The sequence below is a fragment of the Streptomyces sp. NPDC051051 genome (assembly GCF_040682975.1).
Classification (GTDB): Bacteria; Actinomycetota; Actinomycetes; order Streptomycetales; family Streptomycetaceae; genus Streptomyces.
The window spans coordinates 1-53,876 of sequence record NZ_JBFBCB010000040.1 but is presented as its reverse complement, the minus strand read 5'-3'; the positions used below and the strand labels follow the sequence as shown (position 1 = coordinate 53,876).

The window sequence follows — 53,876 nt, the reverse complement described above, 5'->3', positions numbered from 1 at the left end:
CAGGCGGAGCGTGGCCCGGTCGTTCTCCAGCAGCCGTTCCACCAGCGCGCCGAACCAGGGCCCGGCGTAGGCGGGGGAGAGCGCGGCGAACCACATCATCCAGTCCAGCCGCAGGTGGTAGGGGGCGAACTGACGAGGCCAGCGCCGTGGATCGCCGGGCTTGCCCCGGAACTCGTACTCCCGCCAGTCGGAGTCCTCCCGCGGCACCTCGTCGAGGGTGCCCTCGATCACCACCTCGTGGCGCACCCGGCTCACACTGCCGAACGCGCCGTAGGTGTTGACCAGGTGCAGCGGGTCGAAGGAGCGGTTCATGACCTGCCCGCGCGAGAGCATGTTGAGCACCGGCCGGTGGCTGAGGAACAGCAGGAAGGCGGCCACCGCCAGGACCACCACCACGTACCAGAGGGGGGCGTCCGGCGTCGACGGCGCGTCGGCGGGAAGGCCGAGCGCGGGGACGGCCAGCACGATCGTGAGCCAGTTCAGCCAGGAGAAGTTGCCCGACAGCACCAGCCACAGCTGGGTGAGGATCATCAGGGACGCGGCGGCCGTCGCGACCGGCTGCGGGGTGAACAGCAGGAACGGCACGATCAGCTGGGTGACGTGGTTGGCGGCCACCTCCACCCGGTGCAGCGGCTTCGGCAGATGGTGGAAGAACCAGCTCAGCGGGCCGGGCATCGGCTGGGTCTCGTGGTGGTGGTCCAGGCAGGTGAGCCTCCGCCAGCACGGATCACCCCGCATCTTGATCAGACCCGCGCCGAACTCGACGCGGAACAGCAGCCAGCGCAGCAGCAACAGCACCACGAACGGCGGCGCCACCTCGTCGTTGCCGAGGAACACCGCGAGGAACCCGGTCTCCAGCAGCAGCGACTCCCAGCCGAAGCCGTACCAGGTCTGGCCGACGTTGACGATCGACACGTACAGCGCCCACGGCAGCAGCCACAGCAGCATCGCCGCCCACAGCGGCAGCAGCGAGTCCACGCCGGCGACCAGCGCCGCCGACACCGCGCAGCCCGTCCAGGCGCACCCGGCGAAGAAGCGGTCCGAGCAGCGCAGGTGGAACACGCTCGGCGCCCGCCGGAACGGCACGCGCTCGACGAACCGGGCGACCGGCAGCATTCCGCGCTCGCCGAGCAGCGCCCGGAACTGGAGCGCCGCCGTGCCGAAGGCGACCAGGTAGACGCAGGCCAGAGCCCGCTGGAAGACCGTCCGGCTCAGCCAGTAGTCGGGTGCGGTGAACCACTCCACGAACGCCCGCTCCTCTCCCGTCCCCCCCGGCCCCTGTCCTGACACACCCCGTGTTCCACGCCGGGCCGCATCACGCACGTGTTCCACCCCCGGTCGAAGAATCGGGCAAATCCTGGCAAGGTGGGCCCATGGTCGATCGGGGAGCGAGCGCACCGTCCCTCCCGGAGGACTGGCCGGCCCATTCGGAGCCGATCCTGGCACTCAACCGCATGGGCGGCTTCGACTGGGACCTGGACACCGGGCAGTTCGCCATGGACGCCCGCGCCCACGAGATCTTCGACGTGACCCCCGACGAGTACGACGGCAACCCCGAGAGCCTCTCCTCGCGCGTTCCCCCGGCCGAGGCCCTGCGTCTGGACACCCTGGTGACCCAGGCCATCAAGGACGGCAGCGAGAACTACGGCGCCTACTTCCGCATCCGCCGCCGCGACGGCGGCCTGCGCTGGACCCACACCCAGGGCTACATCCGGCGCGACGACACGGGTCGCCCCCGCCGGATCATCGGCATCGTCCGGGACGCGACCGACGAACTGCGCGACCTCGCCGCCCACCGCGAGGCGGCCGCCCTCGACGACGCGCGCCGCGAGCAGACCAACGTCGTACAGCTCACCACCGCCGCCCTGGCGCACGCCCGGACCGTGAAGGACGTCATCGACGTCCTCAAGGACACCCACGGTCTCATCCATCTCGGCGCGACCAGTCTGGTCATGGGCCTGGTCGAGGCCGGCCGGATCCGGCTGGTCGCCGAGGGCCCCCAGGGCAGCTTCGTGCCCGGCACCCTCGTCACCGGGATCGACGAGCCGTACCCGATGAGCGAGGTGGTGCGCACCCTCACCCCCCGGTTCATCGAGTCGTCCGACGAGTTCGCGGCCGGCTACCCCGTGCTGTGGCCGCACATCACCGGCCTGAAGATCACCTCGGCCGCCTACCTGCCGCTCATCGTCCAGGCCCGCCCGATCGGCGCGATGGGCCTGCTCTACAGCGACCGGCGCGGTTTCACCCCCGAGGAACGCAACATCCTCGTCGCCCTCGGCAGCAGCATCGCCCAGTCCCTGCAACGGGCCATGTTCTACGAGCAGGAGAAGGACATCGCCCAGGGCCTCCAGCAGGCCATGCTGCCGCGCACCATCCCCAGCGTGCCCGGCGCCGACATCGCCGTCCGCTACCGTGCCGCCACCATCGGCGGCTCCCACGGCCGCGACATCGGCGGCGACTGGTACGACCTGATCCCGCTGCCCGGCGGCACCCCCTCCGGCGGGGGCCGGGTCGGCGCCGTCATCGGCGACGTCCAGGGCCACGACACGCACGCCGCCGCCGTCATGGGCCAGCTGCGCATCGTCCTGCGCGCGTACGCCTCCGAAGGGCACACCCCGGCCACCGTGATGGCCCGCGCCTCCGTCTTCCTCCACGAACTCGACACCGACCGCTTCGCCACCTGCCTCTACGCCGAGGCCGACCTGGCCACCGGCGTCGTCCAGATGGTCCGGGCCGGCCATATCGACCCGCTGGTGCGCGCGACGGACGGCACCTGCCGGCGCCTCTCCGTCCCCGGCGGACTGCCGCTCGGCCTGTCCGCCGAGTTCGGCTGCCTCGACTACCCCGTCGCCACCTTCGAACTCGGCCCCGGCCACACCCTGCTGCTGTGCACCGACGGGCTCGTCGAACAGCCCGGCACCGACCTCGACGACGGCATGCGCGCCCTCGCCGAGCTGATCGCCACCGGCCCCGACGACGTACGGGAACTCGCCGACCGGCTCATCGACGTCGCCGAGGAACGCGGCGGTGACGACGACGTGGCCCTCCTCCTGCTCCGCCGGTACGGCACGGACGCCTCCCGGGCCGGCAGCCGGCTCCAGCAGCACGTGGCGCCCGGCGACCCCGAGGCACTCACCCACGCCCGGCACATGATCCGCGCCGCCGTCCGCTCCTGGGGCGCCCGGCAACGCTCCGACGACGTCGAACTGATCGCCGACGAACTGATCACCAACGCCCTCATGCACACCGAGGGCGCCGCCATCGTCACCCTGCGCCTCCTCGCCGGTGTCGGCCGCCGACTGCGCGTCGAGGTCGAGGACTCCTCCAGCGCCCTGCCGCGTCGCCGCGAGGCCGGGGACTCGGGCGTCTCCGGCCGCGGTCTGCTCCTGGTCGACCTGCTCTCCGACAAGTGGGGAGTGGAGGCCCGCGGCGGCGGCAAGTGCGTGTGGTGCGAGTTCGGCGTGCCGGAGCCGACCTGAACACCGGGCGCGCCGACGGCACCCCGGACGTGTGCCGGAACTCTTCGAGGGGGAAGCGTGCGAGGACGGCGGTGATCAGGGAGATGCCGAGCGGGGTGAGCACACCGAGTTCTCCGACGTACTCCGTGAGGTCGGTCCCGTCGCCCGGTTCGTGCTGCACCCGCTGGTCCGCGGCCCGCGCCGCTAGCGGGGCTTGAGCACGACGAGGGTCTCGCCGGTCATCGTCCGCACCTCGTAGCGCGCGATCTCGTCGGTCCGCATGGTCGCGCCGCCCTTCATGGTGTTGGGGCGGGCGTCGTGGTCGGGGACCATCCAGCTGGTGACGGTCTCCTCCGAGCCGTCGTGGCCGATGACGATCAGATGGCAGGCGCGCGGGCCCGCGGCGTCCTTCACCTTGAGTTCGACCTGGCTGCCCCAGAGTTCGTCCTCGGACGTCACCTGCGCCCACACGCCCGACCTCTGGTCGGTCGCCGCGACGACCCGCGCCGGCTCCTCACCGCCGGCGGCGGCCGTCATGGCGAGCACCGGCCCCGCGACGGCGGCCACGACGGCCGCGGCCACGGCGTACAGCAGCCGGCGTCCGACGGCCCGGCGCCGGGCGGCGACCTCGTGGAGGAGGCGGTCGAGGAGCTGCGGGCCGGGGCCGGCGAAGGGATGCACGGCGCGCGGCGTCGCCCTCCGGTACAGCATCAGTTGGCGGGTGGTGGCACCGAACTCGGTGACCTCCGCCGCGCAGCGAGGACACTCCATGAGGTGGTCCTCGAAACGGAAGGCCTCCGCCTCGTCCAGCACACCCAGCGCGTACGCGCCGACGTCGCGATGCCTCTCCAGGGACCTCATGCCGAAACCTCGCGCCGTTGAGTGCCAGTGGGGTTACTCCTTGCTCCCACCGGTACGGACCAGGCAGCGGAATCACTCAAGTCCCGTACCGAATCGTGACCCAGACGTTCGGAGCGGTCCGGCCCGCGGATTGGTCCGGATGCGAAAAAGCTAGAAAAGATGGATCGCGAGGTGCCCGAGGGGCAGACCGAGCTGCCAGGCGGGCGTCCAGACCTTGGGTCCCTCGTCCTCGCCGGCCGGCGCGCCGTCCGGCACCGCGTCGAGGTCGGGGGCGAGCAGTTCGGTCTCCTCGAGCCAGCGCCAGGCGGCCGACGCCAGCTCCAGATCGGGGTCGGGTCCTTCCGACTCGGCCGCCTCGGCGGTCAGTTGTGACATACGTCCGGCGACCCAGTCCTGCCAGGGCTGGTCGTACGCCGTGAGCGAAAGCCACGTCTCCAGCTGGGTGACCACCCGGATCCCGGGCAGTTCGCCGTCGGTGTCGGACAGGAAGACGGTCAGTGCCAGGGCGTCCCGCCCGGCGCGGAACTCGAAGGACGTCGGCGGCATGAGATCGCCGGTCCGCAGCAGTTCGTCGGCGATGTACTCGGCGTACAACCAGGCCATGGGGACGGTGAGTTCCCCGCCGTCGGTGCCGTCCGTGCTCTGATGACCTCTGTGCAGCATCCCTTCCTGCCTTCCTCCGGTGCGTGCGCTTCCTTCGGCGCCGGAAAACCGGCGACCGGGCCCCATCCGGAACACGGATAAGGACACCCGATTACTCAACCGGGGTCCACGGCAAGGCGCTTTACGGAGGTTTGACTCGACCGTGGGTTTCAGCCCAGGTCGGGCGCGTAACCGGGAAGCACCCGGCGCAGGGCGCGCAGCGCGTAGTACGCGCGGGACTTCACGGTACCGGGCGGGATGCCGAGGGTTTCGGCGGCCTCCGCCACGCTCGCCCCTCGGAAATACACCAGCACCAGGACTTCACGGTGTTCCGGAGTGAGTGTCTTCACAGCCTCGCGGACGTCGAGCGCCGCGGCGGCCCGGTCGGCGTGGTCGCCGCAGACCGGCGCGTTCTCCAGCACCGCGTCCCCGACCTCGGCCGGCCGTGCCTGCCGGGCCCGCCGCGCGTCGATCGCGAGCCGCCGGCCGACGGTGAGCAGCCAGGGCCGTACGGAGTCGAAGGCGTCGGTGCGCAGGGCCTCGGGATGCTGCCAGGCGCGCACCAGGGTCTCCTGGACGAGGTCCTCGGCGCGCTGGCGGTCTCCGTCGCACAGCCTCAGCAGCAGCGCGAAGAGCGGCCGGCCGTGCTCACGCTGGAGCGCGGCGAGTTCGTGTTCGGCGGTCGTCGTCCTGGCGGTGAGGGTGGTCCCGGCGGTCATGCGCGTATGGCACCCCAGGGCGCCGGTTCGGGACAGGGGGCGCACAAGGGTCTGCGGCGGACGGTCGATCGCGTCGACGAACGGTTCGACGAACGGTCCGGGCTACGCCGATCGCGCGCATCCGCCCCGGCGGCGGGAGCGCCGGGGCCGTACGCGTCCGCACATGGATTAGTAGTGATACATGCGTAAATACGACGAGTCATGGGCAATGGGGTGATGCAGTGATCGCGCGCAGACACCAGGTGGCCCTGGCCCTCACGGCCCTCCTCGCGGCGGCCGCGGCCTGCCAGGCCCACGACCGCGAACCCGCCTCCGGACACCCCGCCCCCGCGCCGACCCGCGGCTTCACCCTCGTGGCCACCGGCGACATCGTCCCGCACGCCTCGGTCATCGACCGGGCCCGCTTCGACGCCGGCGGCACGGGCCACGACTTCGGCCCGATGTTCGCCGGGATCCAACCCGTCGTCACCGGCGCCGACCTGGCGCTCTGTCAGCTGGAGGCCGTCCGCGTCGCCGCCGACCCGGCCGCCGCCTCCCCGCCCCGGCTCGCCGCGGCCCTCGCCGCCACCGGCTACGACGGCTGCTCCACCGCCTCCGACCACGCCCTCGACGACGGCCCCGGCGGTGTGCGCCGCACCCTGGACGCCCTCGACGGCGCCGGCGTACGGCACGCGGGAACCGCCCGCTCCGAGGCCGAGGCCGCCGCCGTCCCGCTCCTGAACGCGGGCCCCGCGAAGGTCGCCCACCTCGCCTACGCCTACGACACCGACGGCCGGCCGCTCCCCGACGGACAGCCCTGGGCGCTCTCCCTGATCGACGAGAACAAGATCGTCGCCGATGCCCGGAACGCCCGCCGGGCCGGCGCCGACGTGGTCGTCGTCTCCCTGCACTGGGGCACGGAGTGGCAGGACGCCCCGGACGACCGGCAGCTCGCCCTCGCCAGGACCCTCACCGCCTCCCGCACCGGCGGGCGCCCCGACATCGACCTGATCCTCGGCAGCCACGCACACGTCCCACAGGCGTACGAGAAGGTCAACGGCACCTGGGTCGTCTACGGCCTCGGGGACCAGGTGGCCGGCGAGACGCCGAACAGCGCAGGCGTCGTCGACCCGCGCGCCAACCAGTCCAGCGTCGCCCGCTTCACCTTCTCCCCGCCCGCCCGGCCCGGCGCCCGCTGGGAGGTGACGAGGGCCGCCTTCGTCCCCGGGCTGTTCGACCTCGACGCCGGCCGCGTCGTCGACCTCGACGAGGCCCTCGCCCAGGGTGCCGACGTGGGGGGCGTGCGCGACCGCATCCGCGACCTCGTGCTCAGCCGGGGAGCGGCCCAGGACGGGCTGGTGACGGGGGAGTAGGGGAGGCGCCGGCTACGGCACCACCGTCACCGGCCAGCGCCCCGCCTTCACCAGCCGCACCGCCACCGACCCCACGATCCGGTGACCGGCCTGTTCGGAGGCGCCGACCACCACCGCGTCGGCCTTCAGCTGGTCCGCGGCCTTCACCAGCCCGTTGTACGGGTCGCCCTGGAAGGTGTGGAACTCCCAGCGCACGTCGAATATCCCCCGGGTCCGTTCGGTGGCCTCCCGGATCTGCGCCACGATGTCCTGGGCGATCTCGTCGGTCGCCTCCGCGACCGGCGCCCCGAGCGCCGCGCCCGCCGCCATCACCGGCTGCACGTACACCACGGCGAGCAGGGCGCCCTGGCGCCGGGCCAGACCGGCCGCGTAGGCCGCGGCGCGCAGCGAGGGATCGGAGCCGTCCACGCCGACGAGGACGACCTTCGGGCCGTCCGTGCCCCGTTCGAACGGGGAAGGGTGCTGTTCCGTCACGACGAGAGGCTATCGGAACCCGCAGGTCCCACCGCCGCGCGGGCCCGGCGGTCTCCCGCGGCCGCAGCCCCGAGCGCCTTGACGGGGCCGCCCCCGCCGAGGACACCCGGCCCGGCCGCCCGGAAGCGGCTTCCCCGGCCGGGTGCCGGACGCCGCCGGGGGCGCCTGCGGCAGTCCCGGCGCCTTCGGCGTCCCCGGTCTGCTGCGCCGAGCGGGTGGATTCGTGCCGCCGGGGCGGTGGCGTTGTGGTGCGTCGGTCTCCGGCCGGGCGACTGATGACACATGCAGAAGGATCAGTTGTTCACGCGGCGCGGGGCGTTGCTCGCCGGCGCCGCCACCGTCGGCGCGGCCGGGACGGCCTCTCTGTTGGCGTGGGGGACGGGCGCGGGGGCACCGGCCCGCACCGGTGCCCCGGCGGCCGGTGCCCCCGCGTACCGCCTCCCGATGGAACCCTCCGCCTACCGCCTCCAGCCGCTGACCGGCTACGGCCCCCCGCGCACCACGGCCCGCACCCCCGTGCGGCGCGAACCGCTGCTGCGGATCACCGGCCGCGGCCGCACCATGGTGCTCACCTTCGACGACGGCCCCGATCCCCGCTACACCCCGGGCATCCTCGACACCCTGGCCGAGTACGGCGTCCACGCGATGTTCTTCGTGTGCGGGGAGATGGCCGCCGACCACCCCCACCTGCTGGCCCGGATGGCCGACGAGGGACACACCGTCGGCAACCACACCTGGTCCCACCCCCTGCTCACGAAAATGACACACCGTCAGATCCGCTCCGAGATGACCCGCACCAGCGAGGTCATCGAGAACGCCTACGGAGAGCGGCCCCGCTGGTTCCGCGCCCCCTACGGCGCCTGGAACCGCGCCGCCTTCCAACTGGGCTCCGAACTCGGCATGGAGCCCCTGGCCTGGACGGTGGACACCCTGGACTGGACCACGCCGGGCACCGGCACCATCGTCGGCCGGGTCGAGAACGGCGCCGCCCCCGGCGTCGTCGTCCTCTCCCACGACGCGGGCGGTGACCGCACCCAGAGCGTGCGGGCCCTGCGCCGCTACCTGCCCCAACTCCTCGACTCCGGCTACCACATCACGGTGCCGCAGCGGCAGCGCACGTAGGGCCCCTCGTCTGGATCAGGGAGCGGCCCGATCCGAACGAGAGACTCTGGCGCCCCACCCTGGCCGTAGCGGTACCGGTCGAGGCCGTCCCGAGGCCCCGGCCGGTGAGCCGAGCGGTCTACGGTCCCCGCATGAGCGACGCTCTCCGCCCCGCGGCCGAGGAACTGCTGACCGCCCGTCTGTCGCTGCGGCGCCCGGAACCCGCCGATGTCGACGCGATCCTCGCCCTCCACAGCGGCCCCCGGACCTGCGCGCACAACCCCTCCGGCGCGCTGCACCGGTACGAGGAGGCGCAGGCGCTCTTCCAGGCTGGGACGACCAGTGGGGGCGGCACGGGTACGGGCACGGGGTCGTCCGGTCCCACGACCTGGCCGAACCGCTCGGCTTCTGCGGGATCAAGCCCATGGAACTGCACGGCACGCGGATCCTGAACCTCTTCTACCGCTTCGCCCCCCACCCGGGACCGGGGCTTCGCCGGTGAAGCCGCCTCCGCCGTCGCCGCCTGGGCCCGGCGCCCGCCCGGCCGGCTGAGGTCCCGCGGGGCGGCCGCCCGCCCGGTCGGCGGTCCGTTCAGCGGACCTCGACCAGGCGGGCGAAGGCGACCACGTTGCCGTCGTAGCCGTTCGCCTTGGAGAAACCGCCACCGCAGGTGATCACCCGGAGTTCGGGGGCGCCCTTGGAGGCGTAGACGCGGTCGCCGGGGAAGTTGTTCTTCTCGAAGACCTCGACGCCGTAGATCTCGAACACCGTCGTCTTCCCGTCCCGGCGGGTCACCTCGACGTGGTTCCCCTTCTTCAGGGCACCCAGGCCGTAGAACACGGCCGGCCCCTGCATGTTGTCGACATGGCCGACGACGACCGCGGTCCCCTTCTCGCCGGGGGAGACGGCGCCGGTGAACCAGCCGGCCAGATTGGGGTCCTCCGGGGGCGGCGCGCCGACCCAGCCGTCCGTGTCCAGGCCGACCTGCATGACCGGGGCGTCGACCCGGATGGCGGGGATCCGGACCCGGTCGGGCTCCGCGAACGGCAGGGCCTGGACGGTCTTCCCGAGGGTGTCCTGGGCCGCACGGGCGTCGGCCGCCGCCGCGGAGGCGGGCTGCGGCGGGCCCGCGTCGAACTCCCCCGAACCGTTCCGGATGAGCGCGAGCCCGGTGAGCAGAACAAGCGCTATCACGCCCCAAGGAGCGCGCTTCTTCGGTCGCTCCTCCTCTTCCGCCATTCCGGACAGCTCGTACCCAGACATTCGCCATCCCCTTTCGACGTGGCCGTCGCCACGTCCTTTCGCGCATACGAGAACGCTAAGTCCCGCAACGGGAACCGGCGACGGGGCGGCGGCGAACGGGTGGCTCGCGTGTCCTTCGGTCCGCCATCCGAGTTGCCGCGCACAGGAATTTTCTGGCGGCCCGTGACCTGCGACGATATCCGGTTGCGCGCATTCCCCTCGGCGTGTCCTCTCACCAGGACGGACCATTCCCGAAATGCGGGCCCGTGCACGGCATCTGAGGGTCGATTCGGGAGGCGCTCTCTCGCCGACAGACCGGGGACGGGCCCCGGGGCGCCTTCCGCGGAGGATCACATGCGAAACTCACGCGCCCTGGCGGCCGCGGCCACAGCGGTCGCCGTCCTCGGGCTCGCCGCCCCCGTGGCCGTCGCGGACGGTATGCCACCCAACCCGGGCAGCCAGAACGACAACAACTGGGTCGACTCCGGAAACGACAACGCCGGAAATCACTCGGGCAACGACAACTGGGGCGGGAACAACGGCAACAACGGCAACGGGGGGAACAACGGCAACGGGGGGAACAACGGCGGTCACGGGGGTGACAACGGCGGCAACGGCGGGGGTGATGGCGGGGGCAACGAAGGAAACAACGGTGGTAACGGGGGGAACAACGGCGGGGGCAACGGCGGAAACGGAGGGAACAACGGCGGAAACGGAGGGAACAACGGCGGAAACGGAGGGAACAACGGCGGAAACGGAGGGAACAACGGCGGAAACGGAGGGAACAACGGCGGGGGCAACGGTGGTAACGGGGGAAACAACGGCGGGGGTCACGGTGGTAACGGAGGGAACAACGGCGGCAACGGCGGTGGCAATGGCGGGGGCGGCAACGGGGGAATCTCCCCGAGCAACATCGTCGCGCTGCCCAGGGTCGTCCCCCGCGGCGGTCAGCTGACCGTCACCGTCGACGGCTGCCGAGGCGGCGGCACCATGAGTTCGGACGCCTTCCGGACGACCAACCTCAGGCCCGTCAACGGCGCCCACCACACGGCGCAGGGCACCGCGACGGTCAACAGCAACGCGCGCCCCGGCTCGCACAGCATCACCGTCAACTGCAACGGCCGTACCCTCACCAACCCCACCGCCTTCACCGTCATCGGCGGCGTCCGCGGCGGTCTCGGCGGCAGCAGCTCCAGCGGTGCCACCCCGACCGACGTGGCCATCGGTGGCGGGCTGGTGGCCGCCGCGGTCATCGGCGGCGGCGTGTTCTGGATGCGCCGGCGTGCGGAACGCCGCGTCTGACGCCCCTCTCCGGACCCTTCGGACCGCGGCCGCCGCACGTCACGGGCCTTCGCCCCCTCCCTTTCGGGGACCGGGGCGAAGGCCCGCCGCACGGGTGCCGTCAGGCGCCGCCGTCCTCGCCCGCCCGCCGGCGCGAGAAGTGGTACGCCGCACCGACCGACCCCGCGACGAGCGCCGCGCCGAGCCCGACCTCCCGCAGGTCGAACCCGGCGACGGTCCCGCCCGCACCGGCCCGCACGGCGCGCGGGACCGCGTCGGGCACCGGGGTGGGGGTGACCGGTCGGCTGCCGGCGACGGTCAGCCCGGTGGAACCGCTGGCGCCGTCACAGGTGAACGTCACCCGGTACACCGCGCCCACCTTGAGGTCGAAGTCGACCGTCGTGGTGGTCGAGGAGCGGTGCGCGGCGATGCGCACCGAGTCGAAGATCCCCGAGGTGATGGTGACGTCGCCCTTGCAGCCGCCGTTGCTCCGGTCGATCCGGAGGGTGACCTGGCCGCCCGCCGTGATCGTCGACGGCAGCACGCTGAAGCCGAACGGGGTGGTGCCGCCGCCGTCGGCGGCGACGGCGGGCTGCGCGGGGAGGGCCAGGGCGCCGAGGCCCAGCAGTGCGGCCGAGGCGGCGCGTATCGCGTGCATGAGGTGTCCTCCGGTTTCCGAGGAGCAGCCGCGGTTCTTCTCCGCGCGTGTCGTCATATGCGCCTCGATGACCGAAACGCTAGGAACATGTGTGCGCTCCCGCGATCCCTGTCGCGCGAATGGGGCAAGCGAGTGGGCCGGAAGGATGACGTGGGTCCCGCGACCGGGGGACGGAAGCGGCGTGTCGCCCGCCGTCGCCCGGTCGGTGCGGATAGGCCCCTCGTCCGGGCCGGGCCGGGCTCGCGGGGTCCGGCCCGAACGAGAAGTCCCTAGTCCCCGGCGTCGGGGAAGAGGCGGAGGAAAGGCTCGGCCGACGCCGCGATGCCCCGGCTGTAGGGCGCGTCGAAGTCCCAGACGAGGAACAGCAGGAAGGCGATCAGCGCGGAGAACAGTCCCGCCAGGACGAGTTCCCGGGTGGTGCGGCGGATCTGGAGCGCGAAGACCATGCCGACGGTGACGACGGCGCCGGTGATCAGCCCGAACCAGACCACCCCGGGCATGGTCGCCCCGGTCGAGCCGGCCCGGTTGTTGCGGGCCTGGTCGGCGGCGGCCATCTGGTCGAGGAGCGGCTGGTAGGCCTGGGCCTCGAAGTCCGAGGCGGGCCGGTGGTCGGTGAGGTCGACGCGGAGCCGTTCGAGGAGTTCGTCCCCCCGCTCGGTCACCTCGCCCTTGTCGGCCATGGCCTTCCACTCGGTGGTGACGACGTGGCCGACGTAGGCGTCCACGTCCCCGCGGATGAGGTCCCGGACGCCGGGCGGGTACACCCGCACCCGCTCCGAGATCTCGTGCAGCGACTGGGCCTCCGCCTGGACGTGGTCCTGGGCGACGCTGCGGGCCTCCCAGACGCCGGCGATCGCCAGGCCCAGGACGATGGCGTACACCACGCCGATCCACATCGTCATGTACTCGATGACGTCCGGGGTCTCGGACGGGTCCTCGTCGTCGGACACCCTGCGGTGCCGGACGAAGGTGACGGCGATCACCACCACGCACGCGGCGACCATCGCGAGGGTGAGAACAAGCCATTCCGGCAAGAGATGCCTCCTGGAGGGGCGTCAGCGGGGCCGCAGCGCGGCGACGGCGATGACCGCGGGCGCGGTGATGAGCAGGACGTACACGACCGGCGACTGGTGGTGCCGGACCGGCGCCCGGCGTGGCTGTGCGTGGTGGGCCGGGTACGTCACGGGCGACGCGGACGGCCGCGGGGTGGGGGTGAGCGGCGGTGCGGGCGTGGGCTTCGGACGGGGTTTCGGCGCGGAGGGCGGCGGCGGGAGGAGGGCCGCGGGCTTCGGCGGTGCGGGCCGCGGGGGCTCGGGCCGTGCCCGGGACGGTGGGGCCGGCGGTGGCGTGGGTTCCGGCGCCGGCTCGGGGGGCGGTTTCGGTGAGGGCTTCGGCGCCGGTGGCGTCGGTTCCGGAGGGGGTGGCGTCGGTTTCGGCGGTGGCGGTGGCGGTGGCGGTGGCGGGGGTTCGGGTTCCGGCGGCGTCGGTGTCGGGCACCCCGGCGGGGCCGGCCAGCCGAGGTTCCCCGCGACCGCCACCGCCTCGGTGCCGTCCGGGCCCGTCGAGGCGTACGCGCAGGCGTCGGCCACGGCCGTCCCGGCCGGTGCGGCCATGAGGATCCAGGCCACGGTCACCAGGGTCAACGCCCTGGTCAGCAGGGCGGATCGGGTCGGTTCGGATCCATGCACGACGAGATCATGGGGCCTCGCGCGCGGGTACACGCCGGCGCGTGGGGCGATTGCCCCGAACGGGGGAAGCCCGCCGCGCGAGGTTTGCCCGGGGTGCGCTCGCACGTCCGACTGCGCGCACGCGCGTGCGAGTGGACCGCGTGTGAGTGGACCGCGTGCGGTGGTGTGCACGCGGTGATGTGCACGCGCTGGTGCGCACAGGGTGGTGCGCGGGTGGACCGCGCACGAGTGCGGGCCTGCCGCGCTTGCTCGTTCGCGGGTGCACCGCGTGTGCCGGTGCCGAGGAGGCGGCCCGAAGGGGGCGACGGCACAGGTGGCGAAAAGAATTTCGCGCCGCCTTTGAACACGACACCCCCCGCCGTGCGTACCCATGGCCGTGCGGCGGCGCAGCAGGGCGTTGCAACACACTTGGGATGATCGGGGAGTTGAAGATGAAGACCTCCTGGCGGAGCGCCTCACTCGTGGCGAGCGCTGTGTCTGTTCTGGCGCTGACGACGGCGTGCGGTCAGGAAGGCGGTACCGCGGCGTCCAGCCAGAACGTGGGTGTCACGGCCCCGGCGGGCACCGTCGCGGGGGTGGGCACCGGCTACGGAAGCGTCGGCGCGGGCACCAGCCCCAGCGCGAGTGCGCCGGCGGCCGCGGGCGCGGGCGGCGCGCAGGCGGATACGGCGGGCCAGCTCGCCGTCTCCGCCAACGCCGAGCTGGGCAAGGTGGTGATCGACGCCGCCGGCATGACGCTGTACCGCTTCGACGCGGACACCGCGGAACCGCCCAAGTCCAACTGCGACGGCGACTGCGCGACGACCTGGCCGCCTGTGCCGGCCGACGACGCCACCGCCGGCGACGGCATCGACAAGTCGCTGCTCGGCGAGGTCACCCGCTCCGACGGCAGCAAGCAGCTGACCGTCGACGGCTGGCCGGTGTACCGCTACGCCAAGGACACCAACGCCGGTGACACCAACGGCCAGGGCGTCAACGGCAAGTGGTTCGCGCTGGCCCCCGACGGCAAGAAGGCCAAGTCGGCCTCCGGCTCCGGCTCCGCCGCCGCGCCCGGTCTGTCCGTGCGCAAGGATCCCAACCTCGGCGACATCGTCGTCGACAAGAACGGCATGACGGTCTACCGCTTCGTCAAGGACAAGGCGTGGCCGAAGCCGGTGACCGCGTGCCTGGGCGCCTGCCTCGAGAAGTGGCCGGCCGTCGCCCCGGTCGCCACCAACGACACCGAGGGTGTTCAGAAGAAGGGCCTGATGAGCTTCACCCGGCCCGACGGCGTCAAGCAGATGACCGTCAACTGCTCGCCGATCTACACCTTTTCCGGCGACAAGTCCCCCGGCGACATCAACGGCCAGGGCGTCGGCGGCACCTGGTACGCCGTGGCCCCCGACGGCAAGCTGGTCGGCGCGCCGAAACAGTAGGGATCACCTCCGCGGGGCTGATCCCCGCTCGTGCGACCCCGGTCCGCCCCCTCCGCGCCGCACGGAGGGGGCGGACCCCTGTGCTGCGGGCGGCACTTTCCCTCACCCGCCGTGTGCGGGCGACTTCGCCGTGTTCGAACGGCCCGGGAACGCTCCGGAGCGCATCGGGTACTTTTCGTGAGCACATTCGGGTATGTCATTTCGGCACGTGCCGCAGGCAGTGACCGGGAACGGACGGTCAATTTCCGTTTCTGCTCGCCCTGTTGGCGGGCGATCAGTAGCCTCTGCTCGAACACCGGATCGCCTACGCCTTGGAGAGATAGATGGATCGTCCCGCCTGGGCCCCACGGAGCATCGACATCTCCGTGCCCAGTGTCTCGCGGATCTACGACTACTACCTGGGCGGTTCGCACAACTTCGAGGTCGACCGGGAGGCGGCCCGCAGGGCCATGGAGTTCATGCCGGGACTCCCCAAGATCATGCAGGCGAACCGGGCCTTCATGCGCCGTGCGGTGCGCTACGCGGCCGACTCCGGCATCACGCAGTTCCTGGACGTCGGTTCCGGCATCCCCACCTTCGGCAACGTCCACGAGGTGGCCCAGGCGGCCCGTCCCGGCGCCCGCGTCGTCTACGTCGACCACGACCCGGTCGCCGTCGCGCACAGCCAGGTGGTGCTGGGGGAGAACCCGGACGCCGGCGTCGTCGCCGCCGATCTGCTCAAGCCGCGGGAGATCCTCGCCAGCCCCCAGGTGGAGCAACTGATCGACCTGGAGCGGCCCGTGGCGCTGCTGCTGGTTGCCATACTGCACTTCGTGGAAGACGCCGACGACCCGTACGCTGCGGTCGCCGAGCTGAGCGCCGCGCTCGCGCCCGGCAGCCTGCTCGTCCTCACGCACGCCTCGTACGAGGGAATCCCCCTGCCGCAGGGGCGGGCCGAGGGCGCGGTGGACGTGTACAAGGACATTCGCAACCCGCTGGTCATGCGCTCGCGTGACGAGATCGCGCGGTTCTTCGAGGGGTACGACATGGTGGAACCGGGACTGGTGCCGATGCCGCACTGGCGGCCGGAGACGGCACCGGAGGACGAGGACCCGTATGCCTTCTCCGGTTTCGCGGGCGTGGGGCGCACTTCGTGACCGCCGAGCAGGACGGGCCGGAGGACAGACTGCGGCGGTTCGCGACGATCTGGAGCCGGGCGGTCTTCCCGGTCACCTCCACGTCGCTGACCCGGCCGGAGTTCGAGGAACGACTGCTGCCGCTGGCCAGGCGGTTGAGCGAGGCGCTGCGCGCCAGGAACTTCGACGCGGAGGCGGCCGGAGCGGTCGGGGCCGCCCTCGTCGGCACCCACTGCACCGACCCGGACGCCCTCGCCCGCAGCCTGGACTGCATCGACGCCTACCTGGTGCTCTACTGCGGCGAGGACGGCCCCCAGGAGGACCTGCGCACCCGCTGCTCCCGGCTCCAGCACGCCATGGCCGCCGGGTTCGCGCACGCGCTGCGCGAGCGCACGCTGGCCGAGCAGGAGGCCATCGCACAGGCCGCGTTGCGGGCCCAGGGGGTGGTGGCGCAGGCGCTGCACGCCAGCGAGGCCCGCTTCCGCGCGGTCTTCGAGGGCGCCGCGATAGGGATCGGCATCGCCGACCTGGAGGGCAACATCCTCGAGGTCAACGGCGCCCTGGTGCGCATGTTCGGCGGTGGCGAGCAGGCGGTGCGCGGACGCAACGTCAGCGAGTGGACGCACGCCGACGACGCCCCCCAGGTCTGGCGGCTCTACGAGGAACTGGTGCGCGGCGAACGCGAGCACTACCACGTGGAGAAGGCGTTCTACCGCCCCGACGGAACGGTCCTGTGGACCAACCTCACGGTCTCGCTGCTGCGCGACCCCGACGGGCGGCCGCAGTACCAACTGGCGCTGATGGAGGACACCACCGAGCGCCGGCTGCTCAACCTCCGGCTGCGCTACGAGGCCACCCACGACGCGCTCACCGGCCTGCCCAACCGCACCCTGTTCTTCGAACGCCTGGAGAAGGTCCTGGCCGCCGGGGACGGCCAGCGCTTCGGCCTGTGCTACCTGGACCTGGACGGCTTCAAGACCATCAACGACAGCCTGGGGCACGCGGCCGGCGACCGGCTGCTCGTCGAGGTCGCCGACCGGCTCCAGTCCTGCGCCACCGCGCCCGGCGAGATGGTCGCCCGGCTCGGCGGCGACGAGTTCGTGGCGCTGACCACCGGCCCCGACACCCACCGCGAGGTCGACGAGCTCGCCGCGCGCATCATGAACGCCCTGGTCGCGCCCGTGCGCATCGAGGGCCGGGAGCTGACCGTGCGCGGCAGCATCGGCATCGTGGAGGGCCCGGCGGGGGAGCGCAGCCCGGCGGAGGTGCTGCGCAGCGCCGACATCACCATGTACCGGGCCAAGTCGGCCGGCGGCAACCGCTTCGAGCTGGCCGACCCCGAGGCCGACGCCCGCGCGATCACCCGGCACGGTCTGACGACGGCCCTGCCGGCGGCGCTGGAGCGGGGCGAGTTCTTCATCGAGTACCAGCCGCTCGTCCACCTCGGCGACGGCAGCGTGCGCGGCGCGGAGGCGCTGGTGCGCTGGCTGCACCCGCAGCACGGGGTGCTCGGCCCGGACCGGTTCATCCCGCTCGCCGAGCACACCGGGCTGATCGTGCCGCTCGGCCGCTGGGTCCTGGAGCAGTCGGTGCGCCAGGTCCGCGACTGGCGCCGGCGCAGCGGCGACACCGGCCCGCTGCGGATCAACGTCAACCTCTCGCCGTGCCAGCTCACCCACCCCGGGCTGGTGCAGGACACGGTCGACATCCTGGAACGCGCGGGCGTGACACCGGAGGCGCTCTGTCTGGAGGTCACCGAGTCGGCCCTGATCGGCGCCGACGACGACCTCCTGAAGCCGCTGCGCCGGCTCGCCGAGATGGGTGTCGACATCGCCCTGGACGACTTCGGGACCGGTTACTCCAACCTCGCCAACCTGCGCAGGCTGCCGGTGAGCGTCCTCAAGCTGGACCGCTCCTTCACCCAGAGCATGCAGCAGTTCCCCGCCGACCCCGTCGACCTCAAGATCGTCGAGGGGATCGTCTCGCTCGCCCACAGCCTGGACCTCGCGGTCACGGTCGAGGGCGTGGAGACCGGCGCCCAGGCCGAGCAGCTGCGCATACTGGGCTGCGACACGGCCCAGGGCTGGTACTACGCCCGTCCCGGCCCGCCGGACCGCCTCCACGAGCTGGCCCTGGTGGACGCCACGGGCTGACGGCACAACCCGGTTGCGGGAGGGGCGGGGTCACACGCGATCATGTGCGGGTGACCCAGGAATCAGACGACGTCGCCGCGGCGATCGCCGGCGAACTGAGCCTCATGGACCCCGCCGTCCGCTCCTCCCGCACCGAGACCGTACGCCTGCTCGACCCCGAGTTCACCGAGGTGGGGGCCTCCGGCCGGTACTACACGTACGCCGAGACGGTGGCCGAACTCTCCGACCACCCCGGCAGTTCCCCGACCGGACCCCGCTACGAACCGACGGCGATCACCGGCACCCTCCTGGCCCCCGGCCTGGTCCACCTCACCTATGAGACCCGCTTCGCCGGCCGACGGGCCCGCCGCAGCTCCCTGTGGCGCAAGAAGGACGAACGGACGGGCTGGCGCATGTACCACCACCAGGCCACCCCCGTACCCCCCGACGTCCCCTGACGACACCCCACCCGGGGCTGCGGGGAACCCGCAGCCCCTCAGGGGCGCGAGGAACCGCGCACCCCGCCCCGGCCGACCCGCACTCCGACAACACCCCCGTACAAGCACTCCCCCCGCACAGGCACCCCCGCACAAACACCCCGCACAAGCGGCGCAGCACCTACCGCTCCAGCAGCATCCGCTGCAACTCCCGAGCAGCCCGAGGCGGGGCCACGTCACTGCGGTGCGCCAGCGCGATCACCCGGTGCAACCCCGGCCGGACCAGCGGAGTGACCCGCAGGCCCCGCCCCGACCGCGCGGCGACCATCCGCGGCACGACGGCCATGCCGAGCCCCGCCCGCACGAACCCCAGCACCGCGTCCATCTCCCCGCCCTCCACCGCGAAGTCCGGCTCGAACCCCTCGGCGCGACATGCGGCGACGGTGAGTTCACGCAGGTCGTAGCCGTGCCGGAACATCACCAGGCGTTCGCCCTCCAGGTCGGCGATCCGCACGGCCCGACGCCCGCGTCCCGGCGGGGGCGCCTCCGGCGAGGACACCACCACGAGGTCCTCCCGCAGTAGTTCCACCGTCGTCAGCGCGGGGGAGGGGGTGGGCAGCGGGAGCACCACCAGGGCGAGGTCGAGCGCGCCGCGGGCCAGTTCCCGCACCAGGTCGTGCGAGCCGCCCTCCTCGATCATCAGCCGGATGCCGGGATAGCGGTCGTGGAAGGCGCGCAGCACGTCCGGCAGCAGCCCGGTGCACAGGCTGGGCGTCGCCCCCAGCCGCACCCGGCCGCTGCGCAGCTGCACCAGCTCCTGCACCTCGTACCGGGCCGTCTCCGTGTCCGCCAGGATCCGGCGGGCCAGGGGCAGCAGCGCCTCACCGGCGTCGGTGAGCGTGATGTTCCCGCGCGCCCGCTGGAAGAGATCGGCTCCCAGCTCCCGCTCCAGCGCCTTGATCTGCTGCGACAGCGAGGGCTGGGCGACGTGGACCAGCTCGGCGGCCCGGGTGAAGTGCCGGGTCTCGGCGACCGCCACGAAGTACTGGAGCTGCTGGAACTGCATCCAGCCATGATAGTTCCTGCCTATGGAAACGAGGTCTACCATGTCTTGGACTGATGGGGTCGTTCGGCCCTAGCGTCCTGTTCCATGGCTCTGGCAACGCGGACGGACCGACGGTCGTCCATGGCGCGCACCGTCTGGCACTCCTCCGTCGGCAAGAAGACGGTGATGGCCGTCAGCGGGATCGTCATGCTGCTGTACCTCGTCGCCCACATGATCGGCAATCTGAAGATCTTCTTCGGGCCGGGCGAGTTCAACCACTACGCGCACTGGCTGCGCACGGTCGGCGAGCCGTTCATGCACTACGAGTGGACGCTGTGGCTGATCCGGGTCGTGCTGGTCGTCGCGGTCGGCGCGCACGCCGTGTCCGCCTACCAGCTCAGCCGCCGCGACCTCAGGGCCCGCCCGACCAGGTACGTCCACAGGAAGCCGCGGGCGAGCTACGCGACGCGCACCATGCGCTGGGGCGGGATCATCCTCGGCCTGTTCGTCGTCTGGCACCTCCTCGACCTGACGACCGGCACCGCGCACCCCGGCGGCTTCCAGGAGGGCCGGCCGTACCAGAACGTCGTGGACACCTTCTCCACCTGGTACGGCAACGCCGTCTACATCGTCGCGATGCTCGCCCTCGGCCTGCACATCCGGCACGGTTTCTGGAGCGCCGCCCAGACCCTGGGCGCCGGCAGCCGCACCCGCGACCGCGCCCTGAAGACCACGGCCAACGTCCTCGCGCTGCTGCTCACGGCCGGCTTCGTCGCCGTACCCGTGGGCGTCATGACCGGAGTGGTGAGCTGAACATGACCTCCTACGCCGACTACACGACCGGCAAGCCGATCGCCGACGCCAAGGCCCCGTCCGGCCCGATCCACGAGCGCTGGGACAAGCGCCGCTTCGAGGCCAGGCTGGTCAACCCCGCCAACCGGCGCAAGCACACGGTGATCGTCGTCGGCACCGGCCTGGCCGGCGGCTCGGCCGGCGCCACCCTCGCCGAACAGGGCTACCACGTCGTCCAGTTCTGCTACCAGGACTCCCCGCGCCGCGCCCACTCGATCGCCGCGCAGGGCGGCATCAACGCGGCGAAGAACTACCGCAACGACGGCGACTCCGTCCACCGGCTGTTCTACGACACCGTCAAGGGCGGCGACTTCCGGGCGCGCGAGGCCAACGTCCACCGCCTCGCGCAGATCTCCGTCGAGATCATCGACCAGTGCGTGGCGCAGGGCGTGCCCTTCGCCCGGGAGTACGGCGGCCTCCTCGACACCCGCTCCTTCGGCGGCGTCCAGGTGTCCCGCACCTTCTACGCCCGCGGCCAGACGGGTCAGCAACTGCTGCTCGGCGCGTACCAGGCCCTCAGCAGGCAGATCGCCGCCGGCACCGTCGAGATGCACCCGCGCACCGAGATGCTCGACCTGATCGTCGTCGACGGCCGGGCCCGCGGAATCGTGGCGCGGGACCTGATCACCGGGAAGATCGACACGTACTTCGCGGACGCCGTCGTCCTCGCCAGCGGCGGCTACGGCAACGTCTTCTACCTGTCGACGAACGCCATGAACTCCAACGCCACCGCGGTCTGGCGGGCGCACCGGCGCGGCGCCCACTTCGCCAACCCGTGCTTCACGCAGATCCATCCGACCTGCATCCCGCGCACCGGAGACCACCAGTCCAAGCTGACGCTGATGAGCGAGTCGCTGCGCAACGACGGCCGGATCTGGGTCCCGAAGGCGAAGGGCGACACCCGGCCGCCGAACAGGATCCCCGAGGACGAGCGCGACTACTACCTGGAGCGCATCTACCCCTCCTTCGGCAACCTGGTCCCGCGTGACATCGCCTCCCGCGCCGCGAAGAACGTCTGCGACGAGGGGCGGGGCGTGGGCCCCGGCGGCCAGGGCGTCTACCTCGACTTCGCCGACGCGATCGAGCGGATGGGCCGCAAGGCCGTCGAGGCCAGGTACGGCAACCTCTTCGACATGTACCAGCGGATCACCGACGAGGACCCGTACCGGGTGCCCATGCGGATCTACCCCGCCGTGCACTACACGATGGGCGGCCTGTGGGTCGACTACGACCTCCAGACCACGATCCCGGGCCTGTTCGCGATCGGCGAGGCCAACTTCTCCGACCACGGCGCCAACCGGCTCGGCGCGTCCGCGCTGATGCAGGGCCTGGCCGACGGCTACTTCGTGCTGCCCGCCACCATCAACGACTACCTCGCCCGCAACCCGCACCAGAGCGAGGTCGGCGGCGAGCACCCGGTGGTGCAGGAGGTGCTGGCGGAGACCCAGGACCGCCTCAACCTGCTGCTGTCCGTCGACGGCGACCGCACCCCCGACTCCTTCCACCGCGAGGTCGGCGAACTGATGTGGGAGTTCTGCGGCATGGCCCGCACCGACGCCGGCCTGCGCACGGCCCTCGAACGGATCCCCCGGATCCGCGAGGAGTTCTGGCGGCGCATCAAGGTCCCCGGCACCGGCGAGGAGTTCAACCAGTCCCTGGAGAAGGCGAACCGCGTCGTCGACTACCTGGAGCTCGCCGAGCTGATGTGCCTCGACGCGCTGCACCGCGCCGAGTCCTGCGGCGGCCACTTCCGCGAGGAGTCCCAGACCCCCGACGGCGAGGCCGCCCGCCGGGACGAGGAGTTCGCCTACGCGGCCGCCTGGGAGTTCACCGGCACCGGCGAGGCACCCGTCCTGCACAAGGAAGACCTGGTCTTCGAGTACGTCCACCCCACCCAGCGGAGCTACGCATGAAGCTCACCCTGCGCGTCTGGCGGCAGCGCGACGCCGACGCCGAAGGCGCCATGTCCACGTACGAGGTGGACGGGATCTCCTCCGACATGTCCTTCCTGGAGATGCTCGACACCCTCAACGAGGAACTCATCCTCAAGGGCGAGGACCCGGTCGCCTTCGACCACGACTGCCGCGAGGGCATCTGCGGCGCGTGCTCCCTCGTCATCAACGGCGACGCGCACGGCCCGGAGCGCACCACCACCTGCCAGCTGCACATGCGGTCCTTCCGGGACGGCGACACGATCGACGTCGAGCCGTGGCGGGCCTCCGCGTTCCCCGTGATCAAGGACCTGGTCGTGGACCGCTCGGCCTTCGACCGCATCATCCAGGCGGGCGGCTACATCACCGCGCCCACCGGTGCCGCCCCGGAGGCGCACGCCACGCCGGTGCCCAAGCCGGACGCCGACTTCGCGTTCGAGCACGCCGAGTGCATCGGGTGCGGGGCCTGCGTGGCCGCCTGCCCCAACGGCGCGGCGATGCTGTTCACCTCCGCCAAGATCAACCACCTGAACGTCTTCCCGCAGGGCGCGCCGGAGCGCGAGACGCGGGTGCTGGACATGGTGGCGCAGATGGACGAGGAGGGCTTCGGCGGCTGCACGCTGGCCGGTGAGTGCGCCACCGCCTGCCCGAAGGGCATTCCGCTGGTCTCCATCACCGGCATGAACAAGGAGTGGCTGCGGGCCACCCGCAAGGCGGCCAAGCGCTGACGTCCGGGCGCCGACCGGGTGAGGGAAGAGAGACGTTCGCCGAGGGCGCGGACGGGCGGGACCGGGAGTGGTGCTCATCCCCGGTCCCGTCTCGCTTCCCCCCGTACGGCGGTCGCGCCGGGAACGCCCCGGGCTCACGGGTCCGGATCGGCGAGGAGGGGGCCGAGCGGGCCGAGGTCCAGGTTGAGGTCGCTGCGCCGCAGCCCGTGCCGCGCGCACAGGTCGTCCATCCGCCCGTCCAACAGCATCAGTGCGGTACCGAGCCGTTCCTCCTGGCCGGGGCTGAGTGTCCCCTCGTCGAAACGGCGCACCGCCTGACGTTCCATGAGCTGCCGCAGGAGTTCCACCACGGTCAGGACCAGGGCCGCCAGGTCGTCGGTGACCCGCTCGGGGTCGAGGTCCAGCGTGTGGTCGCGCGGCGCGGTCACAGCGGCCCGCTGTCCGGCCAGGGCGCCGGTACCCGGTCGTTGACCGAGGACAGCAGCGCGTGCAGGGAGATCCGCACCAACGGCACGTCGGCGACGGACAGGACCAGGTCCCCACTGACCACGACGCCGGTGGCCAGCACCCGGTCCAGCAGGTCGACCAGCGGCACCCCCACGGGCGCGTACGGCTCCGGCCCGTTCCACGGCACCGCCGTGCGGCCGGAGCCGCCCGCGATCGGCACGGTCATGCCCGGACCTCCTCCCGCGCGTCGCACGCCACCTCGTCGAGGCGGGCGAAGGAGTACGGGATCCAGGGCCCCGACAGCGTGATCTCCACCGCCGTGCCGTCGGCGAGGGCCGGCCGGCGGACGGCCTCGAGGAAGTCGGCACGCCGGCCGTCGTCCACCAGATAGGCCGCGTTGAGCAGCTGCGGGACGCTCCGGCCGGTCAGCTGCTCGCTCTGCGGCCGGTGCCGCGTCGCGGCGACGGCGTACCGCCGCAGCTCCCGGTCGACCGCGTGGGCCCGCGCCAGGGCCGTCTCGCGCGCCTCGCGCTCGGTGCGCCGCCGGGTGCTCACCCGGCTCAAGTACGACCGCCCGTCCGCCGGGCCGCCGTCCCCGGCGACGCCGGACGCGGCACCGGACGTCCGCGCGGGCCCGGCGCAGTACACCTTCACCGCCCACTCGCTCCGGTCCCGCAGCCGGTCCAGCAGCGTGCGCAGCGGGGCCTCCCGGGCTGTCACGGCCCGTACCGCGTTGTGGTCGTCGAGATAGAGCGTCGCCATCGGCAGGGGGACGGCGGCACCCTCGCGGGCGGCCGTCTCCACCGCACGGTGGTGGGCGCGGGCACAGCGCTCCAACTCGTCGGGCCGGTCGAGCCGTCGCGCGAGCGCCTCCTCGCCGAAGGCCGCCACGGGAACGTCCTGCACGACCAGCCGGAGCGGGCCGGCCTCGAGGATCCGCAACGGGCCCCCTCCGTCATGGCCCGGCGTCACCGCGAGCACACCGTCCGGCACAGGGGTGTCCGTCACGGCGAACAGGCAGGTGACCCAGGGGCGCGACGCGTCCTGTCCCGTCACGGTCGGCCGATCGGCCGGGACACCCGTCATCGGATCACCTCCCGAGCGTCGGGTTCGGCGCCCTCCAGGGCGTCGAGACGGGCACGCAGAAGCGCGTTCTCCTCGGTGAGGGCGTCACGCGCGGCGCGCGAGGACAGCGCCGGGTCCGTCTCCCACCAGTCGATGCCCGCCTTCCTGGCGGTCTCGACGGAGGCGATGAACAGGCGCAGACGGATGGTGAGCAGCTCGATGTCCAGCAGGTCGATCTTGATGTCGCCCGCGATGACGATGCCCTTGTCCAGGACGCGTTCGAGCAGGTCCGCGAGGTTTCCGCCGAGCGGCGCGGCGGGCTGCGGATCGGGGCCCGCGGGCCAGGTGCCGAGGTCGGTCACGAAGCGCCCTCCGTGTACCGGACGGGACTCTGGAGGCGTTGGAGCAACCGCTCCTCCTCCTTCTCGAAGGCCGCCTCGTCGATGGCGCCCTCCTCCAGGGCCCGGTTGAGTGCCGCCAGCCGCGCCTGCACCGCCCGGGGGTCGTGGGTCTGGCGCTCGGCCTCCTGGAGCAGGTGGTCGGCGACCCAGAGCGTGCCGCGCACCGGGGCGAGGGGCAGGAGCAGGAGTCCGCTCACGAGTCCCACCGCGTCACCGCCCGGCCGTGGTGGGCGGCGTGTCGACGAAGCTGTAGCACGGCAACGGCCCGGTGAGGCTGAGCGTCAGCCGGTCCCCGCAGTGGCGCGCCTGGGCGGCGACGGCCCGACGGAAGCCCCGCTCGTCGGCCGAGCGCAGCAGGAACGACGTGCTCAGGACCTGCTCGTCGTCGACCGGCCCCTGCGCGGTGCGCACGGCGAGCGGGGCCAGCCGTGCCAGCACCTCCCGCGCCGCGTGCCGGGCCTCGCGCGCGACACCCCGGGCGAGTGCCTCACCCAGGCGTACGTTCGCCTCGTAGCCGGGGCGCTGCCGGGTCCGGCGGGCGAGGGCCCGCAGACCGTCGTCCCGGCGCACGAGGTCGGCGAAGTACCCGGGCACGACGGCGCCCTTCACGTTCATCTCCACACAGCCCCGGACCCCGTCGAGCTGCTCGGTCAGGTGGGTACGGCCCGTGCGGAGCCGGCCGCGCAGTGCCTCCGCGTCGCGCGTGAGGACGGCGAACCGCATGGGCAGGACGGGCCCCTGCGCGGTGAGGTCGTCGAGCACCGCCTGATGGGCCATCAGGTCCCGTCGGCGGGCCCTGAGCCGCGCCGGGGCGTCCGAGACCGCGGCGCACAGCCCGGCCTCGGTCAGCAGCCGCACCGGCGCGCCGTCCACCCCGGGCGTGCGCGGCGGTCGGACGCCCGCGGGGGTGATGCCGTAGACGTACAGGGTGCCGAGCGTGCCGGCGGTGGTGAGGGTGGCGGTGCCCGTCACGGTCATTCCTTCTCCTCCGTGCGGCGCCGGGGCCGCGGACGGTCGTCGTCACCGGCGGCCCTGCGGCCGCCGGCGGCGGGACGCGTCCCGGCCGGGCGGCGGCGCGGGCGCTCGGGTCGCGGGGCGGGCTCGCGGCCGACGTCGTCGTCGAGGTCCTCGTCGGCCTCCACGGCGTCGTCGTCCGGGCTGAGGATGTCCCGCACCTTGTCGGTCAGGGAACGGGCCGTGCGCTTCGCGCCCGCCTTGGCGACGGTCTTGGCGACCGGCCCGCCGAACAGTTCGGGCACGGTCCTGGTCCGCGTGTCGTTCTCCAGGTCGAGGCGGTTGCACGCCTCGGCGAAGCGCAGGTAGGTGTCGACGCTGGCGACCACGATCCGGGCGTCGACCTTGAGGATCTCGATGCCGACCAGCGAGACGCGCAGGAAGACGTCGATCACCATGCCGCGGTCGAGGATGAGCTCCAGCACGTCGTAGAGGGTTCCGGCGCGGGGCGCACAGACGACCTCGTCGGCGTAGACGGTCATGCGGCGGTCCTTCCGGGAGAGGGGCCTGAGAGTCCGGTCACTGGTCCTGGGCCCCGCGCCGGTACCGGGCGACACGGCGGTACTGCACCAGCTCGCCCGTCGGGTCCAGCTCGACCTGGTAGGTGGCGAGCAGACTGGTGGTGTCGGGGATGCGTGCCAACTCGAGCACGTCGACGTCGACGATCCAGCCGTCGTCCTCGCTCCGGCACACCGCGGAGACCCCTTCCAGGCGGTGACGGATCAGCTCGGTCAGCGCCTCGGCGGCGCGCCGGGCGGCCTCGCGCGCACCGCGCACGGTCCGTCGGCGGGTGGCGGACGAGACCGGTTCACGACGCCGTCCGCCGGTTCCGGGTTCTGTCATACGGCCCACTCTCGCCGCGGGAGCCGCCGCGCGCGTGTCCGACTGGGCCATCCGGGCCGCTCCCGTCGTACGGGGGAGCCCGGCCGTGCCACCGGAGCGGAGCCGACGGGTCCGGGGCGCCGCGGCCGGCTCGCCGCCCGTGCCGTTCAACAACCCCACATCCCGGCTCCGGGCACAGGTCACGCGCCCGCCAGACGGCATCGGAAGAACAGGACCGGGCGGGCCGTACCCCACCGGCCCGTCCGTCCACTCCGGCCGAACGGCCCGTGACCTGGAGAGAGCCATGACCATCGCAACCGCTCCGGACGCCCCGCCGCTGCCCGTCGTCCCTTCCCGCTACCTCGTGACCCTCGCCCGCGACGAGGCCGAGGTGCGGGCCGCCCAGCGGCTGCGGCACGACGTCTTCGCCGGGGAGATGGGCGCCCTGCTCACGTCCGCACGGCCCGGCCTCGACGTCGACCCCTTCGACGCCCACTGCGACCACCTGCTGGTGCGCGACGCCGACACCGGCCAGGTCGTCGGCACCTACCGGCTGCTGCCGCCGGAGCGTGCCGCGGTCGCCGGCCGGCTGTACTCGGAGGCCGAGTTCGACCTGACGCCGCTGCACGGCATCCGGCCCGGCCTCGTCGAGGTCGGCCGCTCCTGCGTCCACCCCGACCACCGCGACGGCGCCGTCATCGGCCTCATATGGGCCGGCATCGCCCGCTACATGGTGGACAACGGCCACGAATGGCTGGCCGGCTGCTGCTCCGTCCCGCTCGCCGACGGCGGCATCACCGCGGCCGGCGCCTGGGACCGGGTGCGGGACAAGCACCTGGCACCCGAGGAGTTCCGGGTCCGCCCGCGGCTGCCGTGGGTGCCGCGGCCGGATCTGGTCCTGCCCGCCCGCACCGAGCTGCCCGCCCTGCTGCGCGGCTACCTCCGTCTCGGCGCCTGGGTGTGCGGCGAGCCCGCCCACGACCCGGACTTCGGGGTCGCCGACCTGTACGTGCTGCTGTCGATGCGCCGGGTCGACCCGCGCTATCTGCGGCACTTCCTCTCGCTCGTCCCCGCCTGATGAGTGCCTGGCCGCCCGGTGCGCCCTGCACCCCCGGGGCGTGCGTGGAGGTGTCGGGCTCCGTCACCGCCGTACCGCGGGCGGTGCTGCGGCTCGTGGCGGTCGTGGCGCTGCTGCTGGCCGGGATCGCGCTGCTGCCGGTCGGCGGCAGGGTCCCGACCGGGCTGGTGCGCCGGTGGGCGGGGGCCGTCGTGCGGGCCGCCGGGGTCCGGCCGCGGTTCAGCGGTGCCGCCGTGCCCGACGGCGGCCTGCTGCTGGTCGCCAACCACATCTCCTGGCTGGACATCCCGCTGCTGGCCATGGTCCGCCCGGCCCGGATGATCGCCAAGGCCGAGATACGGCGGTGGCCCGTCGCGGGGCCGCTGGCCGCCCGCGGCGGCGTCCTGTTCATCGACCGCGACCGGCTGCGCGGCCTCCCGGACACGGTCGCCGACATCGCCGGGCTGCTGCGCTCGGGGGCGGCCGTCGGCGTCTTCCCCGAGGGCAGCACGTGGTGCGGCCGGGCCCAGGGCACCTTCCGCCGGGCCGTCTTCCAGGCCGCCCTGGACGCCGGGGTGCCGGTCCAGCCCGTCCGCATCCGCTACCGGCTCACCGGGGGCGCGCCCACGACCGTCCCCGCGTTCGTGGGGGAGGACTCGCTGCTCGCCTCGCTGTGGCGGGTGGTCATGGCGGGCGGACTGGTGGCCGAGGCCGAGGTGAGCCCCGCGCTCCGGCCCGGTGCCCACGCCGACCGTCGGTCGCTGGCCCGGGCGGCCCAGAGCCGGACCGGGCCCGCCCCGGCGGGGCCGGGGCATGCCGCGCCGGGCCCACAGGACGCCGTTGCGCTTCCCCTTCCTGAACCATTGAGAGAAATATAAGTATTTGTCTGTTTCCTCCGTTCGGAGGCGGTGACTCGGACCGGGAAGCCGTCACGCGAAGGGAGGGCGATTCCATGATCGCCCGCGAACAGATCAGGAATGTGCTGGACCATCCCGTCTACGACGGGGAGGGGCACAAGATCGGCGAAGCCAAGCACGTCTTCTTCGACGACATGACCGGGCAGCCCGAATGGGTGACGGTCAAGACGGGCCTCTTCGGTACGAGCGAGTCCTTCGTACCGATCCGCGACGCCTCGATGGTGGAGGACCACATCGAGGTCCCCTACGACAAGGAGAGGATCAAGGGCGCCCCCAACGTCGACGTCGACTCGGGCGGACACCTCTCGGAGTCCGAGGAGCACCGCCTGTACGACTACTACGGCATCGACTGGGACAGCGTCCTCGACGACGACGTCTCGGGCCGGGCCGCGGGGACGGGCACCTCCGCGGCGGCGACCGGCACGGCGGCGGGAACCGCTCCGGGCATGCGCCCGGGCATGCGCCCGGGCATGCGGCCGGGCGAGGCGGACGCCGATCACCGGGCGAGCCGGACCGGCGACGATGCCATGACCCGCTCCGAGGAGCAGATGCACGTCGGCGTCGAGCGGCGCGAGACCGGACGGGCCCGGCTGCGCAAGTACGTGGTCACCGAAGAGGTCGAGACGACCGTGCCGGTGCGCAGGGAGGAGGTGCGCGTCGAGCGTGAGCCCATCACCGAGGCCAACCGCGACGCCGCGCTCTCCGGGCCGGACATCACCGAGGCCGAGCACGAGGTCGTCCTCCACGAGGAACGTCCCGTGGTGGAGACCGAGACCGTGCCGGTGGAACGGGTCCGGCTGACCGCCGACGAGCGCACCGAGGAGGAGACCGTACGCGGTCAGGTCCGCAAGGAACGCCTGGAGGCCGAGGGCGTCGAGGGCGTCGCGGGCGAGAGGCACGACGACGACACCCCGCCGGACCGCCGGTGAGCCGACCGTCCGTCAGCAGGACGCGCCGGAGTGCACGGTGATGTCGGCGGTCCGGTCGGGTGACGCGGCGGTCGGGTGACGCGGCGGGCGGCGGCACCGACCGCCGCCCGTACCGCGCTCGGCCCCGCGACCCGCGTCCCGGGTCAGGCGCGCGGCGCCCGGCCCCCGTGCGCGACGGTCGCCAGCCTCCGGTAGGAGTCCAGCAGCGCCCGCCGGTCGTGGGTGCTGGTGGTGACGAGGACCTCCTGGGCCCCCGTGTCCTGCAGCACCGTCTCCAGTTCGCGGGCGACCTGTTCCTCGGTGCCGGCGATCTGGCCGGTCAGGCCCGCTTCGTAGAAACCGCGCTCTCGCGTGGTCATCGGCAGGGCCTCGACCCGGCCGGCCGGGGGCAGCGGCGGAAACGTGCCGTGCGTGCGGGAGTGCGCCATGGACCAGGCCTCCGGGAGCAGCAGCCGGCGGGCCTCCTCGGGCGTCCCGGCGACGGCGACCGTCCCCGAGACGACGACGTACGGCTCCGCGGCCCAGGGGGAGGGGCGGAACCGGGCGCGGTAGTCGTCGACGCCCCGCCGCAGCCGGTCCCGGTCGCGCAGATCGCCGATGACCATGGGGAGTCCCGCCTCCGCCGCGATCCGCGCGCCCTCCCCCATGGCCAGCACGAACGGCGGCACGGTCAGCCCCTCGGCGGGGCGCGCGTGCACGCCGGTCGGCGAGGTGCCGCGGAACCAGCCGAGCAGTTCCCGCAGTTGGGCGCCGAAGTCCTCGGCGTCGTCCTTGCCGCGGCCCAGTGCCCTGCGGACCCCGTCCGTGAAACCGACCGACCGGCCCAGGCCCATGTCGATGCGGCCCGGGAACAGCGACTCCAGCACCCCGAACTGCTCGGCGACGACCAGAGGCCGGTGGTTGGGCAGCATGACTCCGCCCGTGCCGACCCGGATCGTGGCCGTCGCGGCGGCCACGGCGGCGGCGAGAACGGTCGGCGCGGAGCCGGCGACGCCGGGGACGCCGTGGTGCTCGGACACCCAGAACCGGTGATACCCGAGCGCCTCCACCTCCCGCGCCAGCGCCACGGTGTCCCGCAGGGCCGCGGCGGCCGGATGGCCCTCGCGCGTGCGGGAGCGGTCGAGGACGGAGAACCGGGTGGCTTCGATCACAGAACTCACACGATGTTCAACGCGTGACGGACGCCGGGATTCCCTCAAGGGGCCCGGCTCCCGCCCCGGACCGCCGGTGTTCCCCCGCTGCCCTGGCCCCCGCGCCCCGGATGTTCTTCCGGTCAGCCCTCAGGACGCAGCAGGCCGCGCTCGTACGCCCGCACCAGGTGCTGGGGGACGAGGCGGCGGACGCCGTCCACGGTGACGGGCACGAGTGCCGGTGTGGTCGCCTTCCATCGGGCGCGACGGTGACGGGTGTTGCTGCGGGACATCTTCCGCTTGGGCACGGCCATGGGGATCCTCCTCGTCGGCTGGACACCGAGGACGCTATATGAAAATGGATCCCATTAACAATTGATCGGTCGGTCGCGCACCCGCCCGGACGCGGAAGGTCTCTAGGGTGGTGCCGTGACCGACAGCAGCAAGCGACCCCTCGCCGTCTTCGACCTGGACAACACCCTTGCCGGCACCGCCCACCGGCAGCGGTTCCTGGAGCGCAGGCCGCGGGACTGGGACGCCTTCTTCGTGGCGGCGGCGCAGGACCCGCCGCTCGCGGAGGGGGTCGCGCTGGCCCTGGAGAGCGCGCGGGAGTGCGAGGTGGTCTACCTGACCGGGCGCCCCGAGCGCTGCCGGCAGGACACCCGCGAGTGGCTCGACCGGCACGGGCTGCCGGAGGGGCGGGTGTACATGCGGCGTGACGGCGACCGCCGTCCGGCCCGCCGCACCAAGCTGGAGATCCTGCGCCGTCTCGCCCGGGAGCGCGAGGTGCGGGTCCTGGTGGACGACGACGGCCTCGTCTGCGACGACGCGGAGGCGGTCGGCTTCACCGTGGTCCGGGCGCGCTGGACGGCGCCCTCGGCCGCGCTGCGCGTCGCCCAGGAGCGCGAGGGGCGCACCTGAGGAGCGGGCGGCGGGCGGGCCCCGGGGCTGCCCGTCACCCCGGTCGGCGGCTCGCCGGTCCGGAGGTTCCTGCCGTCGCGGCCGACCGCGCCCGCATCACTCCGTCTCGCCTGTCATTCCGCCCGGCCCGTCACTCCGTCTCGTCCAGGCGGAAGCCGACCTTGAGGCCCACCTGCCAGTGCGCGACATCGCCGTTCTCGATCTGTCCGCGCACCTGGGTCACCTCGAACCAGTCCAGATGCCGAAGGGTCTGTGAGGCGCGGGAGATGCCGTTGCGGATCGCCTGGTCCACGCCGTCGGGCGAGGTGCCGACGATCTCCGTGACCCGGTAGGTGTGGTTCGACATGCGGGTGCTCCTCTCGGCCGGGACGGCGGTGCGCGTGTGTCACGCGTCACTCCACGGTGCCCCAAGCTGCGGCGGAACGCGAGACGTCCGGGATGTGGGCCGGTCTCCCCTTGACCTCCGCATTGGTCCATACCAAAATCCTGCACACCCGTCCGGGCCACCTGCCCGTTCCCCCACGCCGGGCCCCTCGCCCCTGTCCACCAGGCAGAACAGGACCCCCGTGAGACGTCGCCTCCTCGCCCTCCTCTGTGTGTCCGCCTCCCTCCTCACCGGCTGCGGTGCCGTGCCGGGCATCGGCGGGAGCGACCGGCAGACCGTCACCGTCTGGCTCATGAAGGACAGCGCCTCGCGGGACTTCCTGGACCGGTTCACCGAGGACTTCGAACGCGACCACCCCGACCTCGACCTGGACGTCCGCATCCAGGAGTGGACCGGCATCGCCGAGAAGGTGCAGACGGCCCTGGAGGGCGACGGCGAGGACGGGCCGGACGTCATCGAGGTCGGCAACACCCAGGTCCCGCTGTACGTCGACGGCAACCGGCTGCTGGACCTGACCCTGGAATCCGTCGCCAAGTGGGAGAAGGACGAGTGGCTCCCCGGCCTCGCCGACCCGGGACAGCGCCGCTTCCACCAGTACGGCATCCCCTGGTACGCCGCCAACCGTGTCGTGATCTACCGCAAGGACCTCTTCGCGCAGGCCGGGATCACCGCCGTGCCGCGCACCCGCGAGGAATGGCTCGCCGCCACCGAGAAGCTGAACTCGGACGGGAACCAGGGCATCTACCTGGCCGGCCAGGACTGGTACACCCTCTCCGGCTTCATCTGGGACGAGGGCGGCGACCTCGCCACCGAGGACGCCGGCCGCTGGGAGGGCACCCTGGACACCCCGGCCGCCCTGCGCGGCATGGAGTTCTACCGGGGCCTTCAGTCCCTCGGCGCGGGACCGGCGGACGCGGACGAGGAACACCCGCCCCAGGCAGGGGTGTTCGCCGCGGGCAAGGTCGCCCAGATCGTCGCCGTCCCCGGCCTCGCACGGGCCGTCGTCCAGCAGAACCCCGCGCTGGAGGGGAAGCTGGGGTACTTCCCCGTCCCGGGGAAGACCGCGGCGAAACCGGGCGCGGTCTTCATCGGCGGCTCCGATCTCGTCGTGCCCCGCGACACCGACCGGCGCGAGGGGGCCGTCGCCGTGATCGCCGCGCTGACCGGCGCCGAGTGGAACACCGACCTGGCCCGCACCATGAACTACGTCCCGAACAAGGCGAAGCTGGCGTCGGCCGTGGCGGGCGAGGAGGGGGTCGCCGCCATGGCGGCGGGAGCCGCGCAGGGCCGGGCGACCCCCAGCACGCCCGAGTGGGCCGCCGTGGAGGCGGACAACCCGATCAAGACCTACATGACCAAGGTGCTCGGCGGAGCCGATCCCGCGACGGAGGCCCGCCGCGCCTCCCGGCGGATCACCGAGGCGCTGACGGTCTCCGCGGGCTGACCCGCCCCTACCGCACGGTGCTCAGCGAGAGTGCGAAGCGGCCCTCCCGGTCCGTCCACCAGCGGGACAACCCGAGTCCCGCCGCGGACAGTTCCGCGCGCACCCCCGCCTCGCGGAACTTCGCCGAGACCTCCGTGCGCAGCTCCTCGCCCGCCGTGAAGTCGACGGCGAGACCGAGCGCGGGGAGCTTCACCGTCTGCGCCGTACGGGACCGCAGCCGCATCTCGATCCACTCGTTCTCCGCGTCCCAGAGCGCGACGTGGTCGAAGGCGCCCGGATCGAAATCGCCGCCCAGCTCACGGTTGACGACGGCCAGGACGTTCTTGTTGAACGCCGCCGTCACCCCGGCCGCGTCGTCGTACGCCCGTACCAGGACCCCCTCGTCCTTCACGAGGTCCGTGCCGAGCAGCAGGGCGTCGCCCGGCGAGAGCAGCGCCCGGACCGAGCCGAGGAAGGCCGCACGCTCGTCGGGGAGGAGATTGCCGATCGTGCCGCCGAGGAACGCCACCAGACGCGGTCCCGGGGTGTCCGGGAGCGTCAGCGGTGCGGTGAAGTCGGCGATGAGGGCGTGGACGGACAGGCCCGGCCGCTCGGCGGCGAGGGCCCGTCCCGCCCCGGTCAGGGCGCTCTCGCTGACGTCGACGGGCACGTAGGTGTCCAGGTCCGTCAGCGCGCCGATCAGGTGGCGGGTCTTCTCCGAGGATCCCGAACCCAGCTCGACCAGGGTGCGGGCGCCGGCCGCGGCGGCGATCTCGCCGGCCCGGTCCACGAGGATCTCGCGCTCGGCCCGCGTCGGGTAGTACTCGGGCAGTTCGGTGATCCGCTCGAACAGTTCGCTGCCGTCGGCGTCGTAGAACCACTTCGGCGGCAGCGTCTTGGGGGTGGCGGTGAGGCCCTGGAGGACGTCGGCGCGCAGGGCGGCGCCGGTGGCGTCCTCCGGGAGGGTGCGGGTGATCTGGAAGGGGCTCACGAGCCGGTCTCCTCGGATGATGGGGCCGCCCCCGCGGCGGAGCCGGGAGCGGGGGAGTGCGCCGCGTCCCCGCTCGGGTCCTTCAGCGGGGTGAGCAGCACCTCGGTGCGGGTCGCCACGAGCAGGGTCCGGTCGGGGACCTCCTGCCAGCGCGGATCGTCGTCGTAGGGCTCGGAGGCCACGACCGTGCGGCCGGGCTCCGTCAGGTACCAGAGGGTGTCCCCCCAGGCCGTCGCGGTGACGGTGTCACCGTTGCCGAGCAGCAGGTTCAGCCGGGAGCCGGGAGCCGCCGCGGCGACCTCCTGCACCGTGTCGGCGAGTGCCTGGCCCTCCGTGTCCCCGGCGCGCAGCCGGGCCAGGACCAGCGCCCACACGAACGCGGAGTCGTTGCGCGCCTCCATGGACAGCACCGCGGACGCCGGCAGCGAGCGCACGAGCGGCTCCAGCGACCCCGGCCAGCCCGGCACGGCCCCGTTGTGGCTGAACAGCCAGGGCCCCGCCGCGAACGGCGCCGCCGCGGCCTCGGCGTCCGCCCCGGCCAGCGTCGCGTCGCGTACGGCGGCCAGCACCGCCCCGCTGCGCACGACGCGGGCCAGGTCGGCGAAGGACAGGTCGGCCCAGATCGGCCCGGCCCGGCGGTAGCGGGCCGGCACCGGATCGTCCCCGGCGTACCAGCCCACTCCGAAACCATCGGCGTTGACCGTGCCGTACTGCTGCATGCGGGGGGCCCACGACTGGCGGTACAGACCGTGCGGGGGCTCCACCAGGAGCCGGCCGAGCGGTTCCTGCGGTCCCAGGAAAGCGACATGACGGCACATCAGACGGCCGCCGAGCGGGCGGTGCGGAAGCCGGAGAAGATCTGCCGCCGGATCGGGTAGTCCCAGTTGCGGAAGGTGCCCCGGCAGGCCACCGGGTCCACCGCGAACGAACCGCCCCGCAGCACCTTGTGCTCGGGGCCGAAGAACACCTCCGAGTACTCCTTGTACGGGAACGCCCGGAAGCCGGGGTAGGGCTGGAAGTCGCTCGACGTCCACTCCCACACGTCGCCGATCAACTGCCGCACCCCCAGAGGTGATTCCCCCGCCGGATAGCTGCCGGCGGGTGCGGGGCGCAGATGGCGCTGGCCCAGGTTGGCGTGTTCGGGCGTGGGGTCGGCGTCCCCCCACGGGTAGCGCATCGAGCCGCCGGTCGCGGGGTCGAAGCGGGCGGCCTTCTCCCACTCGGACTCGGTGGGCAGCCGCCGCCCGGCCCAACGGGCGTAGGCGTCGGCCTCGTACCAGCACACGTGCACCACCGGCTCCTCGGGCGGCACGACCTCGGTGACGCCGAAGCGGCGCCGGAGCCACTGCCCGCCGTCGCGGTGCCAGAACAACGGCGCGTCGATCCGGTGCCGGCGGATGTGGGACCAGCCCTCCGCCGTCCACCAGCGGGCGTCGTCGTAACCGCCGTCGTCGATGAACGCCTGGTAGGCGCCGTTGGTCACCGGTGTGGTGTCGATGTGGAACGCCGCCACCTCGCGCCGGTGCGCGGGCCGCTCGTTGTCCAGAGCCCAGGGCTCGCCGGAGGTGCCCATCGTGAACGGGCCGCCCGGCACCAGCACTTCGGACGGGCCGGTGAACAACGGTGCCGGTTCCGGGTCGGGCGCGGTCAGGGCCGGCGGCCCCGTGCGGAGCTGATGGGTGATCAGCATGGTCTCGTCGTGCTGCTGTTCGTGCTGGGCGACCATCCCGAAGGCGAAACCGGCCTCCGTGAGCCGTGTCCCGTCGAAGTCGGCCGACTCCAGCACGTCCAGGACCCGCCCGCGCACCTCCGCCGCGTAGGCGCGGGCCTCGGCGGGCGGCAGCAGCGGCAACGAGGGCCGCTCGGAGCGCGCGTGCTCGAAGGCGTCGTACAGCCCGTCGATCTCGGGGCGCATCGCCTCGCGGCCGGCCACGGCGCGCAGCAGCCACAGTTCTTCCTGGTTCCCGATGTGCGCGAGGTCCCACACCAGGGGGGACATCAGCGGGGAGTGCTGTGCGGTGAGGTCGGGCTCCTCGACGCAGCTGGTCAGGAGCGTGGTGCGCGCACGGGCGGTGACGAGGGTGGTGAGCGCCCGCTCGCGCAACGCCTCGGCGTCCAGGGCCTCGGGGACGAGGTCGGTCATGTGCGGATGTCCTTCCCGTGTGTGCGGCCGTCGGTGCCGCACAGGCGGTCGAGCTGGTCGTCGGCGGGGGTGCGGCCCTTGCGGACGTAGCGCTCCAGGTACCCGGCGACGGCGTCCGTCACCTCGGTGCCGGCGCCGATCCGGGGCAGGGCCTCCAGGGCCGTCGTGAAGCAGGCCACGGCGGTCTCCCGCAACTCGGGGTCGGCGAGGCCGGAGCGGGCCGCCTCTTTCCACAGCGGGTTGTGCGGCGCCGGCCGCGAACGGGACCGTTCCGCGAGCGGTTTCACCGCCCGATAGGCGCTCTCGGCGGCCTCCGGGTCGTCGAACAGTGCCGTCGTCACCGCGAGCGGCACGATCCAGCCGTCCTCGCCCGGTTGCGCGTCGATCATGCGCAGCTCCAGATGGCCACGCGGTCTCACCGGCGGGAACAACGTGGACATGTGGTAGTCGAGGTCCGCCCGGGTGGGCGCCCCCGACCGGGTCCACTCCCGGAAGGTCAGGTCCTCGGGCACGTCCCACGGCCCGTCCTCCCGGCGTACGCACATCACCGGGGCGTCCAGGACGTGTCCGGCCCAGGCGGCGCGCGGATCCCGGTCCAGGACCGGTGCGCCCGCGCGGCCCGCGCCGATCTCCGTCCACAGCCGCTGCCGGGTGGAACGCCAGCCCGTCGGGGCACCGCCGAGCAGCGGCGAGTTGGCGAAGGCGGCGACCAGGACGGGGCCCAGCATGTGCGCCAGCCACCAGCGCCGCCCGTGCCCCAGTGGGCCGGGCTCCTCGTGACCCGCGTCCAGGCAGACCTGTACGGAGGCCGAGGTGCACATCATGGCCCGCCCGGCCGGGCCGGTGCGGTCGAGGTACGCCTCCATGGCGTCGTAGCGCGGCTCGTGCAGGAACCGCCGGGGCGGGTGCCAGGGCTCGGTGCCGAGTCCGGCGAGGACCAGTCCCGCCCCGCGCAGGACGGCGCGGACGGCGTCCAGGTCGGCGGAGACGGTGCGCACGCACTCCATCAGGGAGGCGGCGGGCGGCGAGCTGAGCTCCAGCTGGCCGCCGGGTTCGACGGTGAGCGCCGAGGACAGCGGCACCGTCCGCAGGGCCTCGTAGGCCGCCGCGAGTCGTTCGGGTGGGACGGGGAGCCGCGGTGAGCGCAGCTCGTGGACGAACCATTCCACTTCGACCCCGACGGTGCGGGGCGGTCCGGTCTTGAAGCAGATGCCCTTGACCAGGGCCTCCACCTCGGCCTCGGTGAGAGGAGTACGGGTCCCCGTACAGTCACTCCCCGAAGCACTGCTCGACGTGTCCGACATGTCGGTATCCTCCTGAGAATCCACCATGCCACCGGTCCGGCTTGGATGGTGCCGGACCGGTTCGCTCATCCACCCAAGACCCTCTCGCCGCATCGCACAAGAGCGCCCATCGGCGCCCGCGGGGCCGGGGCACCCTCCTTTCCGTACCGTTCCCGGGGCGTTTCCGAGGGGTTCCCGCCGACGTTCCCGCTCGTCGGAAACCGGTTGCACCGTCCGTCCAGCATCGCTGACGATGCGTGCATGAGCATGACGGGGGAGACGGACGGGGCACGGCGCACCGTGCGGCACGCGGCTGTGGCGCCCACGGGGGTGGCGCCATGAGCGCGCGGCTGCGCGGTGTCGCGCGGGAGACGGAGGAGGCCGTGGCCGCGGGCGCGTACCGCACGGCCGACGGGCGTGAGATACCGCTCGCCGCCGCGGTCGAGGCGGCTCGGGAGGGGACCCGCATGGTGGGACCCGGCCCGGTGCCGGTCCCGGAGGCGGTCCCGGGGACCGCCCCGGCCGCCCCGCGGATCGAGGTCACCGGCGAGAGCAGCCTGGAGGCCGCCCGCAGACTCGCGGACGCCCCGGTGGCGGTGCTCAACTTCGCCTCCGCCCGCAACCCCGGCGGCGGCTACCTCAACGGCGCCCAGGCCCAGGAGGAGGCGCTGTGCCGCGGCTCCGCGCTGTACACGTGCCTGCTGCGGGCCCCCGAGTTCTACGACCACCACCGCGCCCACCGCGACCCGTTCTACACGGACCGGGTCATCCACTCACCGGGCGTGCCGGTCTTCCGTGACGACCGGGGCCGGTTCCTGCCCGAGCCGTACACCGCAGGCTTCCTGACGGCCGCCGCGCCGAACGCCGGAGTGATCCTGCGGACGGCGCCGGATCGCGCCTCCGAACTGCCGCGCGCGCTGGCCGTACGGGCTGAACGCGTCCTGGAGACGGCCGCGGCGCACGGCTACCGACGGCTGGTCCTCGGCGCCTGGGGCTGCGGTGTCTTCCGCAACGACCCCGCGCAGGTGGCGGGCGCGTTCCGGGCGCTGCTGGGTCCCGGCGGCCGGTTCGAAAAAACGTTCACGCAGGTGGTGTTCGGCGTGCTGGACCGGACGCCGGGGAGCGCGGTCCGGCAGGCCTTCGCGCGCGCCTTCCCGGAGCCGCGGCTCCGCGAGCGGGCGTGAGCGCCGGGAAGGCGCTCAGTTCCAGCCGTACCGTTCCCGCAGCCGGTGCACCACCAGGTTGAACCGCATCCGGTCCAGTGCGCAGGCCTCCCGGCGCATGCCCTGCTCGTGCAGCCGCAGCACCCGGTCGACGGCCACCCAGGAGTCCCGGCCCGAGCGGTCCCAGGGACCGCTGCCGATCGGCACCCACTCGCGGTCGCCGCCGTGCGGCTTGCTGGACAGCCGCACGGCGAGGAAGGTGCCGGCCGCCTCCCGGGCGACGACCAGTACCGGACGGTCCTTGCCCCGCCCGTCGTTCTCCTCGAAGGGCACCCAGGTCCAGACGATCTCGCCGGGGTCCGGGTCGCCGTCGTGCGCGGGCGAGTACTCGGTCCGCACCCGGCCGACCTCGCGCGGTTCGGCCTCGACGGTGGCGGAGGGGCCGAAGCGGCCCGGGACGTTCTCTTCTTCGGTGGAAGCGGTCACGAGGGCACCCTAGAGGCTGTGCCGGGACCGCCCCGGTGGCGCCCCCGTGACCACGTCGCGCGGGAACGCCGACGGCACCACTTCCCCCCCCCGGTCCAACTGGTCCAGGCCTCGGCGCCGCGCGCACGGGCGCACCCGGAGCGGGCTGCTCAGACCACCGGGGAGTCCGCGACGAGCGGCTCCGGCCACCGCTCGTGCCAGCGCAGGTCCGCCTCCGCCTGCGCGGCGAGCGACAGCAGCAGCGGCTCGCTGCCGGCGGGCCCGAGCAGTTGCGCCCCGACCGGCAGCCCACCGGGCGTGAAGCCCGCGGGCACGTTGACGCCGGGCCAGCCGAGGACGTTCCACGGCCACGCGTAGGGGCACGCGGCGATCATGGCGCGGTCGGTGGCGAACCCGCTCAGCTCCAGCAGGGCGCCGATGCGCGGCGGGGGAGCGGCCGTCGTCGGCGCGAGCACCACGTCGTACGTCTCGAAGAAGCGGCCGACGCGGCCGTGCAGGACGGTCTCCGCACGGCGGGCGGCCCGCAGCGGGGCGCCGCCGAGGAGCCTGCCGAGCCGGGCGGCGCCCCGGGTGCGCCGGTCGAGCAGGGCGGGGAACGGCGCCTCGGCCACCCACTCGGCGATCCCCGCGGTCGCCCGCGGCACGAAGGTCAGCCCGATCCGCCCGTACGGCGGGTCGGCCTCCTCGACGGTGTGCCCGAGGTCCGCCAGTGCCGCCGCGAGGGCGACGACCCGGTCGCGCACCTCGGGGAGCAGCCGGGCGGGCACGGCGGTGAACGGCGGCTTCAGCGACAGGGCGATCCGCAGCCGGCCGGGGTCGCGGCCCACCGCGGCGAGGGCGTCGACGGCGGGCGGCCGGTGCGGGTCGCGCGGATGGTTGCCGCTCGCCGCGTCGAGGAGGAGGGCCGCGTCGGCCACGGTGCGGGCCAGGGTGCCGTTGACCGTGATGCCCTGGAAGGACTCGCCGCGCGGCCAGGTCGACACGCGTCCGCGCTGCGGCTTGATGCCGACGAGGTGGGTCCACGACGCCGGGATGCGGACCGAGCCGGCGCCGTCCGAGCCGAGCGCGGCGGGGACCAGGCCCGCCGCCACGGCGGCCGCCGAACCGCCGGAGGAGCCGCCCGGCGTGTGCCCGGTGTGCCACGGGTTGCGGGTGGCACCGAAGGCCGGGCCCTCGGTGAACGGCCACTGTCCGAATTCGCAGGTGTTCGTCTTGCCGACGATCACGGCCCCGGCCGCGCGCAGCCGCCGTACCGCCTCCCCGTCCTCGGCGACCGCGGGGTGGGTGCCCGCGCAGCCGAAGGCGGTCGGCTCGCCCGCCACGTCCATGTCGTCCTTCACGGCGACCGGCACCCCCAGCAGGAGCCTGCGCGCGCCGCGGGACAACTCCCGGTCGGCCGCGTCGGCTTCGGCGAGCGCGGCCTCGGCGCGGACGACGCGGAAGGCGTTGAGGGTGCCCTGGGTGGCCTCGATCCGCGCCAGGGTCCGCTCGACCAGCGTGCGGGAGGTGACCTCCCCGGCGGCCAGCGCGCGGGCGGTCTCGATCAGGCCTGCGGAACGGTCGAGCGTCATGGCGGACACCTCCGTGAGCACATTGTCTACCGAACGGTAACGTCTGGCAGCCGGAGGCGGAACGCGCTGCGGCCCGCGGTGGGTCCGGTGTCCGCCCCAGGCGTCCCGCAGGCCACCACCCGTTCCTGCGCGAGGCATTGACGTGCCTCGCAGCCACCCCTACCTTCTGATCGACTTTCCGAACTTCGTTCGGCATGTCGAACCTGAGTCGTAGGGAGAGAGCCGCACATGACGACACGCCGCCCCACCCCGTCCCGCCGCAGCCTGTTGCGCGCGATGGCCGCCCTGCCCGTCTCCACGCTGGTGCTCGCGGAGGCGCCCGGCCTGCTCGGCACCGCGCTCGCCGCCGCCCCGCCCGGCGGGTCGGCCACCCGCTACACCATCGTGCCGTTCCTCGACAGCGACGACGGCACGGTGAACGTCTACCAGTCGGACGACGCCACCGACTTCCGCCTCGCCAGGTCCGCCGCCTACACCCCGCCCGCGAACCGCATCCGCGACGCGAGCGTCCTCAAGCACACCGACGGCTCCTACTACCTGACCTACACCACGCACACGTGGCAGGACCCCAGCGCCACCATCGGGTTCGCCCGCAGCACCGACCGGCTCACCTGGTCGTTCCTGTACGACCACCCGGTTCCCGTCGCGGGCCTCTCGCGGGCCTGGGCGCCGGAGTGGTTCGTCGACAGCGACGGCAGCGTCAACATCATCGTGTCCTGCTCCACCACGGACGACGAGTGGATGTTCACCCCCTACCTGCTGAGGGCCACCGACCCGGGCCTCACCGCCTGGACCTCACCCGTCGCCCTGTCCGGCATCGGAGAGAACCACATCGACACCTTCGTCGTGAAGCTCGGCTCGACCTACCACGCCTTCACCAAGAACGAGACGACCAAGTACATCGAGTACGCCACCGCCACCCGGCTGGCGGGCCCGTACACCATCTCCCGCACCGGCGACTGGGCGGGCTGGGGCAGCTACCGCGAGGGCCCGGCCCTCGTCCAGCTCGACAACGGCGGCTGGCGCGTCTTCTTCGACGGCTACGGCGACGGCACCTACTACTACAGCGACAGCTACGACACCTTCACCACCTGGAGCGCGCCGAAGGCCCTCCCGGGCGTCTCCGGCACGGCCCGCCACTTCACCGTCGTCAAGGAGACGGTGACCGGCGGGGTGAGCCTGCCCAGGAACGTCACCCGCTCCTTCCGCTCCGTCAACTACACCACCCGGCACTGGCAGGCACAGTCCTCGCTGCTCAACCTGCCGGTGGTGACCGCCTCCAGCACGGCCGCCGAGAAGCGGGCGGCCACCTTCACGGTCGTACCCGGCCTCGCGGACGCGAACGGCTGCTCCTTCCGTGACGCGGCCGGCAACTACCTGCGCCACTACTCCTTCCGCGCCCGCTTCGACCCGGACGACGGCACGTCGACCTTCGCCGGGGACGCCACCTTCATCGCCCGCACCGGCACCACGAGCGGCTCGGCGCGCTTCGAGTCGTACAACTACCCCGGCCACTACCTGCGCCACTACGACTACCAGCTCCGCGTGGAGCGGTCCGACGGCACGGACCTGTTCCGCCAGGACAGCTCCTTCCTGCCGGTGACCGCCTGGGCCTGAACGGCCGCGGTCGGCGGCGCGGCGAGCACCGGGCGACCCGAACAGCCATGATGATCACTGACAGGCATGCGCCGAGGTACGCCCCGGTCCTGCCGTGCGGTGAAGGCGATCCGGCGGCGGAGACGGGGCACGACGACAGGAGCACGGATGAACCCCTCAGCCGACGTGCACACCCGCATGGAGGTCATCGACGCCTACCGGGCCCATCTGCACGCGATGGCCGGCGGCGACACCGTCGCGCTCGACGCCCTGCTCGACGACGGTTTCACCCTGACGCGGACCACGGGGGACGAGCAGCCGAAGGCCGCCTGGCTGGCGGACCTGCGCGCCGCGACGTTCGTCCCGCAGGCGATCGAGGAGAAGACCGTGACCGTCGCGGTCGACGGCGACACGGCACGCCTCGTGGGCCGCGTGGTCACGCGTCCGGCCGAGGACGGCGCACACGAGGACCGGCGGCTCCAGCTGACCATGGACTACGCCCGCGTACGCGACTCCTGGATCGCCCTGCGTTCGGTGACCCGAAGCTGGTGAACCGCGCCGGGCCGGCACCCCGCCGCCGGACCGGGACGCGGGAGCCGGGCCTCGGTACGGCACCGCGGGCGCCCGGCCTTCCGGGCGGGCGACGTCGGGTGCCGCGTCCCGCGGCCGTGGCCCGGCCCGCGAGCCACCGTGCCCACCCGGAGCGCGGGCCGGTGCCGCGCCGGGGACGGACCGCGCCGACCGGGATCAGCCGCGCGGCTCCCCGTCCTGCGGGGAGGGGCGCGGCCACGGGCGTCCGCCGATGGCCTCGATGCCGTTGTTGAAGCGCCTGAGGTAGGACGCGAACGCGGTGATGTCGTCCTGCGACCAGTCCCCCATGACGCGGTCCAGGACCTCGACGATGCCCCGCCGCTCCTCGTCGAGCAGCCGCTCGCCCTCCGCCGTCAACCGGAACTTGCGGGCCATCCCGCCCTGCGGATCGGGGATGCGGTCGAGCAGCCCGGCGCGCATCGCCGCGGCGGTCTGCCGGTTCAGGGTGGAGGCGTCCAGGGCGAAGGCGTCGCTCAGCTCCCCGATCGACATCGGGCCCTGGACCCGGATCCGGCTCAGCAGGATGTAGGCGCTGCGCTCCAGGACGCCGTCCGTGCGGCGGCCCCCGCGCCGGCTCAGGAACGTATGGCGGCTGAGCAGCATCTGCTCGTACTCCACCTCGTGCGTCGGCCTCTGCATGTGCCCGAGCCTCCTGTTCGTGCTGCCGTCCCCGCGACCCGTCCCGGCGGCGGCCGTTCCATCCTGGCACACCACCGTGCAGGCACCACATCGCGTGCGACCACCACATCACATGGTTGATGCATTCGACATGTACGATGCACATCCTTCGCCCGGAACGCCCAGAGAAACCGAGGAGTCCGCCCATGGACGCCCCCCAGCCCACGGCCCGCGCGGGTGGCGTGGTCGCCACGCTCGCCCTCGCCGGCATCACGGCCGCGATCATGCAGACGCTGGTCACCCCGCTCATCGCCGAACTGCCGCAGATCCTCGACACCTCGTCCTCGAACGCGGCCTGGGTCATCACGGTCACCCTGCTGGCCGCCGCGGTCTGCGTGCCGGTCGTGGGCCGCCTCGGCGACCTGCTGGGCAAGCGGCGCATGCTCCTGGCGTGCGCCGTGCCGCTGATCGTGGGCTCGGTGGTGTGCGCCCTCGCCTCCGACGTCGTCATGATGATCGTCGGGCGCGGGCTCCAGGGCATGGGCATGGGCATGCTGCCCCTGGGCATAGCCCTGCTCCGTGACGTCCTCCCGGCGGAGAAGCTCAGTTCCTCCATCGCCCTGGTCAGCGCCTCGATGGGCATCGGCGGCGGCCTCGGCCTGCCCATCGCCGCGGCGATCGCCCAGTACGCGAACTGGCGCGTCCTGTTCTGGGGCTCGGCCGGCATGGCCGTCGTCGTCACCCTGCTCATCTGGTTCCTGATCCCCGACGTGCCCGCCGCCGCCAAGGGACAGCGCTTCGACCTGCCCGGCGCGCTCGGTCTCGGCGCCGGCCTGGTCGCCCTGCTGCTCGCGGTCTCCAAGGGCGCCGACTGGGGCTGGGGTTCGGGCGTCACGCTCGGCCTGTTCGCCGCCGCCGTCGTGGTCTTCGCGGCCTGGGGATTCTGGGAGACGCGCACCACCGACCCACTGACCGACCTGCGCACCACCGCCCGCCCGCGGGTGCTGCTCACCAACCTCGCGTCCGTCTTCGTCGGCTTCGCGATGTACGCGAGCATGCTCGTCATGCCGCAGCTCCTGCAGTTCCCGGAGTCCACCGGCTACGGCCTCGGCCAGTCCATGCTCGCGACCGGCCTGTGGATGGCCCCCGGCGGCATCATGATGATGTTCGTCTCCCCGCTCGGCGGGAAGCTCACCAACGCCCGCGGCCCGAAGTTCACGCTCGTCTGCGGCGCGCTGGTCATCGCCGCCGGCTACGGCCTGTCCATGGCGCTGATGGGCTCCGCCTGGGGCCTGATGGTCGTCGGCATCGTCATCAACAGCGGTGTCGGCCTCGCCTACGGCTCGATGCCCGCCCTCATCATGAGTTCGGTCCCGCTGTCGGAGACCGCCGCGGCCAACGGCTTCAACACCCTCATGCGGTCGCTGGGCACCTCGGTCGGCGCCGCCGTCATCGGCGTGATCCTGGCCCAGATGACGACCACCACGGGCGGCTACACCCTCGCCTCCGAGGACGGCTTCCGCACCGCGCTCCTCGTCGGCGGCGCCCTGGCCCTGGTCTCCGCGGCCATCGCGTCCGTCATCCCCGCCGCCCGCCCGGCCGACTCCGACACGGAGGAGACCCGGCAGGCCCCCGAGCCCGAGCAGGCCAAGGTCTAGGACCTCACGTTCGGATCACGCCGGGCTCGCGGGGTCCGGCCCGATCCAAACGAAAGCCCCTGGGACGCAGGTCCGGGCAGGGTGCGGGGGCCCGCCGTCCCACGCCTTCGCACCCGCCGCAGGACCCATCGGGCCGCGGCGCCGTCCGCGGTCCCCGCCCGCCGGGCGCGGAAACCGGCGGCGCCGCCCCGCCCGGAGACCGCCGGCGGCGGCGCCGCGAGCCGGCCGGCTACGGCGTGGGGGCCGCGTCCGCGCGCATCAGCACGCAGTCGAACTCGATCACCCGGCCGGTGGTCGCCTCGCGGGTCACCGGGTACATGCCCGTGATGCCGAACCCGGCCGCCTCGTACGTCGCGACGGCCTCGCCCATGCCAGGGCTGCCCTCGTACAGCCGCAGCACCGCGACCTCGGACTGCATGCCGACGAACTCCTCGATCCGCTTCCCGGCTCCGGCGAACACCTCCAGGTCGTAGCCCTGGGTGTCCATCTTCAGGTAGGGGCGCGGATCGGCCAGGCCCTCCATCGCCTCGTCCATGACCTCGTCGAGCCGGCGGACGCGGATCTCCTCGGTGTCGGACGTGTCGAACCGGCTGTACCGGTCCCTGCCGTAGTCGCTGGGCCCCAGTAGGGAGTTCATGGTCTTCCAGCCGGTGTGGATCTCGGCGGTCGTCTCCTCGCGGCCCAGTCCGCACCGGTACACGTGCCAGTCGGGGTCCTGCGCCGCGGCCTTCTCCAGCCTGGCGAACGTCTCCGAGGTGGGTTCGAACGACACGATCCGCCCGGTGTAGCCGAGCCGGCGCAGCCGACGGGCGTACTGGCCGCTGTTGGCGCCGACGTCGAAGACGCAGTTCGCGTCGTACAGGGCGAGCATGGCGGCGACGTGCTGGGTGCACAGGTACTCGGCCGCCGCGAGTTGCAGCTTGCGTTCGTCGCGCCGGGCCGCCCCGTCCATGAGCAGCAGCGCGCCGCTCTCGCCGAGCCGGACGGCGTCGGCGTCCGCGGGGGCGGCGGCGCCGGCCTTGGCACGCCGGACGATCCAGGTGCCCTTGCCGGCACCGGTGACCGTCAGCGGGGCGGCGGACCGGGACACCAGCGCCGTCCCCGGGGCGATGTCGGTCACCTGGACGCCGATCCGGGGCATCAGCCGCAGGAGTCGTCGATAAAAGGTCTGCATCCCGTCAGCCCTATCAGACATCTCGGGGTGTGGTCCTCCCGTTGAACGACATTCGCCGCCGGGGTCGACCAGCTTCTTGCACGCGGCGCGTCCGAGGGCCCGGCGTTGACTTCGAGAGCGCTCCAGCGCCTGGCGTCGGCAAGGTCGCTGGGGATGCCGGAGAACGGAGACGGACCTGCGTGTCGGTGTGCACATCAACCAGTTCGGCGCCCCGGGGGGAGGGCCCGAGCTCGGCGCCGAGCTCGCCGCGGCCGGAGCCGCGGCCGAGGCGGCCGGGGTGACGTACCGGTATCCGGGCCTGCTCGCGAAGATCGCGACGACGCTGGACGTGGTGTCCGGCGGCCGGGCCTGGCCGGGCATCGGGGCGGCCTGGTACGACCGTGAGCACGAGGGGCTCGGCGTGCCGTTCCCGCCGCTCGCCGAGCGGATCGAGCGGCTGGAGGAGACCCTGCGGATCTGCCGGCAGATGTGGGACCCGGCCGACAACGGGCCCTTCGAGGGCCGGTACCACCGGCTGGCGGAGACCCTGTGCGCGCCGGCGCCGGTGAGCCGGCCGCACCCGGAGATCCTCATCGGCGGCGGGGGTGAGCGCAAGATGCTGCGGCTGGTCGCCCGGTACGGCGACGCCTGCAACCTGTTCGCCTCCTCGCCCGAGGAGGTGCGCCACAAGCTGGACGTCCTGCGCGGCCACTGCGAGGCGGAGGACCGCGACTACGGCACGATCCTGAAGACGCTCACCTGCTCCGGCGACGCGGCCACCGAGGGGGACCTGGACGCCCTCCTCGCGGATGTCGACGGCTACACCGGTCTCGGCGTGGACACGGTGATCCTCGTCCCGCGCCTGGGGGAGACCTCCGGGTGGCTGGAGCGGTTCGTCGCTCTCGCGGTCGAACGGCCGGCGGAGCTGGACTGAGCGGGCGGGGGCGCCGGCCCGCACGGAGTCGGAAGGGGCCCGGAATCTCCGGGCCCCTTCCGACTCCGTCGTCGGTCTCCGGTCCCGCCGGTCCCGCCAAGACGGCCAGGCGGTCAGGCGGCCACGGTCTCGCTCGCGTGGCCGTGCAGACGGGCCACGACCTCGGTCAGCTGCGCGGCGACCTCGGCGTCGTCGGCCGGGTGGGTCTCGGCGAAGCGGGTCAGGGAGCCGGGGATGGAGAGCTTGAGGTCCTCGATCACCTTGCCACCGGCGATGCCCACGGCCTTGCGGGCCTCGTCCTGCGCCCACACGCCGCCGAACTGGCCGAACGCGGTGCCGACCACGGCGACCGGCTTGCCGCCGAAGGCGCCGGCGCCGTACGGGCGGGACAGCCAGTCGATGGCGTTCTTCAGGACGGCGGGGATGGTGCCGTTGTATTCGGGCGAGAACAGCAGGAAGGCGTCGGCGGCCTGAGCGGCCTCGCGCAGCTTGGCGGCGGCGGCCGGGACGCTGCCCTCGACGTCGAGGTCCTCGTTGTAGAACGGGATGTCGGCCAGGCCTTCGAACAGGTCGACCTGCGCGCCCTCGGGAGCGACCTTGACGGCCGCCTCGGCGAGCTGGCGGTTGGTGGAACCGGCGCGGAGGCTGCCGACGAGCGCAAGGATGCGGACAGACATGGGTTACTCCCCAGGGGCGGAAACATGGCGGTGACAATCCGGACCGAGGTCCGTTTGCAAGTTCTAACACTCTAACCGGACCGCGGTCCAGTTTCTTCCGGGTGCTTTACGCTGAGTTCATGTCCGCCGCCCTGCCTCCCCTCCCCGGCCCCGAGACGCCCCTCGGCGAACCCGAACTGCTGCAGCTCGGAACGGCCGAGGACGAGCCGTGTCTGCGTGCCGACGCGGCCCGCAACCGCGCCCGGCTGCTGGACGCCGCCGCCCGGCTGGTCGCCGCGCACGGCGCGGCCGGGGTCACGATGGAGGCGGTGGCCGCCGCGGCGAACGTCGGCAAGGGGACGGTCTTCCGCCGCTTCGGCGACCGCACCGGACTGCTGACGGCGCTGCTCGACCACTCCGAGCGGAAGTTCCAGGCCGCCTTCCTCGGCGGGCCCCCGCCGCTCGGACCCGGCGCCGCGCCGGTGGAACGGCTGCGGGCGTTCGGCGTCGCCTACCTGCGCCGCGCGATCGACGAACTGGACCTGCTGCTGGCGGCCGAGGCCGGCCCGGACCGCCGCTACACCGGCCCCGTCCACCGTCTGCACCACGGCCATCTCGCGCTGCTGCTGCGGCAGACGGCACCGGACGCCGACCCGGACCTGCTGGCCCACACCCTGCTGGGCTACCTCAACCCGCCCCTGATCCACCACCTGGTCCGCCAGTGCGCCACCCCACCGGCCCGCCTGGAAACCGGCTGGACCGACCTGGTGGACCGGGTCACGGGCGCCCGCGGCGGGGACGACTGACGAAGGACGCGACGCGAACCGAACACCCACGGCCCGGGACGGGTACCCGAGGGCTGTGACCGCCTTTTCCCGTGACCGCCCCTTGCGCGACCGCTCTTCGCGCGGCCGTCCGATCCGCCGGCCGCCCGTTCCGCCCGGCGGACGACTACGATGTCGGACGCTCAGTCGGGCGGGGACGCGTTCGACGCCGGCGCGACCCGCCCGGCCGCCCCGGAGCCCCGCGTCCCGCCACGCGGCCGCCCCAGCGGCGGCGCACCGCACGGGACCTGCGCCCCCGGCAGGTCCCGAGGGTCACCGATCGGAGAGCCGTCATGCCGTTGCTCGACCCCATCGCCCGGCAGTCCCGCAGCCTGTCCGGCCCCGTGCGTCCCGTCACCGAGCCCGCCACCGGCGACACCCTCGGCACGGTGGCGTCGGCCGGCGCGCAGGACGTGGCCCCGGCCGCGCGGACCGCCCTCGCCGCCCAGGCCGAGTGGGCCCGCGTCCCCCACTTCGTCCGCGCCGCGGTGCTGCGCAAGGCCGGCGACCTGTTCGCCGCGCACGCGGACGAACTGCGCGAGTGGCTCGTGCGCGAGTCCGGTTCGGTCCCCGGCAAGGCCGACTTCGAACTGCACGTCGCCGCCCAGGAGTGCTACGAGGCCGCCGCCCTCGCCTCCCGCCCGGCCGGCCAGGTCCTGCCCAGCGAGGCGCCCCGGCTGTCGTACACCCGCCGCGTCCCCGTGGGCGTCGTCGGCGTGATCTCCCCGTTCAACGCCCCGCTGATCCTGTCCATCCGCTCGGTCGCGCCGGCCCTGGCGCTCGGCAACGCGGTCCTGCTGAAGCCGGACCCGCGCACGGCGGTCTGCGGCGGACTGTCGCTGGCCGCGGTCTTCGCCGAGGCCGGTCTCCCCGAGGGACTGCTGCACATCCTGCCGGGCGGCGCCGAGACGGGCGCGGCCCTGGTCGCCGACCCGCGCGTTACGGTGATCTCCTTCACCGGCTCCACCGCGGCGGGCCGGGCGGTCGGCGAGGCCGCCGGCCGTCACCTCAAGCGCGCCCATCTGGAACTCGGCGGGAACTCCGCCCTGATCGTCCTGGAGGACGCCGACCTCGACGCGGTGATCTCCACGGCCGCCTGGGGTTCCTTCTTCCACCAGGGCCAGATCTGCATGACCACCGGCCGCCACCTCGTGCACGCCTCGCTCTACGAGGAGTACGTCGAGCGGCTGGTGGCGAAGGCCGACGCCCTGGCCGTGGGGGACCCGCACCGCGCGCAGGTCCACCTGGGCCCGCTCATCGACGGCGGCCAGCTCCGCAAGGTGCACGGCCTGGTGGAGGCCAGCACGGCGGCCGGCGCGAAGCTGGCGGCCGGCGGCACGCACGAGGACCTGTTCTACCGCCCGACCGTCCTGGCGGGCGTCGACGACCGCACCCCCGCCTACACGGAGGAGGTCTTCGGACCGGTCGCCCCGGTCCGCGCCTTCACCACCCCGGACGAGGCCGCCGCGCTGGCCGGGGCGAGCTCCTACGGCCTGTCCCTGGGGATCGTCACCCGCGACACGGCCCGCGGCCTCGACCTGGCCGAGCGCATTCCGACCGGCATCGTCCACATCAACGACCAGACGGTCAACGACGAGGCCGTGGCGCCGTTCGGCGGGGTCGCCGCCTCCGGCACCGGAGCCCGCTTCGGCGGCGAGGCCAACCTGGAGGCCTTCACCGACGTGCGCTGGACGACGGTGCGCGGGGACGTGGCGCCGTACCCCTTCTAGAACCTGCGCCCTGTTTCCGGTTTTCCGGGACCGGCGCCCCTTCCGGGACCGGCCCGGACGCCTGCCGGGGACCGAGCCACAGATGTTGCCGGACCGGGCCGGGCCGAGCCGTACCGCCTGGAGGAGGAGCGGAGGGGACCCGCAGGTCACTCGCCCTGGGCGGCCTGCTGCTCCTCGACGGACCTGCGGACCTCGTCCATGTCCAGCTTGCGGGCCTGGCCGATGACGTCCGTGAGGGCGGCCTCGGGCAGGGCGCCCGGCTGCGCGAACACGGCGACCCGGTCGCGGACGATCATCAGGGTCGGGATCGACTGGATGCCGAAGGCCGCGGCCAGTTCCGGCTGGGCCTCGGTGTCCACCTTGCCGAAGACGAGGTCCGGGTTCTCCTCGGCCGCCTTCTCGTAGACCGGGGCGAACTGACGACACGGCCCGCACCAGGACGCCCAGAAGTCGATCAGGACGAAGTCGTTGTCGGTGACCGTCTGGTCGAAGTTCTCCTTGGTGAGCTCCACGGTGCTGCTCATGGCGTGATTACCTCTTCCCGTGCTTCCTGCCGGGTTGTCCCGGCAGGGGGTGAAGCCGCCCGCGTCAACACGGCCGGCCGGTCGCGTATTCCGCGCCCTACCCGTGTGGCCACCCCGCACACCACCCACCAGACTGACCCCATGACGGAAACGGAAACCATCGCGTACGACGTCGTGGTGCTCGGGGCCGGGCCCGTGGGGGAGAACGTGGCCGACCGCACCCGCGCGGCCGGCCTCACCACCGCGGTCGTGGAGAGCGAACTGGTCGGCGGCGAGTGTTCCTACTGGGCGTGCATGCCCAGCAAGGCCCTGCTGCGCCCGGTCATCGCCCAGGCCGACGCCCGACGCCTGCCCGGTCTGCGCCAGGCGGTGCAGGGCCCCCTCGACGCGGCCGCGGTCCTCGCCCACCGCAACTACTACACCTCCGACTGGAAGGACGACGGCCAGGTCGGCTGGCTGGACGGCATCGGCGCCGACCTGTACCGCGGCCACGGCCGCCTGACCGGCCCGCGCACGGTGGCGGTCGGCGACAAGGTCCTGACCGCCCGGCACGCCGTCGCCGTGTGCACCGGCACCCGGGCCGTCCTGCCCGACCTGCCGGGCCTGGCCGAGGTCAGGCCGTGGACCAGCCGTGAGGCGACGAGCGCCCAGTCCGTGCCCGGTCGCCTGGTGGTGGTCGGCGGCGGAGTGGTCGCCACCGAGATGGCCACCGCCTGGCAGGCCCTCGGCTCCCGGGTCACCCTCCTGGTGCGCGGCAAGGGACTGCTGAACCGCATGGAGCCGTTCGCCGGCGAACTGGTCGCCGAGGCGCTCACCGGGGCCGGCGTCGACGTGCGGACCGGTACCTCGGTGACGTCGGTGACCCGCACGGACGGCACGGTCGTGGTCGTCACCGACGCCGGCGACCGGATCGAGGCCGACGAGATCCTCTTCGCCACCGGCCGCGCCCCGCGCACCGAGGACATCGGCCTGGACACCGTCGGCCTGGAGCCGGGTTCGTGGCTGCCGGTCGACGACAGCCTGCGCGTCACGGGCAACGACTGGCTCTATGCGGTCGGCGACGTCAACCACCGTGCCCTGCTCACCCATCAGGGCAAGTACCAGGCCCGTATCGCCGGTGCCGCGATCGCCGCCCGCGCCTCGGGGGAGACGGACCTGGACTCCGGTCCGTGGGGAGCCCACGCGGCCACCGCCGACCACGCCGCCGTCCCGCAGGTCGTCTTCACCGACCCGGAGGCCGCCGCGGTCGGCCTCTCCCTCGCGGAGGCGGAACAGGCCGGACACCGGGTCCGCGCCGTCGACGTCGACCTCTCCTCGGTCGCCGGGGCGGGCCTGTACGGCGAGGGCTACAAGGGCCGCGCCCGCATGGTCGTCGACCTGGAGAACGAGGTCCTGCTCGGTGCCACCTTCGTCGGCCCCGGCGTCGGCGAACTGATCCACTCGGCGACCGTCGCCGTCGTCGGCGGGGTTCCCGTCGCCCGCCTGTGGCACGCCGTACCGTCCTACCCGACGATCAGCGAGGTGTGGCTGCGCCTGCTGGAGGCGTTCCGCGACAACTGACGGTCCGGCACCGACGTCCGGCTACGGCAGCCCGAAGCCCAGCGCGCGGGCTGCCTCCTCCGGCGTCGGCTGCGCCCACCGGCGCGCCACCGTCTCGTTGGCCGACAGCGAGCGCAGCTCGGCCCGGTCCAGGTAGAGCAGGCCGTCGAGGTGGTCCGTCTCGTGCTGCACGATCCGGGCGGGCCACCCGCCGAACACCTCGTCCAGCGCCCGGCCCGTCTCGTCCTGGCCGGTCAGCCGCACCTCGGCGGGCCGCGCCACCACCGCCTGCCAGCCGGGCACGCTCAGACAGCCCTCGAAGAAGGCGGCGCGGCCGGAACCCACCGGCGCGTAGGCGGGGTTGACCAGGACCCGGAACGGCTGCGGCACCCGGCCGCGGGCCGCCCGCACCTCCTCCGGCACCGGCGCCGGGTCCTCGATCACCGCGATCCGCAGTTCCACGCCGACCTGCGGCGCGGCCAGGCCCACCCCCGGCGCCGCGTGCATGGTGACGCGCAGCGCCTCGACGAAGCGCGCCAGCAGGGCGGGGCCGAGCTGACCGTCGTAGCGCTCGGTGCCGGTGCGCAGGACCGGGTCGCCGGCCGCCACGATCGGCAACGGGCCGCCGACGGCGAGGAGTTCCTCGACCCGCTCGGCAAGAGGTGCGCGGGAACTGGGAGATGCCATCCGGCCAGCATGCCACGACGACGGCACTTCGGAGGCGGGGGTGCTTGGGCTCGGCGGGGCCGGCGGGCGCGCACGCCCGCAGCCCGG

The 53,876-nt window shown here is 73.3% G+C and carries 58 protein-coding genes (1 of these 58 running past the window's edge); 26 read left to right on the top strand and 32 right to left on the bottom strand.

What is annotated here, in order from left to right:
* On the bottom strand, positions 1-1,245 hold the 5' portion of the coding sequence (locus tag AB0N31_RS26735) for a lipase maturation factor family protein (RefSeq protein WP_366060981.1). 177 nt of this gene lie to the left of the window's left edge; only the first 1,245 of its 1,422 coding nucleotides appear in the window; it begins with the start codon at positions 1,243-1,245; its stop codon lies beyond the left edge, outside the window.
* Between the two features lie 128 nt (positions 1,246-1,373).
* Between AB0N31_RS26735 and AB0N31_RS26730 the strand changes: the two genes are divergently transcribed.
* Both AB0N31_RS26730 and AB0N31_RS26725 read left to right on the top strand, forming a co-directional pair.
* The gene (locus tag AB0N31_RS26730) at positions 1,374-3,479 is read left to right on the top strand and encodes a SpoIIE family protein phosphatase (RefSeq protein WP_366060980.1); all 2,106 of its coding nucleotides are present in this window, start codon (positions 1,374-1,376) and stop codon (positions 3,477-3,479) included.
* Positions 3,480-3,510: 31 nt separating this feature from the next.
* Positions 3,511-3,666 (top strand): hypothetical protein, encoded by a 156-nt coding sequence (locus AB0N31_RS26725; protein ID WP_366060979.1) that lies wholly within the window; start codon positions 3,511-3,513, stop codon positions 3,664-3,666.
* Here AB0N31_RS26725 and AB0N31_RS26720 read toward each other — a convergent pair.
* The 3 genes from AB0N31_RS26720 to AB0N31_RS26710 form a co-directional block, all read right to left on the bottom strand.
* Positions 3,663-4,319 carry a zf-HC2 domain-containing protein gene (locus tag AB0N31_RS26720; protein WP_366060978.1) on the bottom strand — a complete coding sequence of 219 codons (657 nt, stop codon included), beginning with the start codon at positions 4,317-4,319 and terminating at the stop codon, positions 3,663-3,665. The two genes, AB0N31_RS26725 and AB0N31_RS26720, sit on opposite strands and share 4 nt — an antisense overlap.
* 150 nt (positions 4,320-4,469) lie before the next feature.
* On the bottom strand, positions 4,470-4,982 hold the full coding sequence (locus AB0N31_RS26715) for a hypothetical protein (protein ID WP_366060977.1): 513 nt from the start codon (positions 4,980-4,982) through the stop codon (positions 4,470-4,472).
* Between the two features lie 149 nt (positions 4,983-5,131).
* A complete protein-coding gene (locus AB0N31_RS26710) occupies positions 5,132-5,680 on the bottom strand; it encodes a sigma-70 family RNA polymerase sigma factor (protein WP_366060976.1) in 549 nt (182 codons plus the stop codon).
* A 221-nt stretch (positions 5,681-5,901) separates the two neighbouring features.
* Here AB0N31_RS26710 and AB0N31_RS26705 point away from each other — a divergent pair, with 221 nt between their 5' ends.
* Complete coding sequence (locus AB0N31_RS26705) at positions 5,902-7,032, top strand: CapA family protein (protein ID WP_366060975.1); 1,131 nt, start codon at positions 5,902-5,904, stop codon at positions 7,030-7,032.
* Between the two features lie 12 nt (positions 7,033-7,044).
* Here AB0N31_RS26705 and AB0N31_RS26700 read toward each other — a convergent pair whose 3' ends face one another.
* Positions 7,045-7,506, bottom strand: a complete 462-nt coding sequence (locus tag AB0N31_RS26700; RefSeq protein WP_366060974.1) for a universal stress protein — start codon at positions 7,504-7,506, stop codon at positions 7,045-7,047.
* A gap of 282 nt (positions 7,507-7,788) precedes the next feature.
* On the opposite strand from AB0N31_RS26700, the gene AB0N31_RS26695 reads away from it, so the two are divergent.
* Together AB0N31_RS26695 and AB0N31_RS26690 are read left to right on the top strand one after the other, a co-directional pair.
* A complete protein-coding gene (locus tag AB0N31_RS26695) occupies positions 7,789-8,628 on the top strand; it encodes a polysaccharide deacetylase family protein (RefSeq protein WP_366060973.1) in 840 nt (279 codons plus the stop codon).
* Positions 8,629-8,759: 131 nt separating this feature from the next.
* Positions 8,760-9,059, top strand: coding sequence for a hypothetical protein (locus AB0N31_RS26690; protein WP_366060972.1), 300 nt, complete (start codon positions 8,760-8,762; stop codon positions 9,057-9,059).
* Between the two features lie 139 nt (positions 9,060-9,198).
* On the opposite strand, the gene AB0N31_RS26685 is transcribed toward AB0N31_RS26690, so the two are convergent.
* Entirely contained in the window at positions 9,199-9,870 is a 672-nt protein-coding gene (locus tag AB0N31_RS26685) for a class F sortase (RefSeq protein WP_366060971.1), read from the bottom strand.
* 876 nt (positions 9,871-10,746) lie between these two features.
* Here AB0N31_RS26685 and AB0N31_RS26680 point away from each other — a divergent pair.
* Entirely contained in the window at positions 10,747-11,151 is a 405-nt protein-coding gene (locus tag AB0N31_RS26680) for a hypothetical protein (protein ID WP_366061004.1), read from the top strand.
* A 100-nt stretch (positions 11,152-11,251) separates the two neighbouring features.
* On the opposite strand, the gene AB0N31_RS26675 is transcribed toward AB0N31_RS26680, so the two are convergent.
* From AB0N31_RS26675 to AB0N31_RS26665, 3 genes are all read right to left on the bottom strand, one after another.
* Positions 11,252-11,788, bottom strand: a complete 537-nt coding sequence (locus tag AB0N31_RS26675) for a hypothetical protein (RefSeq protein WP_366060970.1) — start codon at positions 11,786-11,788, stop codon at positions 11,252-11,254.
* 269 nt (positions 11,789-12,057) lie between these two features.
* Positions 12,058-12,822 carry a hypothetical protein gene (locus AB0N31_RS26670; RefSeq protein ID WP_366060969.1) on the bottom strand — a complete coding sequence of 255 codons (765 nt, stop codon included), beginning with the start codon at positions 12,820-12,822 and terminating at the stop codon, positions 12,058-12,060.
* Positions 12,823-12,843: 21 nt separating this feature from the next.
* Positions 12,844-12,972 carry a hypothetical protein gene (locus tag AB0N31_RS26665; protein WP_366060968.1) on the bottom strand — a complete coding sequence of 43 codons (129 nt, stop codon included), beginning with the start codon at positions 12,970-12,972 and terminating at the stop codon, positions 12,844-12,846.
* Between the two features lie 935 nt (positions 12,973-13,907).
* On the opposite strand from AB0N31_RS26665, the gene AB0N31_RS26660 reads away from it, so the two are divergent.
* From AB0N31_RS26660 to AB0N31_RS26645, 4 genes are all read left to right on the top strand, one after another.
* On the top strand, positions 13,908-14,891 hold the full coding sequence (locus AB0N31_RS26660) for an SCO0930 family lipoprotein (RefSeq protein ID WP_366060967.1): 984 nt from the start codon (positions 13,908-13,910) through the stop codon (positions 14,889-14,891).
* Between the two features lie 323 nt (positions 14,892-15,214).
* Positions 15,215-16,027 (top strand): SAM-dependent methyltransferase, encoded by an 813-nt coding sequence (locus tag AB0N31_RS26655; RefSeq protein ID WP_366060966.1) that lies wholly within the window; start codon positions 15,215-15,217, stop codon positions 16,025-16,027.
* The gene (locus AB0N31_RS26650; RefSeq protein ID WP_366060965.1) at positions 16,024-18,159 is read left to right on the top strand and encodes an EAL domain-containing protein; all 2,136 of its coding nucleotides are present in this window, start codon (positions 16,024-16,026) and stop codon (positions 18,157-18,159) included. Before AB0N31_RS26655 ends, AB0N31_RS26650 begins: the two co-directional genes overlap by 4 nt.
* Positions 18,160-18,209: 50 nt before the next feature.
* Entirely contained in the window at positions 18,210-18,596 is a 387-nt protein-coding gene (locus tag AB0N31_RS26645; protein ID WP_366060964.1) for a DUF4440 domain-containing protein, read from the top strand.
* Positions 18,597-18,756: 160 nt separating this feature from the next.
* Here AB0N31_RS26645 and AB0N31_RS26640 read toward each other — a convergent pair whose 3' ends face one another.
* Positions 18,757-19,641: a LysR substrate-binding domain-containing protein gene (locus AB0N31_RS26640; RefSeq protein ID WP_366060963.1), complete on the bottom strand. Its 885-nt coding sequence runs from the start codon at positions 19,639-19,641 to the stop codon at positions 18,757-18,759.
* A gap of 120 nt (positions 19,642-19,761) precedes the next feature.
* Between AB0N31_RS26640 and AB0N31_RS26635 the strand changes: the two genes are divergently transcribed.
* The 3 genes from AB0N31_RS26635 to AB0N31_RS26625 are packed head-to-tail and all read left to right on the top strand — an operon-like array spanning position 19,762 to position 23,131.
* Positions 19,762-20,433: a succinate dehydrogenase gene (locus AB0N31_RS26635; protein WP_366061003.1), complete on the top strand. Its 672-nt coding sequence runs from the start codon at positions 19,762-19,764 to the stop codon at positions 20,431-20,433.
* 2 nt (positions 20,434-20,435) lie between these two features.
* Entirely contained in the window at positions 20,436-22,385 is a 1,950-nt protein-coding gene (locus AB0N31_RS26630; RefSeq protein WP_366060962.1) for a fumarate reductase/succinate dehydrogenase flavoprotein subunit, read from the top strand.
* Positions 22,382-23,131, top strand: a complete 750-nt coding sequence (locus tag AB0N31_RS26625) for a succinate dehydrogenase/fumarate reductase iron-sulfur subunit (RefSeq protein ID WP_366060961.1) — start codon at positions 22,382-22,384, stop codon at positions 23,129-23,131. Before AB0N31_RS26630 ends, AB0N31_RS26625 begins: the two co-directional genes overlap by 4 nt.
* 134 nt (positions 23,132-23,265) lie before the next feature.
* Here the strand turns inward: AB0N31_RS26625 and AB0N31_RS26620 are convergent, their stop codons facing one another.
* The 8 genes from AB0N31_RS26620 to AB0N31_RS26585 are packed head-to-tail and all read right to left on the bottom strand — an operon-like array spanning position 23,266 to position 26,901.
* Entirely contained in the window at positions 23,266-23,559 is a 294-nt protein-coding gene (locus AB0N31_RS26620) for a gas vesicle protein K (protein ID WP_366060960.1), read from the bottom strand.
* Complete coding sequence (locus AB0N31_RS26615) at positions 23,556-23,804, bottom strand: gas vesicle protein (RefSeq protein WP_366060959.1); 249 nt, start codon at positions 23,802-23,804, stop codon at positions 23,556-23,558. The genes AB0N31_RS26620 and AB0N31_RS26615 overlap by 4 nt, the downstream gene beginning before the upstream one ends.
* Complete coding sequence (locus tag AB0N31_RS26610) at positions 23,801-24,664, bottom strand: GvpL/GvpF family gas vesicle protein (RefSeq protein WP_366060958.1); 864 nt, start codon at positions 24,662-24,664, stop codon at positions 23,801-23,803. Before AB0N31_RS26610 ends, AB0N31_RS26615 begins: the two co-directional genes overlap by 4 nt.
* Complete coding sequence (locus tag AB0N31_RS26605; protein ID WP_366060957.1) at positions 24,661-25,005, bottom strand: gas vesicle protein; 345 nt, start codon at positions 25,003-25,005, stop codon at positions 24,661-24,663. The genes AB0N31_RS26610 and AB0N31_RS26605 overlap by 4 nt, the downstream gene beginning before the upstream one ends.
* Positions 25,002-25,250 carry a gas vesicle protein GvpG gene (locus AB0N31_RS26600; protein ID WP_366060956.1) on the bottom strand — a complete coding sequence of 83 codons (249 nt, stop codon included), beginning with the start codon at positions 25,248-25,250 and terminating at the stop codon, positions 25,002-25,004. The genes AB0N31_RS26605 and AB0N31_RS26600 overlap by 4 nt, the downstream gene beginning before the upstream one ends.
* Before the next feature lie 4 nt (positions 25,251-25,254).
* Positions 25,255-26,022, bottom strand: a complete 768-nt coding sequence (locus AB0N31_RS26595; protein ID WP_366060955.1) for a GvpL/GvpF family gas vesicle protein — start codon at positions 26,020-26,022, stop codon at positions 25,255-25,257.
* The gene (gene gvpJ / locus AB0N31_RS26590; RefSeq protein WP_366060954.1) at positions 26,019-26,540 is read right to left on the bottom strand and encodes a gas vesicle protein GvpJ; all 522 of its coding nucleotides are present in this window, start codon (positions 26,538-26,540) and stop codon (positions 26,019-26,021) included. The genes AB0N31_RS26595 and gvpJ overlap by 4 nt, the downstream gene beginning before the upstream one ends.
* Positions 26,541-26,577: 37 nt before the next feature.
* Entirely contained in the window at positions 26,578-26,901 is a 324-nt protein-coding gene (locus AB0N31_RS26585) for a gas vesicle protein (protein WP_366060953.1), read from the bottom strand.
* A gap of 283 nt (positions 26,902-27,184) precedes the next feature.
* On the opposite strand from AB0N31_RS26585, the gene AB0N31_RS26580 reads away from it, so the two are divergent.
* From AB0N31_RS26580 to AB0N31_RS26570, 3 genes are all read left to right on the top strand, one after another.
* A complete protein-coding gene (locus tag AB0N31_RS26580; RefSeq protein ID WP_366060952.1) occupies positions 27,185-27,958 on the top strand; it encodes a GNAT family N-acyltransferase in 774 nt (257 codons plus the stop codon).
* Complete coding sequence (locus AB0N31_RS26575; RefSeq protein WP_366060951.1) at positions 27,958-28,815, top strand: lysophospholipid acyltransferase family protein; 858 nt, start codon at positions 27,958-27,960, stop codon at positions 28,813-28,815. The genes AB0N31_RS26580 and AB0N31_RS26575 overlap by 1 nt, the downstream gene beginning before the upstream one ends.
* A 74-nt stretch (positions 28,816-28,889) precedes the next feature.
* A complete protein-coding gene (locus AB0N31_RS26570; protein WP_366060950.1) occupies positions 28,890-29,783 on the top strand; it encodes a PRC and DUF2382 domain-containing protein in 894 nt (297 codons plus the stop codon).
* 143 nt (positions 29,784-29,926) lie between these two features.
* On the opposite strand, the gene AB0N31_RS26565 is transcribed toward AB0N31_RS26570, so the two are convergent.
* Together AB0N31_RS26565 and rpmF are read right to left on the bottom strand one after the other, a co-directional pair.
* The gene (locus AB0N31_RS26565) at positions 29,927-30,943 is read right to left on the bottom strand and encodes an LLM class flavin-dependent oxidoreductase (protein WP_366060949.1); all 1,017 of its coding nucleotides are present in this window, start codon (positions 30,941-30,943) and stop codon (positions 29,927-29,929) included.
* A 113-nt stretch (positions 30,944-31,056) separates the two neighbouring features.
* Complete coding sequence (rpmF, locus tag AB0N31_RS26560; protein ID WP_366060948.1) at positions 31,057-31,227, bottom strand: 50S ribosomal protein L32; 171 nt, start codon at positions 31,225-31,227, stop codon at positions 31,057-31,059.
* Positions 31,228-31,342: 115 nt separating this feature from the next.
* On the opposite strand from rpmF, the gene AB0N31_RS26555 reads away from it, so the two are divergent.
* A complete protein-coding gene (locus AB0N31_RS26555; RefSeq protein WP_366060947.1) occupies positions 31,343-31,834 on the top strand; it encodes a hypothetical protein in 492 nt (163 codons plus the stop codon).
* 130 nt (positions 31,835-31,964) lie between these two features.
* On the opposite strand, the gene AB0N31_RS26550 is transcribed toward AB0N31_RS26555, so the two are convergent.
* Positions 31,965-32,180, bottom strand: coding sequence for a dodecin (locus tag AB0N31_RS26550; protein WP_363087942.1), 216 nt, complete (start codon positions 32,178-32,180; stop codon positions 31,965-31,967).
* A 220-nt stretch (positions 32,181-32,400) separates the two neighbouring features.
* Between AB0N31_RS26550 and AB0N31_RS26545 the strand changes: the two genes are divergently transcribed.
* Positions 32,401-33,663, top strand: a complete 1,263-nt coding sequence (locus AB0N31_RS26545) for an extracellular solute-binding protein (protein WP_366060946.1) — start codon at positions 32,401-32,403, stop codon at positions 33,661-33,663.
* A gap of 7 nt (positions 33,664-33,670) precedes the next feature.
* Here AB0N31_RS26545 and egtD read toward each other — a convergent pair whose 3' ends face one another.
* Genes egtD through egtA form a run of 4 tightly spaced genes read right to left on the bottom strand, consistent with a single transcriptional unit; the run spans position 33,671 to position 38,080 of the window.
* Entirely contained in the window at positions 33,671-34,633 is a 963-nt protein-coding gene (gene egtD, locus AB0N31_RS26540) for an L-histidine N(alpha)-methyltransferase (RefSeq protein WP_366060945.1), read from the bottom strand.
* Entirely contained in the window at positions 34,630-35,451 is an 822-nt protein-coding gene (gene egtC, locus AB0N31_RS26535) for an ergothioneine biosynthesis protein EgtC (protein WP_366060944.1), read from the bottom strand. The genes egtD and egtC overlap by 4 nt, the downstream gene beginning before the upstream one ends.
* Complete coding sequence (gene egtB / locus AB0N31_RS26530; protein ID WP_366060943.1) at positions 35,451-36,776, bottom strand: ergothioneine biosynthesis protein EgtB; 1,326 nt, start codon at positions 36,774-36,776, stop codon at positions 35,451-35,453. Before egtB ends, egtC begins: the two co-directional genes overlap by 1 nt.
* The gene (gene egtA, locus AB0N31_RS26525; protein WP_366060942.1) at positions 36,773-38,080 is read right to left on the bottom strand and encodes an ergothioneine biosynthesis glutamate--cysteine ligase EgtA; all 1,308 of its coding nucleotides are present in this window, start codon (positions 38,078-38,080) and stop codon (positions 36,773-36,775) included. Before egtA ends, egtB begins: the two co-directional genes overlap by 4 nt.
* A 317-nt stretch (positions 38,081-38,397) precedes the next feature.
* Here egtA and AB0N31_RS26520 point away from each other — a divergent pair, with 317 nt between their 5' ends.
* Positions 38,398-39,243 (top strand): TIGR02452 family protein, encoded by an 846-nt coding sequence (locus tag AB0N31_RS26520; protein ID WP_366060941.1) that lies wholly within the window; start codon positions 38,398-38,400, stop codon positions 39,241-39,243.
* Positions 39,244-39,258: 15 nt separating this feature from the next.
* On the opposite strand, the gene AB0N31_RS26515 is transcribed toward AB0N31_RS26520, so the two are convergent.
* Together AB0N31_RS26515 and AB0N31_RS26510 are read right to left on the bottom strand one after the other, a co-directional pair.
* Positions 39,259-39,708 carry a type II toxin-antitoxin system PemK/MazF family toxin gene (locus AB0N31_RS26515; protein WP_366060940.1) on the bottom strand — a complete coding sequence of 150 codons (450 nt, stop codon included), beginning with the start codon at positions 39,706-39,708 and terminating at the stop codon, positions 39,259-39,261.
* 149 nt (positions 39,709-39,857) lie between these two features.
* Entirely contained in the window at positions 39,858-41,279 is a 1,422-nt protein-coding gene (locus AB0N31_RS26510) for an amidase (RefSeq protein ID WP_366060939.1), read from the bottom strand.
* A gap of 228 nt (positions 41,280-41,507) precedes the next feature.
* Between AB0N31_RS26510 and AB0N31_RS26505 the strand changes: the two genes are divergently transcribed.
* Together AB0N31_RS26505 and AB0N31_RS26500 are read left to right on the top strand one after the other, a co-directional pair.
* Complete coding sequence (locus tag AB0N31_RS26505; protein ID WP_366060938.1) at positions 41,508-42,896, top strand: glycoside hydrolase family 43 protein; 1,389 nt, start codon at positions 41,508-41,510, stop codon at positions 42,894-42,896.
* Between the two features lie 147 nt (positions 42,897-43,043).
* Positions 43,044-43,427, top strand: coding sequence for a nuclear transport factor 2 family protein (locus tag AB0N31_RS26500; RefSeq protein WP_366060937.1), 384 nt, complete (start codon positions 43,044-43,046; stop codon positions 43,425-43,427).
* Positions 43,428-43,622: 195 nt separating this feature from the next.
* Here the strand turns inward: AB0N31_RS26500 and AB0N31_RS26495 are convergent, their stop codons facing one another.
* Positions 43,623-44,105 (bottom strand): MarR family transcriptional regulator, encoded by a 483-nt coding sequence (locus AB0N31_RS26495; protein WP_366060936.1) that lies wholly within the window; start codon positions 44,103-44,105, stop codon positions 43,623-43,625.
* A gap of 185 nt (positions 44,106-44,290) precedes the next feature.
* On the opposite strand from AB0N31_RS26495, the gene AB0N31_RS26490 reads away from it, so the two are divergent.
* Positions 44,291-45,742, top strand: a complete 1,452-nt coding sequence (locus tag AB0N31_RS26490; protein WP_366060935.1) for an MFS transporter — start codon at positions 44,291-44,293, stop codon at positions 45,740-45,742.
* A gap of 229 nt (positions 45,743-45,971) precedes the next feature.
* Here the strand turns inward: AB0N31_RS26490 and AB0N31_RS26485 are convergent, their stop codons facing one another.
* Positions 45,972-46,916 (bottom strand): FkbM family methyltransferase, encoded by a 945-nt coding sequence (locus tag AB0N31_RS26485; RefSeq protein ID WP_366060934.1) that lies wholly within the window; start codon positions 46,914-46,916, stop codon positions 45,972-45,974.
* A 175-nt stretch (positions 46,917-47,091) separates the two neighbouring features.
* On the opposite strand from AB0N31_RS26485, the gene AB0N31_RS26480 reads away from it, so the two are divergent.
* Positions 47,092-47,829, top strand: a complete 738-nt coding sequence (locus AB0N31_RS26480; protein WP_366061002.1) for an LLM class flavin-dependent oxidoreductase — start codon at positions 47,092-47,094, stop codon at positions 47,827-47,829.
* Between the two features lie 113 nt (positions 47,830-47,942).
* Here AB0N31_RS26480 and AB0N31_RS26475 read toward each other — a convergent pair whose 3' ends face one another.
* The gene (locus AB0N31_RS26475) at positions 47,943-48,506 is read right to left on the bottom strand and encodes an NAD(P)H-dependent oxidoreductase (RefSeq protein ID WP_366060933.1); all 564 of its coding nucleotides are present in this window, start codon (positions 48,504-48,506) and stop codon (positions 47,943-47,945) included.
* A 119-nt stretch (positions 48,507-48,625) separates the two neighbouring features.
* On the opposite strand from AB0N31_RS26475, the gene AB0N31_RS26470 reads away from it, so the two are divergent.
* Together AB0N31_RS26470 and AB0N31_RS26465 are read left to right on the top strand one after the other, a co-directional pair.
* A complete protein-coding gene (locus AB0N31_RS26470; protein WP_366060932.1) occupies positions 48,626-49,291 on the top strand; it encodes a helix-turn-helix domain-containing protein in 666 nt (221 codons plus the stop codon).
* Positions 49,292-49,602: 311 nt separating this feature from the next.
* Positions 49,603-51,039, top strand: coding sequence for an aldehyde dehydrogenase family protein (locus AB0N31_RS26465; RefSeq protein ID WP_366060931.1), 1,437 nt, complete (start codon positions 49,603-49,605; stop codon positions 51,037-51,039).
* A 146-nt stretch (positions 51,040-51,185) separates the two neighbouring features.
* On the opposite strand, the gene trxA is transcribed toward AB0N31_RS26465, so the two are convergent.
* Entirely contained in the window at positions 51,186-51,563 is a 378-nt protein-coding gene (gene trxA / locus AB0N31_RS26460) for a thioredoxin (protein WP_366060930.1), read from the bottom strand.
* Between the two features lie 141 nt (positions 51,564-51,704).
* Between trxA and AB0N31_RS26455 the strand changes: the two genes are divergently transcribed.
* The gene (locus AB0N31_RS26455; RefSeq protein ID WP_366060929.1) at positions 51,705-53,123 is read left to right on the top strand and encodes an NAD(P)/FAD-dependent oxidoreductase; all 1,419 of its coding nucleotides are present in this window, start codon (positions 51,705-51,707) and stop codon (positions 53,121-53,123) included.
* A 21-nt stretch (positions 53,124-53,144) separates the two neighbouring features.
* Here the strand turns inward: AB0N31_RS26455 and AB0N31_RS26450 are convergent, their stop codons facing one another.
* Entirely contained in the window at positions 53,145-53,789 is a 645-nt protein-coding gene (locus tag AB0N31_RS26450; protein WP_366060928.1) for a peptide deformylase, read from the bottom strand.
* Positions 53,790-53,876: the final 87 nt, after the last annotated feature.

Bases quoted from the DNA above. Each gene is read 5' to 3' on its own strand.
- AB0N31_RS26625 (WP_366060961.1), top strand. From the start codon at position 22,382: ATGAAGCTCACCCTGCGCGTCTGGCGGCAGCGCGACGCCGACGCCGAA.
- AB0N31_RS26685 (WP_366060971.1), bottom strand. From the start codon at position 9,870: ATGTCTGGGTACGAGCTGTCCGGAATGGCGGAAGAGGAGGAGCGACCG.
- AB0N31_RS26580 (WP_366060952.1), top strand. From the start codon at position 27,185: ATGACCATCGCAACCGCTCCGGACGCCCCGCCGCTGCCCGTCGTCCCT.
- AB0N31_RS26520 (WP_366060941.1), top strand. From the start codon at position 38,398: ATGAGCGCGCGGCTGCGCGGTGTCGCGCGGGAGACGGAGGAGGCCGTG.
- AB0N31_RS26710 (WP_366060976.1), bottom strand. From the start codon at position 5,680: ATGACCGCCGGGACCACCCTCACCGCCAGGACGACGACCGCCGAACAC.
- AB0N31_RS26690 (WP_366060972.1), top strand. From the start codon at position 8,760: ATGAGCGACGCTCTCCGCCCCGCGGCCGAGGAACTGCTGACCGCCCGT.
- egtB (WP_366060943.1), bottom strand. From the start codon at position 36,776: ATGACCGACCTCGTCCCCGAGGCCCTGGACGCCGAGGCGTTGCGCGAG.
- AB0N31_RS26495 (WP_366060936.1), bottom strand. From the start codon at position 44,105: ATGCAGAGGCCGACGCACGAGGTGGAGTACGAGCAGATGCTGCTCAGC.
- AB0N31_RS26475 (WP_366060933.1), bottom strand. From the start codon at position 48,506: ATGTCTGTCCGCATCCTTGCGCTCGTCGGCAGCCTCCGCGCCGGTTCC.
- AB0N31_RS26455 (WP_366060929.1), top strand. From the start codon at position 51,705: ATGACGGAAACGGAAACCATCGCGTACGACGTCGTGGTGCTCGGGGCC.
- AB0N31_RS26715 (WP_366060977.1), bottom strand. From the start codon at position 4,982: ATGCTGCACAGAGGTCATCAGAGCACGGACGGCACCGACGGCGGGGAA.
- AB0N31_RS26500 (WP_366060937.1), top strand. From the start codon at position 43,044: ATGAACCCCTCAGCCGACGTGCACACCCGCATGGAGGTCATCGACGCC.
- AB0N31_RS26465 (WP_366060931.1), top strand. From the start codon at position 49,603: ATGCCGTTGCTCGACCCCATCGCCCGGCAGTCCCGCAGCCTGTCCGGC.
- AB0N31_RS26640 (WP_366060963.1), bottom strand. From the start codon at position 19,641: ATGCAGTTCCAGCAGCTCCAGTACTTCGTGGCGGTCGCCGAGACCCGG.
- AB0N31_RS26630 (WP_366060962.1), top strand. From the start codon at position 20,436: ATGACCTCCTACGCCGACTACACGACCGGCAAGCCGATCGCCGACGCC.
- AB0N31_RS26450 (WP_366060928.1), bottom strand. From the start codon at position 53,789: ATGGCATCTCCCAGTTCCCGCGCACCTCTTGCCGAGCGGGTCGAGGAA.
- AB0N31_RS26510 (WP_366060939.1), bottom strand. From the start codon at position 41,279: ATGACGCTCGACCGTTCCGCAGGCCTGATCGAGACCGCCCGCGCGCTG.
- egtC (WP_366060944.1), bottom strand. From the start codon at position 35,451: ATGTGCCGTCATGTCGCTTTCCTGGGACCGCAGGAACCGCTCGGCCGG.
- AB0N31_RS26575 (WP_366060951.1), top strand. From the start codon at position 27,958: ATGAGTGCCTGGCCGCCCGGTGCGCCCTGCACCCCCGGGGCGTGCGTG.
- AB0N31_RS26470 (WP_366060932.1), top strand. From the start codon at position 48,626: ATGTCCGCCGCCCTGCCTCCCCTCCCCGGCCCCGAGACGCCCCTCGGC.
- AB0N31_RS26505 (WP_366060938.1), top strand. From the start codon at position 41,508: ATGACGACACGCCGCCCCACCCCGTCCCGCCGCAGCCTGTTGCGCGCG.
- AB0N31_RS26485 (WP_366060934.1), bottom strand. From the start codon at position 46,916: ATGCAGACCTTTTATCGACGACTCCTGCGGCTGATGCCCCGGATCGGC.
- AB0N31_RS26550 (WP_363087942.1), bottom strand. From the start codon at position 32,180: ATGTCGAACCACACCTACCGGGTCACGGAGATCGTCGGCACCTCGCCC.
- AB0N31_RS26720 (WP_366060978.1), bottom strand. From the start codon at position 4,319: ATGAGGTCCCTGGAGAGGCATCGCGACGTCGGCGCGTACGCGCTGGGT.
- AB0N31_RS26610 (WP_366060958.1), bottom strand. From the start codon at position 24,664: ATGACGGGTGTCCCGGCCGATCGGCCGACCGTGACGGGACAGGACGCG.
- AB0N31_RS26490 (WP_366060935.1), top strand. From the start codon at position 44,291: ATGGACGCCCCCCAGCCCACGGCCCGCGCGGGTGGCGTGGTCGCCACG.
- rpmF (WP_366060948.1), bottom strand. From the start codon at position 31,227: ATGGCCGTGCCCAAGCGGAAGATGTCCCGCAGCAACACCCGTCACCGT.
- AB0N31_RS26660 (WP_366060967.1), top strand. From the start codon at position 13,908: ATGAAGACCTCCTGGCGGAGCGCCTCACTCGTGGCGAGCGCTGTGTCT.
- AB0N31_RS26595 (WP_366060955.1), bottom strand. From the start codon at position 26,022: ATGACCGTGACGGGCACCGCCACCCTCACCACCGCCGGCACGCTCGGC.
- trxA (WP_366060930.1), bottom strand. From the start codon at position 51,563: ATGAGCAGCACCGTGGAGCTCACCAAGGAGAACTTCGACCAGACGGTC.
- AB0N31_RS26570 (WP_366060950.1), top strand. From the start codon at position 28,890: ATGATCGCCCGCGAACAGATCAGGAATGTGCTGGACCATCCCGTCTAC.
- AB0N31_RS26615 (WP_366060959.1), bottom strand. From the start codon at position 23,804: ATGACCGTGCCGATCGCGGGCGGCTCCGGCCGCACGGCGGTGCCGTGG.
- egtA (WP_366060942.1), bottom strand. From the start codon at position 38,080: ATGTCGGACACGTCGAGCAGTGCTTCGGGGAGTGACTGTACGGGGACC.
- AB0N31_RS26695 (WP_366060973.1), top strand. From the start codon at position 7,789: ATGCAGAAGGATCAGTTGTTCACGCGGCGCGGGGCGTTGCTCGCCGGC.
- AB0N31_RS26675 (WP_366060970.1), bottom strand. From the start codon at position 11,788: ATGCACGCGATACGCGCCGCCTCGGCCGCACTGCTGGGCCTCGGCGCC.
- AB0N31_RS26585 (WP_366060953.1), bottom strand. From the start codon at position 26,901: ATGACAGAACCCGGAACCGGCGGACGGCGTCGTGAACCGGTCTCGTCC.
- gvpJ (WP_366060954.1), bottom strand. From the start codon at position 26,540: ATGACCGTCTACGCCGACGAGGTCGTCTGTGCGCCCCGCGCCGGAACC.
- AB0N31_RS26635 (WP_366061003.1), top strand. From the start codon at position 19,762: ATGGCGCGCACCGTCTGGCACTCCTCCGTCGGCAAGAAGACGGTGATG.
- AB0N31_RS26730 (WP_366060980.1), top strand. From the start codon at position 1,374: ATGGTCGATCGGGGAGCGAGCGCACCGTCCCTCCCGGAGGACTGGCCG.
- AB0N31_RS26655 (WP_366060966.1), top strand. From the start codon at position 15,215: ATGGATCGTCCCGCCTGGGCCCCACGGAGCATCGACATCTCCGTGCCC.